General features: G+C 70.6%; 53 protein-coding genes and 3 pseudogenes (1 of these 56 running past the window's edge). 19 read left to right on the top strand and 37 right to left on the bottom strand.

The annotated features are described in order from the left end of the window. The 5 genes from AB0H57_RS20005 to AB0H57_RS19985 form a co-directional block, all read left to right on the top strand. A protein-coding gene (locus tag AB0H57_RS20005; protein ID WP_357508492.1) for a sigma factor-like helix-turn-helix DNA-binding protein crosses the window boundary here: on the top strand, nt 1-288 show its final stretch. Its footprint begins 1,938 nt before the window's first position; only the last 288 of its 2,226 coding nucleotides appear in the window; its start codon lies off the left edge, out of view; the stop codon is at nt 286-288. Nucleotides 289-362: 74 nt separating this feature from the next. Next, nucleotides 363-2,429: a DEAD/DEAH box helicase family protein gene (locus tag AB0H57_RS20000; RefSeq protein ID WP_357508490.1), complete on the top strand. Its 2,067-nt coding sequence runs from the start codon at nt 363-365 to the stop codon at nt 2,427-2,429. A 40-nt stretch (nt 2,430-2,469) separates the two neighbouring features. Then, the gene (locus AB0H57_RS19995) at nt 2,470-2,634 is read left to right on the top strand and encodes a hypothetical protein (protein WP_357508488.1); all 165 of its coding nucleotides are present in this window, start codon (nt 2,470-2,472) and stop codon (nt 2,632-2,634) included. Beyond that, on the top strand, nt 2,631-4,691 hold the full coding sequence (locus AB0H57_RS19990) for an AAA family ATPase (protein ID WP_357508486.1): 2,061 nt from the start codon (nt 2,631-2,633) through the stop codon (nt 4,689-4,691). Before AB0H57_RS19995 ends, AB0H57_RS19990 begins: the two co-directional genes overlap by 4 nt. Continuing rightward, entirely contained in the window at nt 4,688-5,158 is a 471-nt protein-coding gene (locus tag AB0H57_RS19985) for a DNA phosphorothioation-associated protein 4 (RefSeq protein ID WP_357508484.1), read from the top strand. Before AB0H57_RS19990 ends, AB0H57_RS19985 begins: the two co-directional genes overlap by 4 nt. 18 nt (nt 5,159-5,176) lie before the next feature. On the opposite strand, the gene AB0H57_RS19980 is transcribed toward AB0H57_RS19985, so the two are convergent. Genes AB0H57_RS19980 through dndB form a run of 5 tightly spaced genes read right to left on the bottom strand, consistent with a single transcriptional unit; the run spans nt 5,177 to nt 11,692 of the window. After that, complete coding sequence (locus AB0H57_RS19980) at nt 5,177-6,637, bottom strand: DNA phosphorothioation-associated putative methyltransferase (RefSeq protein ID WP_357508482.1); 1,461 nt, start codon at nt 6,635-6,637, stop codon at nt 5,177-5,179. Continuing rightward, nucleotides 6,634-7,026 carry a DNA sulfur modification protein DndE gene (dndE, locus tag AB0H57_RS19975; RefSeq protein ID WP_357508480.1) on the bottom strand — a complete coding sequence of 131 codons (393 nt, stop codon included), beginning with the start codon at nt 7,024-7,026 and terminating at the stop codon, nt 6,634-6,636. Before dndE ends, AB0H57_RS19980 begins: the two co-directional genes overlap by 4 nt. A gap of 6 nt (nt 7,027-7,032) precedes the next feature. Further along, on the bottom strand, nt 7,033-9,006 hold the full coding sequence (dndD, locus tag AB0H57_RS19970; RefSeq protein ID WP_357508478.1) for a DNA sulfur modification protein DndD: 1,974 nt from the start codon (nt 9,004-9,006) through the stop codon (nt 7,033-7,035). Then, a complete protein-coding gene (gene dndC / locus AB0H57_RS19965; protein ID WP_357508476.1) occupies nt 9,003-10,544 on the bottom strand; it encodes a DNA phosphorothioation system sulfurtransferase DndC in 1,542 nt (513 codons plus the stop codon). The genes dndD and dndC overlap by 4 nt, the downstream gene beginning before the upstream one ends. Further along, nucleotides 10,541-11,692, bottom strand: a complete 1,152-nt coding sequence (dndB, locus tag AB0H57_RS19960) for a DNA sulfur modification protein DndB (protein ID WP_357508474.1) — start codon at nt 11,690-11,692, stop codon at nt 10,541-10,543. The genes dndC and dndB overlap by 4 nt, the downstream gene beginning before the upstream one ends. Nucleotides 11,693-11,795: 103 nt before the next feature. Here dndB and dndA point away from each other — a divergent pair, with 103 nt between their 5' ends. The 3 genes and pseudogenes from dndA to AB0H57_RS19945 all read left to right on the top strand — a co-directional run bounded on the left by dndA (nt 11,796) and on the right by AB0H57_RS19945 (nt 16,418). Beyond that, on the top strand, nt 11,796-12,983 hold the full coding sequence (gene dndA / locus AB0H57_RS19955) for a cysteine desulfurase DndA (protein ID WP_357508472.1): 1,188 nt from the start codon (nt 11,796-11,798) through the stop codon (nt 12,981-12,983). Nucleotides 12,984-13,039: 56 nt separating this feature from the next. Continuing rightward, nucleotides 13,040-15,525 (top strand): annotated as a pseudogene (locus tag AB0H57_RS19950) (DUF3427 domain-containing protein); the annotation flags it as partial. After that, on the top strand, nt 15,522-16,418 hold the full coding sequence (locus AB0H57_RS19945; RefSeq protein WP_357508470.1) for a phosphorothioated DNA-binding restriction endonuclease: 897 nt from the start codon (nt 15,522-15,524) through the stop codon (nt 16,416-16,418). The pseudogene AB0H57_RS19950 and the gene AB0H57_RS19945, both read left to right, overlap by 4 nt. 772 nt (nt 16,419-17,190) lie before the next feature. On the opposite strand, the gene AB0H57_RS19940 is transcribed toward AB0H57_RS19945, so the two are convergent. Next, nucleotides 17,191-17,748: a CYTH domain-containing protein gene (locus AB0H57_RS19940; RefSeq protein WP_357508467.1), complete on the bottom strand. Its 558-nt coding sequence runs from the start codon at nt 17,746-17,748 to the stop codon at nt 17,191-17,193. A 249-nt stretch (nt 17,749-17,997) separates the two neighbouring features. Between AB0H57_RS19940 and AB0H57_RS19935 the strand changes: the two genes are divergently transcribed. Next, nucleotides 17,998-18,351: a nitroreductase/quinone reductase family protein gene (locus tag AB0H57_RS19935; protein WP_357508465.1), complete on the top strand. Its 354-nt coding sequence runs from the start codon at nt 17,998-18,000 to the stop codon at nt 18,349-18,351. Nucleotides 18,352-18,459: 108 nt separating this feature from the next. Here the strand turns inward: AB0H57_RS19935 and AB0H57_RS19930 are convergent, their stop codons facing one another. The 7 genes and pseudogenes from AB0H57_RS19930 to AB0H57_RS19900 all read right to left on the bottom strand — a co-directional run. Beyond that, complete coding sequence (locus AB0H57_RS19930) at nt 18,460-19,386, bottom strand: replication-relaxation family protein (protein ID WP_357508464.1); 927 nt, start codon at nt 19,384-19,386, stop codon at nt 18,460-18,462. A gap of 447 nt (nt 19,387-19,833) precedes the next feature. Then, nucleotides 19,834-20,655: a DUF2637 domain-containing protein gene (locus AB0H57_RS19925; protein WP_357508462.1), complete on the bottom strand. Its 822-nt coding sequence runs from the start codon at nt 20,653-20,655 to the stop codon at nt 19,834-19,836. Between the two features lie 818 nt (nt 20,656-21,473). Continuing rightward, nucleotides 21,474-22,430 (bottom strand): hypothetical protein, encoded by a 957-nt coding sequence (locus AB0H57_RS19920; RefSeq protein WP_357508460.1) that lies wholly within the window; start codon nt 22,428-22,430, stop codon nt 21,474-21,476. Nucleotides 22,431-22,657: 227 nt separating this feature from the next. Next, a complete protein-coding gene (locus tag AB0H57_RS19915) occupies nt 22,658-24,316 on the bottom strand; it encodes an ABC transporter permease (protein WP_357508458.1) in 1,659 nt (552 codons plus the stop codon). After that, nucleotides 24,316-25,230, bottom strand: coding sequence for an ABC transporter ATP-binding protein (locus tag AB0H57_RS19910; RefSeq protein ID WP_357508456.1), 915 nt, complete (start codon nt 25,228-25,230; stop codon nt 24,316-24,318). Before AB0H57_RS19910 ends, AB0H57_RS19915 begins: the two co-directional genes overlap by 1 nt. A 101-nt stretch (nt 25,231-25,331) precedes the next feature. Continuing rightward, complete coding sequence (locus AB0H57_RS19905; RefSeq protein WP_357508534.1) at nt 25,332-25,805, bottom strand: hypothetical protein; 474 nt, start codon at nt 25,803-25,805, stop codon at nt 25,332-25,334. Nucleotides 25,806-25,835: 30 nt separating this feature from the next. Beyond that, nucleotides 25,836-26,021 (bottom strand): annotated as a pseudogene (locus AB0H57_RS19900) (helix-turn-helix domain-containing protein); the annotation flags it as partial. A 288-nt stretch (nt 26,022-26,309) separates the two neighbouring features. Between AB0H57_RS19900 and AB0H57_RS19895 the strand changes: the two are divergent. From AB0H57_RS19895 to AB0H57_RS19885, 3 genes are all read left to right on the top strand, one after another. Then, nucleotides 26,310-27,677: a TrkH family potassium uptake protein gene (locus tag AB0H57_RS19895; RefSeq protein WP_357508454.1), complete on the top strand. Its 1,368-nt coding sequence runs from the start codon at nt 26,310-26,312 to the stop codon at nt 27,675-27,677. After that, nucleotides 27,670-28,350: a TrkA family potassium uptake protein gene (locus AB0H57_RS19890; RefSeq protein WP_357508452.1), complete on the top strand. Its 681-nt coding sequence runs from the start codon at nt 27,670-27,672 to the stop codon at nt 28,348-28,350. Before AB0H57_RS19895 ends, AB0H57_RS19890 begins: the two co-directional genes overlap by 8 nt. Before the next feature lie 136 nt (nt 28,351-28,486). After that, a complete protein-coding gene (locus AB0H57_RS19885) occupies nt 28,487-28,840 on the top strand; it encodes a nitroreductase/quinone reductase family protein (RefSeq protein WP_357508450.1) in 354 nt (117 codons plus the stop codon). Nucleotides 28,841-28,856: 16 nt separating this feature from the next. Here the strand turns inward: AB0H57_RS19885 and AB0H57_RS19880 are convergent, their stop codons facing one another. From AB0H57_RS19880 to AB0H57_RS19870, 3 genes are read right to left on the bottom strand one after another with little or no spacing between them, the layout of a single operon-like run. Beyond that, nucleotides 28,857-29,057 (bottom strand): hypothetical protein, encoded by a 201-nt coding sequence (locus tag AB0H57_RS19880; RefSeq protein WP_357508448.1) that lies wholly within the window; start codon nt 29,055-29,057, stop codon nt 28,857-28,859. A gap of 32 nt (nt 29,058-29,089) precedes the next feature. Continuing rightward, nucleotides 29,090-29,494, bottom strand: a complete 405-nt coding sequence (locus AB0H57_RS19875) for a hypothetical protein (RefSeq protein ID WP_357508446.1) — start codon at nt 29,492-29,494, stop codon at nt 29,090-29,092. 35 nt (nt 29,495-29,529) lie between these two features. Further along, complete coding sequence (locus AB0H57_RS19870; protein ID WP_357508444.1) at nt 29,530-30,039, bottom strand: DUF1772 domain-containing protein; 510 nt, start codon at nt 30,037-30,039, stop codon at nt 29,530-29,532. 181 nt (nt 30,040-30,220) lie between these two features. Here AB0H57_RS19870 and AB0H57_RS19865 point away from each other — a divergent pair, with 181 nt between their 5' ends. Together AB0H57_RS19865 and AB0H57_RS19860 are read left to right on the top strand one after the other, a co-directional pair. After that, the gene (locus tag AB0H57_RS19865) at nt 30,221-31,360 is read left to right on the top strand and encodes a sensor histidine kinase (RefSeq protein ID WP_357508442.1); all 1,140 of its coding nucleotides are present in this window, start codon (nt 30,221-30,223) and stop codon (nt 31,358-31,360) included. Nucleotides 31,361-31,480: 120 nt separating this feature from the next. After that, complete coding sequence (locus AB0H57_RS19860) at nt 31,481-32,143, top strand: response regulator transcription factor (RefSeq protein ID WP_357508440.1); 663 nt, start codon at nt 31,481-31,483, stop codon at nt 32,141-32,143. A 1-nt stretch (nt 32,144) separates the two neighbouring features. On the opposite strand, the gene AB0H57_RS19855 is transcribed toward AB0H57_RS19860, so the two are convergent. The 5 genes from AB0H57_RS19855 to AB0H57_RS19835 all read right to left on the bottom strand — a co-directional run bounded on the left by AB0H57_RS19855 (nt 32,145) and on the right by AB0H57_RS19835 (nt 37,923). Next, the gene (locus AB0H57_RS19855) at nt 32,145-34,298 is read right to left on the bottom strand and encodes an MMPL family transporter (RefSeq protein ID WP_357508438.1); all 2,154 of its coding nucleotides are present in this window, start codon (nt 34,296-34,298) and stop codon (nt 32,145-32,147) included. Between the two features lie 143 nt (nt 34,299-34,441). Next, nucleotides 34,442-35,356: a hypothetical protein gene (locus tag AB0H57_RS19850; protein ID WP_357508436.1), complete on the bottom strand. Its 915-nt coding sequence runs from the start codon at nt 35,354-35,356 to the stop codon at nt 34,442-34,444. Beyond that, entirely contained in the window at nt 35,292-36,152 is an 861-nt protein-coding gene (locus AB0H57_RS19845; RefSeq protein WP_357508434.1) for a PPOX class F420-dependent oxidoreductase, read from the bottom strand. The genes AB0H57_RS19850 and AB0H57_RS19845 overlap by 65 nt, the downstream gene beginning before the upstream one ends. Before the next feature lie 103 nt (nt 36,153-36,255). Beyond that, the gene (locus AB0H57_RS19840) at nt 36,256-36,627 is read right to left on the bottom strand and encodes a YciI family protein (protein ID WP_357508432.1); all 372 of its coding nucleotides are present in this window, start codon (nt 36,625-36,627) and stop codon (nt 36,256-36,258) included. A gap of 81 nt (nt 36,628-36,708) precedes the next feature. Beyond that, nucleotides 36,709-37,923, bottom strand: coding sequence for an RNA polymerase sigma factor (locus tag AB0H57_RS19835; RefSeq protein WP_357508532.1), 1,215 nt, complete (start codon nt 37,921-37,923; stop codon nt 36,709-36,711). 155 nt (nt 37,924-38,078) lie between these two features. On the opposite strand from AB0H57_RS19835, the gene AB0H57_RS19830 reads away from it, so the two are divergent. The 3 genes from AB0H57_RS19830 (at nt 38,079) to AB0H57_RS19820 (ending at nt 39,720) form a co-directional block, all read left to right on the top strand. Beyond that, the gene (locus AB0H57_RS19830; RefSeq protein ID WP_357508430.1) at nt 38,079-38,444 is read left to right on the top strand and encodes a VOC family protein; all 366 of its coding nucleotides are present in this window, start codon (nt 38,079-38,081) and stop codon (nt 38,442-38,444) included. Between the two features lie 268 nt (nt 38,445-38,712). Then, nucleotides 38,713-39,225 carry a hypothetical protein gene (locus tag AB0H57_RS19825; protein ID WP_357508428.1) on the top strand — a complete coding sequence of 171 codons (513 nt, stop codon included), beginning with the start codon at nt 38,713-38,715 and terminating at the stop codon, nt 39,223-39,225. A 60-nt stretch (nt 39,226-39,285) separates the two neighbouring features. Next, nucleotides 39,286-39,720 carry a VOC family protein gene (locus AB0H57_RS19820; protein WP_357508426.1) on the top strand — a complete coding sequence of 145 codons (435 nt, stop codon included), beginning with the start codon at nt 39,286-39,288 and terminating at the stop codon, nt 39,718-39,720. 51 nt (nt 39,721-39,771) lie between these two features. On the opposite strand, the gene yidD is transcribed toward AB0H57_RS19820, so the two are convergent. The 4 genes from yidD to AB0H57_RS19800 form a co-directional block, all read right to left on the bottom strand. Further along, complete coding sequence (gene yidD / locus AB0H57_RS19815; RefSeq protein WP_357508424.1) at nt 39,772-40,146, bottom strand: membrane protein insertion efficiency factor YidD; 375 nt, start codon at nt 40,144-40,146, stop codon at nt 39,772-39,774. Between the two features lie 82 nt (nt 40,147-40,228). After that, nucleotides 40,229-40,609 carry a GntR family transcriptional regulator gene (locus tag AB0H57_RS19810; protein WP_357508422.1) on the bottom strand — a complete coding sequence of 127 codons (381 nt, stop codon included), beginning with the start codon at nt 40,607-40,609 and terminating at the stop codon, nt 40,229-40,231. Beyond that, nucleotides 40,606-41,472 (bottom strand): hypothetical protein, encoded by an 867-nt coding sequence (locus tag AB0H57_RS19805; RefSeq protein ID WP_357508420.1) that lies wholly within the window; start codon nt 41,470-41,472, stop codon nt 40,606-40,608. The genes AB0H57_RS19810 and AB0H57_RS19805 overlap by 4 nt, the downstream gene beginning before the upstream one ends. A gap of 132 nt (nt 41,473-41,604) precedes the next feature. Then, nucleotides 41,605-42,711, bottom strand: coding sequence for a hypothetical protein (locus tag AB0H57_RS19800; RefSeq protein WP_357508418.1), 1,107 nt, complete (start codon nt 42,709-42,711; stop codon nt 41,605-41,607). A gap of 121 nt (nt 42,712-42,832) precedes the next feature. Here AB0H57_RS19800 and AB0H57_RS19795 point away from each other — a divergent pair. Beyond that, nucleotides 42,833-42,991: pseudogene (locus AB0H57_RS19795) on the top strand (gluconate transporter); the annotation flags it as partial. Nucleotides 42,992-43,076: 85 nt separating this feature from the next. Further along, nucleotides 43,077-43,760: a hypothetical protein gene (locus tag AB0H57_RS19790; protein WP_357508416.1), complete on the top strand. Its 684-nt coding sequence runs from the start codon at nt 43,077-43,079 to the stop codon at nt 43,758-43,760. A 19-nt stretch (nt 43,761-43,779) separates the two neighbouring features. Here the strand turns inward: AB0H57_RS19790 and AB0H57_RS19785 are convergent, their stop codons facing one another. From AB0H57_RS19785 to AB0H57_RS19730, 12 genes are all read right to left on the bottom strand, one after another. Next, entirely contained in the window at nt 43,780-44,103 is a 324-nt protein-coding gene (locus tag AB0H57_RS19785) for an antibiotic biosynthesis monooxygenase family protein (protein ID WP_357508414.1), read from the bottom strand. Nucleotides 44,104-44,147: 44 nt separating this feature from the next. Beyond that, nucleotides 44,148-44,906, bottom strand: coding sequence for a MerR family transcriptional regulator (locus AB0H57_RS19780; protein ID WP_357508412.1), 759 nt, complete (start codon nt 44,904-44,906; stop codon nt 44,148-44,150). Between the two features lie 130 nt (nt 44,907-45,036). Beyond that, nucleotides 45,037-46,005 carry a hypothetical protein gene (locus AB0H57_RS19775; protein ID WP_357508410.1) on the bottom strand — a complete coding sequence of 323 codons (969 nt, stop codon included), beginning with the start codon at nt 46,003-46,005 and terminating at the stop codon, nt 45,037-45,039. 25 nt (nt 46,006-46,030) lie between these two features. Further along, entirely contained in the window at nt 46,031-46,975 is a 945-nt protein-coding gene (locus AB0H57_RS19770; protein ID WP_357508408.1) for an ABC transporter ATP-binding protein, read from the bottom strand. Continuing rightward, the gene (locus AB0H57_RS19765) at nt 46,972-47,364 is read right to left on the bottom strand and encodes a GntR family transcriptional regulator (RefSeq protein WP_357508530.1); all 393 of its coding nucleotides are present in this window, start codon (nt 47,362-47,364) and stop codon (nt 46,972-46,974) included. Before AB0H57_RS19765 ends, AB0H57_RS19770 begins: the two co-directional genes overlap by 4 nt. 383 nt (nt 47,365-47,747) lie before the next feature. Then, nucleotides 47,748-48,380 carry a hypothetical protein gene (locus AB0H57_RS19760; RefSeq protein WP_357508406.1) on the bottom strand — a complete coding sequence of 211 codons (633 nt, stop codon included), beginning with the start codon at nt 48,378-48,380 and terminating at the stop codon, nt 47,748-47,750. 127 nt (nt 48,381-48,507) lie between these two features. Further along, complete coding sequence (locus AB0H57_RS19755) at nt 48,508-50,781, bottom strand: EAL domain-containing protein (RefSeq protein WP_357508404.1); 2,274 nt, start codon at nt 50,779-50,781, stop codon at nt 48,508-48,510. A 174-nt stretch (nt 50,782-50,955) separates the two neighbouring features. Beyond that, on the bottom strand, nt 50,956-52,431 hold the full coding sequence (locus AB0H57_RS19750) for a hypothetical protein (protein ID WP_357508402.1): 1,476 nt from the start codon (nt 52,429-52,431) through the stop codon (nt 50,956-50,958). Beyond that, nucleotides 52,428-53,516, bottom strand: a complete 1,089-nt coding sequence (locus AB0H57_RS19745) for a hypothetical protein (protein WP_357508401.1) — start codon at nt 53,514-53,516, stop codon at nt 52,428-52,430. The genes AB0H57_RS19750 and AB0H57_RS19745 overlap by 4 nt, the downstream gene beginning before the upstream one ends. 22 nt (nt 53,517-53,538) lie before the next feature. Further along, complete coding sequence (locus AB0H57_RS19740) at nt 53,539-54,249, bottom strand: hypothetical protein (RefSeq protein ID WP_357508399.1); 711 nt, start codon at nt 54,247-54,249, stop codon at nt 53,539-53,541. After that, a complete protein-coding gene (locus AB0H57_RS19735) occupies nt 54,242-54,724 on the bottom strand; it encodes a sigma-70 family RNA polymerase sigma factor (RefSeq protein WP_357508398.1) in 483 nt (160 codons plus the stop codon). Before AB0H57_RS19735 ends, AB0H57_RS19740 begins: the two co-directional genes overlap by 8 nt. 70 nt (nt 54,725-54,794) lie before the next feature. Then, nucleotides 54,795-56,189, bottom strand: a complete 1,395-nt coding sequence (locus tag AB0H57_RS19730) for an MFS transporter (RefSeq protein WP_357508396.1) — start codon at nt 56,187-56,189, stop codon at nt 54,795-54,797. Nucleotides 56,190-56,672: the final 483 nt, after the last annotated feature.

Genomic DNA, 56,672 nt, shown 5'->3' with positions numbered 1-56,672 from the left:
ACTTTCGGGATTGAGCCGGTGCGACCGCTCACGGGCGATTCCCTCGGAGACGCTCTTGCGCTTGTCGGCGCGAAGGAGGGCTCCGAGAGGCCCAGAGCCACGCTCGCGGTTGCGATCGGCCTGCCAGCGGAGTCGCCGGTTTCAAGCGTCATCGGCGGCTACCGCGAACGCGGCGACACCGAGGTCGCGGACTTGCTGGTGAGGGCGCGAACAGCGCTGGAGGATGGCGTAGCGCCGTCGCGGCAGGTGCGCGCTGCTGAGATAAACGACATCTTGGATCTGCTGTGAGTACGGCTGAACAACGTCGGCCCGGGCTTCGATCCCTCGACATCGCAGGTCGGTACCGAAGCGACCAGGAGGACGTGGTCAAAGGCTTCTACGTACCGGCTCTGTCCGTCGCTACCAGCTACAGCCGGGCGGTCGGTTACTTCACGTCAACCAGCATGGCGTTGTTTTCGCGCGGTATCGAGCGGTTTGCGCAAGTGGGCGGCACTATGCGCCTGATCGCGTCGCCGCACTTGGACGCCGACGACATCACTGACATTGAGCGCGGCTACGACCTCCGGGCGGTAATTGAGCGGGCGGCGCTGCGATCGCTGGAGCAGGAAGCGCCTGAAGCCGTCCTCGACGGGCTTGGCGTCGTCGGGCGGCTCATCGCGGAAGGTTGCCTCGACATCAAGCTCGCCTTCGTAGAGCATGCGGGGCGCATCGGCGTCTACCACGAGAAGATCGGCGTATTCCGGGACGCAATCGGGGATCTGATCGCCTTCACCGGAAGCGCCAACGAGACGCTCGGGGGACTGCTGGCGAACTTTGAGTCGATCGAGGTCTACTCGGGCTGGGTTCCCGGGGACGGCGCACGCGCCCTACGCATCGAGGCTGACTTCGACGATCTGTGGTCTGACCGGACCAAGAACCTGCGAGTTGAGCCCTTCCCGGATGTTGCCCAGGAGCGACTGATCGAGATTGGGCGGAGCAGGCGGGCGGGCAGGCTGCCGGCACGGGACGACGCGCTCACCCCGCCCCCGCCTGCCGAGGCCAGCCCCTCACCGCTTGCCATTCCCGCATCCTTGACCGTTCGTGACTACCAGCGAGAGGCCGTGGAGGCCTGGCTCAGGAATCAGGGCCGAGGCATTCTCAAGATGGCGACGGGCACGGGCAAGACCAAGACCGCCATGACAGCGGCCTGTCAGCTTGCCGGTGTGCTCAGGCAACGGGAAGACCCGCTAGTCGTGCTCATCTTGGCGCCGCTGCAGCACCTCGTTGACCAATGGATCACGGAGGTCGAGTTCTTCGGTGTTCGGCCGGTTGCCGTGTATGAATCCAGTCAGCGCTGGCTTCCTGTCGTAGAGGAACAGCTGGCCTCGGCACGGATGGGTCAACGGCCGGTGGTCGTCATGGTAGCCACGAACGCCTCGTTCGCCGGGGAGCGCTTTCAGTCGGTACTGTCGCGGATCAGCTCCCCGCTGCTCGTAATCGCGGACGAGGCGCACAACTTGGGTTCTTCGACCTACCGCGCATCGTTGCCCCCAAATGCCACGTATCGGCTGGCCCTGTCAGCAACGCCTGAGCGTTGGTTCGACGACGAGGGGACCGACGCCCTCATCGACTACTTCGGCGCGGTTGTATTCGAACTGGGCCTCGGCGAGGCAATCGCGATGGGTGCTCTCTGCCGGTACCGCTACGTGCCTCGCTTAGTGGAGCTGACGGAGGAGGAGACCGGGCGATACGTGGACCTGACCACGCAGATTGCCAAGAGGCTGGCAGCAGGTGACAGCTTGGAAGCCCGCGACTCCGACTCACCCATCGGGTACCTGCTGCGGCAGCGGGCCAGTGTTCTCGGCCACGCCGAAGGCAAGGTTGCTCTCCTGCGGAGCGACCTTCAGGCGCGCCGCGACCTCTGGTATCAGCTGGTCTACTGCGCCGAAGGGCGGCGTCCAGTGGAGCCCGGCGATCTTCCCGGACCGAACCAGGTAGCCGAGATCATGAACGTGGTTGGCAACGATCTTGGTCTGGCGGCGCACTCCTATGTGGCCGATACCCTACGTCCCGAGCGACGGGTCCTGCTTCGCCGCTTCGGTACCGGCACTGACCTACGTGTCCTGGTCGCCATGCGCTGCTTGGATGAAGGCGTCGACATTCCCGATGCACGCGTTGGATACCTGCTTGCGAGTAGCAGCAACCCGCGACAGTTCATTCAACGGCGGGGCCGAATCCTGCGGCGCGCACCCGGCAAGGACACGGCCGAGATCATCGACTACATAGCCATCCCGCAGGCCGGCGCGCCGATCAACTTCGACGTCGAGCGCAAGCTTCTGATTCGCGAGCTGGAGCGGGCGAATGAGTTCGGCAAGCTTGCCGAAAACTACGAAGCAACCCTCGAAGTCCTGCGCCCCTTGAAGGAGCAGTACCAGCTCATGCATTTGTGAGAAGCAACACCCCCGGAAGCGCCAAATGAAGGAGCAGTAGGTGAGCACGGCCAATAGGACCGAGCAAGACGTGCTTCAAGATTTAAGCGATGAGGAGCGCGCGCTTTTGAAGCGAGTATTGGAGATCGAGCGGGCGCGGCTGCACGTTCGGGCCGCCGATCTCACAGACGACTTGGTGGGCGCGGTCAAGGAGATCCTGCCATGAGACTCCATGCAATCAAGCTGACTAATTTCCGACAGTTCAGCGGAGAGCAGAGCTTCGAGCTGCGCTCCGACTCACTCAAACCGGTCTCCTTGCTGTTCGGGGCCAACGGTGCAGGCAAGACCACGCTCCTGAACGCGTTCACCTGGGCGCTCTATGGTCAGATGTCGGATGACGTCGAAGAGCAGGATCGCATGGTGACCGACACCGTCTGGCGATCTCTGCCTATTGGCGACACCACGCAGGTCGCAGTCGAGCTGGCCTTCGATCATGAGGGACACAACTATCGGCTCCTGCGGCGCGCGGACGTCCGGAAGCTGTCTGACGAACAGCAGCGACCGTCGCCCGGGGTGCAGCTGTGGGAGACACGGACGGACGGTTCGTCAGAGATGGTGGGCGCACCACAGGAACGGATCTACAGCATCTTGCCGCGTGGCGTAAGCCGTTTCTTCTTCTTCAACGGGGAACGTATCGAGAAGCTCGTCCAGAAGGGGGCATACAGCGAGGTTCAGCACGACATCAAGGCGCTGCTGGATCTGGAGCACGTTGAACGGGCTATCGCCCATCTGCCGAAAGTCGACCGGCGCTTGACGGCCGACCTCAAGAAGTATGGCGGGGAGAAAGCCAGTGCGATTCAGACAGCGATCGATGATCTGCGCGAGCGCGAGAGCTCTGCCCGCGATGAGCTCCGGGTACTGGAGGACGCCCTGGCGACCCTCAACGAGGAGCGGGAAAGCGTCACCGAGCTGCTTCGCCAACATGCCAGCGTGGCCCCGATCCAGAAGCAGCGCGACGCGGTCCAGACTGAGCTGGATGAGGCACGCGCCGCTCTAAAACTAGCCCAGGGCGAACGCGCATCCCTAGTCGCCTCCCGCGGGTTCCTGGCCTTCACGAACGAGCTCGCCACCGCGACCAGCGCTATGGCCGCCACCCTTTACCAGAAGGGCGCCCTGCCGGCGCCGCTGAAGCGCGAGTTTGTCGACCAACTGATCGAAGACGGGCGCTGCATCTGCGGGACACCGCTCGCAGAGCATGGCGATGCCCTTAGAAACGTTCGCGACTGGCGGCAGCGCGCCGGGCTGCAGGCTGTCGAGACGGCGTGGCAACAGCTGAGTGGCCAAATGGCTCCGCTCTCCGGTGCACGGCTGGAGCTTCAAGAGTCGTTGCAGACGATTATCAAGCGGATCTCGACCGAGCGCGATCGGGTTGCCCGCCTCGAGGAGCAGATGTCGGAGCTGGATGGTCAGCTCAAGGATAGCCGCTTGGAAGACGTGCAGCAGCTCGAGAACAAGCGGCTCGACCTCGACAGCCGTATCGGGGTGAAGCGGGAGCGGATCGGGTCGGTCAAGTCATCGCTGGAGCAGACCCAAAAAGACATCGTCCAGAAGACAACGGAGCGCAGCAAGGCTGAGGTCACTGACGAGTTGGCCGCCAAGGCCCGTGCCCGTTCGGACCTCGTCCAGTCAGTCCGCCGTGCGCTCGAAGAGATTCTGGCGATTCGCTCGGAGGACATGCGCAAACGACTTGACGCCGAGCTCAAGAGCGTCTTCGGCCAGATTACAATCAAGCGCTACATGCCGCGGCTCAGCGAGGGCTTCGAGCTCACGCTCTATCAGGATGTCGACGGTGTCGAACTGCCCGTACCGAAGTCGACCGGCGAGAACCAGATCCTCAGTCTGTCGTTCGTCGCCGCCGTGTCGAAGCTGGCTCGCCAGATCCGCAAGGAACGGCGAGCCGAAGGCCACCTCTCGGAGGATGGCGGCACCTACCCGATTGTCATGGACGCGGCATTCGGAAGCTTGGACCAGAACTACCAGCGGGAGGTATCCCGCGCCCTGGCTCAGATGGCGCCGCAGTTGGTGGTGCTTGTCAGCAAGAGCCAGGGCCTGGGCCACGTGGTCGGCGAGCTGATGCCATACGTCAACCACCTCGGCGTCATCGTCACCCACACCACCGCAAAGGGCGACCTTTCCGACGACATCGAGCTGGACGGCATCGCCTACCCGTACATCCGCTCATCGGCAGACGCCGACCGAGCCGAGCTGAAGGTGATCAAGTGACAGCTCTCATCAGCGACGTACGAGTGCGGCGCCCGCAGCAGCATGAGGCGTTGATGGCCGAACTACGGGACGAGGCATCGTTCTCCACCTTCCGTGACATTCTGCTGTACGCGGCCGCCGTCGGCGTTTACTTCCAGCGCCGCGTCTCGTTCAGTGCTGCGGCCGGTGACCCAATCCGCTACGAGACACTGACCGCGCCGACATTCTCGGAAGCACTCATCGGCATGATCGCGGCGAACGAATTAGCCGAGGACCCGGAGATCATGGACAGCTTCCGACTCGAGGAGCGCATCACCATCTTCGAGGAGTACGCCAACGGCGGACTGGAGTACATCCAGGAGCAGGTCAACGTGCGCCACCAGACCGCAAGTCTGGTCGTCATCACGCTCGTGACCGAGGCGCTGTCCGCCAGTGGGGGGGCGAAGCCGGTCTCGGTCGACGAGCTGTTAGGCGGTGTTAGCTGGTAGCAGTTGTCCTAGCCGGCGTCAGCCTTCCTCAGCTGGACGGCGCACGAGCCGGTGCCCTCGAAGCTCGACGTGCGCCCCGGCCATAGTCGCTTGCCACCCCCGGAGCGTGCCGATGCGTTCCGGGTGCTCGTACAACCCTGCGCGCTGCTCCGCGCGCGTTAGCCGTGAGTACAGCGCCCGGCGCGGGTCATCAGTTCCGATGAACTCCTCCTTGCGATGTAGCAGCGGAGGGTTATCCGAACGGGTGTAGTCGCGCCAATCGACGGTTAGCTTGCGAAGGTTCACCGTGACCGCCGCAGCTAGGGTCGGGTGAGGGTCTCGGTCGAACCGGGGGTAGGCGAGGTAGGAGACTTGAGGCTGGGTCACTGACAGCTTGATGAGGTTCGCACCGTCGACCGTTCCGGTCAGCGCGCGTGCGCATCCCTCGTATACCTGCAGCACGGGAGGTAGCTCTGCCAAGGCCGAACGGTGCACGTACAACGCGGTGGGTGTCTGCTTGCCGATCGGCGAGCTCCGGGCGGTAACGAAGATCATTGCGGGGTCCCCGCAGGCTAGGAGGAGTCGGTCCGCCTGGACACATGCCGACTGGTAAGTCCCGAATAGCGCTCGGATGTCGCCTGCGAGGGTCGTTCCGAGCTGGCTGAAGCGTGGCCGGCGACCAAAGCGCGACAGCGCGATGTAGATGAGCAACTCTGCCCGCCGCTGGTTCGTAACGCGCTGCCAGTACGCATCATCCGTAACCTGCCGGATCAGACGGATGGCGCGACCCAGGCTGCCAAGCGAGTCCTGAATGGCCAATTCCTGGTCCGTCGGCAGCTCTCCTGGACGCGGCGGACGAGCGTGGTCGCTGAGGAAGGCAAGAACTGGAGCAAGCCGCTCCCGATGCTGCTCGTAGGTGGCATGCGGATCGATGCTGACCCGCGGTCGGTAGCGGTAGACACGGTTGGCCAGGAACTGTTGAGCACGCGCAGAGTCACGGAAGACGTAGAAGACACCCGGAGCGGCCGCATGTGGCTGTACATTCAGCGTCTGCTCGATCCAGGTCGCTAGCTCCGCCTGCTCATAGAACTTCTGAAAGGTCCCGGTCTTAGTCACCAGCCCGTCTGCGAGCGGCCGGCCGACTAGATCCCGCGCATCCCAAGTCAGTCGAGAGGAGACGATCAGCACCTGGCGGGCCAAGTCCCATGCGCTACGCAGTGCCTGTGCACGTTCATCGACACGCTCAATGACGTTGATGACATAGCCGAGATTCACGACGTCAGCAGGTCTACGGTCAGCCTGCGGTCGATGGCTCGGATCCCAGCCGTCGACGTCGTAACCGAGCGACTCCAAGTTACGAACGTCGTCTCCCCGACCGCATCCATAGTCGAACACGGTCACGCCGGGGCCCAGGAGCTGGTCGCCGAGCGCCGTAACTAGCGGCCGCGACAGAGCAGAACGGCTCATCGCTGTGCGATGACGCGCCACTGCAGTGGTCATGCGGTGGCGGATTCAGCAAGGGCTAGGCGCGCGAGCCCGGCAAGATCCATCACTTGGGCATCGCCGACGAGATACCCGATGCCGCGGTGCAAATGCAGCCGAAACTGCTGCGCCAAGGTCTCCTCGTCCAAGGCCAACCCGTCCTGATGGCATCTGTAGCGCATCAGCGCCCACAGGGCATCACCAAACTCACCGGCGAAAACCCGCCATGTCATCTCGACGCTGCTATCGAGAACCAGCCTGATCGTGGGGGGCGACGCCGGCTCAGCGAGCGACCGGCACAGAGCCCACCGGCACAGGACGTTCCAATGGGTTATGCCGGTGCGACGCTTGAGAGTGATCAGCTGGTCGCGGGCCGGCTGCGACAGCCGGATGTGCTCGATGGTCATCGGTGGCTACTTCCAGAAGTATCCGGGCTCGACGGACGTTGCGTTGGTGCTGGGGTCGAACTCCAGGCGGTAGGAGCGGCCGACATGCTGGGCGATGCGACCGAATGCCGCCTCGTCGATCTCGGTATCCGTAGACAGCAGAACCACCTGGTGACTCGCTGCTGGGAAGTACCGCTCTAGCAGGTGCTCCCGGTGAAAGCCATCTAGACGGCCCAGTGGTGTGTCGATCACGACGGGCAGCGGTTGTCCTGCAGCTCGCGCCAGGCCCCAAAGCAGGGCCACTGCCAGAAGCTGGCGTTCTCCGGCGGATAGTTCCTGTGAAGACAACGGACGGCCGTCTAGTCCTGTGAGGCTGACTGTGTGTGTGTTGGAGTCGATCTGAATCTCGGTGACCAGCTTGTCCTTGCGAAGCAGGCGACCAAGCGCCTCCAAGATAAGCTGCGAGATCCGCTCTAGGTGCCGCTCCGTCGCCGCGGTTCGCAAGTGCTCCAAGGTCAGCCGGACGCGATCGATGTGCTCGACGAGCCGGCGACCATCATCTGCAGCGAGGTTGGCGTGGGCCGCCCTGTCGAGGGCGGCCTCGTACGCCGCGTCTGCACGAGCACGGTCCTGACGCAGGCTGTTGAGCCGCTCTTCCGCGTGAGTCAGCGCCGCCCTGCTATGGATCGCTTCGGCGGAAGCGTTGTCACGCTCCTCGCGCAACGGCGTCAGAAGCTCGGGGTCAGGCATGGCGACGAGGACGCGCTCTGCCTGGTCAAGCTCGGCGCGCTTCTCACTGCGCCGCTCGAGCAGCGCGCTCAAGCGGCGAGCGGCCGTGGGCAGACTGGAGTCCAGCAAGAGGTTGATCGAGCTAGCAGTCGACAGCCCCGTGACGGTGGCAACCTCCGCAGAGTCCAGCCGCTGGCCGCGGTCCGCGGCGAGGAAATCCTCGATCGTTTTGAGGGCGGGGCCGTGAACCTTGGCCTCCTTGAGCTGCTCGATGACGGCCGCATCTCGGGCTGCAATCACATCGGCAACCACCCGCTGCCGGCCCGCTTCGGCTTCGCGGCCGGCCTGCTCGCCGACCTGCTTCAAGACCTCGGCGACCTGGAGTAGGGGCGCAGCACCGGCCAGCTCCTCGCGAAGTTCCTCCTCAATCCGCGTTAGCTCCGCCCGCAACATGCTGACGGTCGTTTCGGCTGCATCGCGGCGATCCAGGAGCTCTCCGCCTGCGGAGCGGTAGCGCTCGGTCAACTCAAACAACCGCTTGTCAGCACGCTCAAGCTCGACGCGAAGGGTAGCCACGGCGCCAGCGGCAGCTTCTTCCGCCTGCCGCAGGGATGTCACGGAGCGCTGCCGCTCCTCGACCGCTTCGCGCAGCCCATCGGGCACCTGCCGACTCCGGTGCCGCCGGCGCAGCACTGACAGGTCGGTGTTCAGGCGCTCGACAAGGTCCAGACCCAGGAGCGCTGCCAGGGCCGATCCGAGGACCTCACGCGAACGTTCCATGTCGGCAAGCGCTTCGATCTGTTCGCCATCGAAGAAGAACAGTCCCGCAATGCCGCGTGGCAAGAAGGTCTCAACCTGCTCGCTCCATGTCGACGTCAACGCGGCGTCATGGCGACCATCGACGGCTACATCTAGGATCTCGCGAAGGGTTGCACCACTGCTCCGCCAGCTGCGACGGACCCGGTACTGCCGCTCAACGCCCTCCTGATGCGCGTGGAAGCTCAGCTCGATGGATGCGCCCTCGCTGTGGGGGATGCCGTGGTGGATGAGGCTGCGCAGGTAGTTGTCGTAGCTGCCTGAGCGGCGTCCCGAGATTCGGGCCAACGGGCCGTACAACGCAAGGTGAATGGCCTCCAGGATGGTCGTCTTACCCGCCCCGTTCAAGCCGCCGATAAGAACGATCGGCTCTCGGCTCGACGGCGGAGCCAAGATGATCGAGTGGCGTCCGGCGAACGTGCCGACATTCTGAAGGATCAGTTTATCGAGAATCATTGGCCGACTCCAGCGTTGGTCGGGCGGACGAATCCATCCGCAAGATCAAGCGGATCCGGCTCTTCAGGGCTTGTCGACCTCGCTGCACTACGGTCCATCGCGGACCTGCGATGATGTGCTCGAGCAGTGGCGTCCGCTTCATCATCATAGAAGCCACGCCGAAGCGCCTTCTCCAGCGACTCGAAGAGACCGGCCCTCCGGGCCTGCGCCCGCTGACGCTGCTCGATGTCGAGCAGCTCGCGTACCAGCTCGAAATGCAGCCGATCCTCCCCCGCAATCGACCGCAACACCTCCACCGTCTCGGGGCCAAGTGGCAGGTGCTCATCGAGCGGCCTGCCCGGGTACTTCTCGGCCATCGTCGCTTCGTAAATCCGGGGCATATTGTCTTCGAACTCGTGCTTGTCAACGACCCAGATCCGGCGGATCTCTTCGAGCTCGGCCAGCGTAATTAGCTCGAGTGAGCGCACGTAGTGAGGGCCATTCTCACGGATCCACGCCTGCGCCTCCAATAGACGGGTGAGCCAGCGCTCTCTGGCCTCCTGTGTGTATGGTCCCGGGATCGGTCTGTCGTGGAACAGCTGCACCGAGCCATTCATGCGTCGGAAGTCACGCAGGTGTCGATCGTCGGCCACATCAAGTTCATTGCGAAGATCCAGGAGTGGCAGCATCCACTCCTTCTCCTCGTCGTTCTGAATCATGGCAGACATCGACTTGTCCTTATCGACCAGGGTGCACGTCCAGCAGCCGAAGCGGCTGTCGCCGCAGCTCGGGGTGCTGGCATCAACCACCAGAGGGCACTCTCCGTCGGCCGACGCACCCTGGTACATCGTCAGCAGCTCTTTGTTGGAGTACCCCCACGGGTTGGGACGTTGCATGAGGAACGTCCAGACGTCGTCGTTCGACCAGCTCTCGATCGGCGAGTAAACGAGACAGTTCGGCAGAGAGTCATTGGGACTAAGGAGGTCTCGCACCCGCCGCGACTCGAGAGCGGTCATGCGGTGCGAACGACCGGCACTTTCAGCCTTACGGGTACCCAGCACCAGGATTGCTTCGCCGTGGGAGCGAACCATGTCACGAATAAAGGCGTTTGATGGTTTGATTTTTAGGCGTTCGGTGCACCAACGAAACTTCGGCCGAGGCGCCGGATAGCCACGCCCAATGAGGTTCACCCAGAAGGTGTCAGTTACCGAGGGGGTGAGCCGGTGAGGCGTGATCGGCAGATCCTGCTCTGCGGCGGACGCCGACAGGACGTCGAGTGAGTGAGTGACCCAGGCGGCAACCACCGGGTTCTCGACCAGCGTGTCAGTACTAATCACGTGGACAGGCTTGGTTCGCTGCTCGGGACTGAGACCCGCGAGCGCGGCCCAGACCAGCTGCAGGACTGCCGTCGAATCCTTGCCCCCTGAGTACCCCACAACCCAGGGCACACCGTCAGCGAGGTAGAGCTTCTGCGTCTGGGCCACGAGAGTGTCAAGGGTACCGGCGAAGCCCGCCGCGTCGAACGCTGAACGACTGCGGACGGGAAGGTTGCGAGTCACTTCTCTCCCTTGGTAAACGCTTCGTCGGTACGCTGTTCGTCGGGCGGCAGCGGCAGTCCGACAGCCCGACGGATGGTCGCGGTGGTGAGCAGTACGTTAGCTGCGCTCTTACTAACTTTGCCGCCTAGGATCGCTCGCCCTTCCCATGTGGCAGCGTTGGTCCGATGCCAGTCGAGGGTGCGCAGGTTGCGAAGCGTCGGTTCCCAGACGGCGGAGTCGTGGCTGGCCAGCACCAAGCTATTGCCGATCTTGCCAAGGGCGTGCAGCACGATGCCGTGGCTGTGAATAAAGTCGCGCCTGATCTCGCCTGCGCTCACCGAGCGGTTGCGCACCTGGTGCCATTCCGGGAACTGGCTGGCGACCAGCTGCCAGTAGGTCGACGCCAGGTCGACGCGGCGTTCCAGCGAGGTCTCCACACCGTCCAGCAGCGACTTGTTGGCGTTGTACAGCGCCGAGAGCGTGAACAGCTTCCGGGACCGGGCGGCGAGGTTGCTGGTCTCCATCTCGGTCAGATCGCTGAGGAACGTTGAACGCATGACCACCAGCTTGGTGATGGCCGACATCTCGTCACGATGGTCGTATAGCACGCCGATCGACTTGGCGGGTCGGATCGCGTAACGGTTCAGGTCAGCGAACATCTGCTGACATCGGTTTAACCCGATGTCCAGGAACATGACGATGGCGATGCTCTCGTCGCCGAGTTCCGGACTATCGATGAGCGCCTGCTGGATGGCCGCCCTCCGGTGTTGACCATCGTTGATCACAAACTTTGCCGACATAGGGATGGTCAGCGTGCCTACCCGCTCTCCCGGTCCGCCGCCGACGCCGAACGGCTCGAAGGCAACCTCGGCGTTGACCGATGCCGTGAGGGCGGAAAAGACGTAGCTTTGCGGGTTGTCGACAACGTAGCGGGCGATCTCCGGTACGCGAGACTTGTTCAAGGTGCGCTGAGCGCGCATCTCCGGAGGCAGCTCCTCTTCGTCAAACACGAAGAGCCGCGGGATAAGCCGTAGCGGGCACATAGTGACGTAGTACTCCCGCCCTGCCTGGACCCCGCGGATGGCGGGAAAGACGTACTCGAAGGCGCCAGCGCGTCCCCGCCCCGACGCTCTCACGACGCCGCTAGTTTTGATCTTGGTTTGTGCCACGTCTAAGACTTACCAGAAGAGGACCCTGTACGGAAGTCCGGGTCCGTACAGGGATGGTCGTGTCTCCAAACATGGCTCCGAACCGATGCGTAGGATGGCGCTCATGACAGTAGCGATGTCCACCGACAGCCCAGCCTCAAGCGACGCGGAGGTCGGGCGGCCGCCCGTCTACCTGGACTGCAACGCCACCGCTCCCCTGGATCCGCGCGTGCAGACCGAGGTGCTGACCTACCTCGCCGAGGAGTTTGGGAACGCTGGCAGCCGGACGCATCGTTACGGCCAGGCGGCGAAGGAGCGCATCAACCGCGCCCGGCAGGAAATCGCTGCGGTCGTCGATGCTAAGCCTGAGGAAGTCTTGTTCACCAGTGGGGCCACGGAGAGCAACAACCTCGCGATTCTGGGGCTCGCCGCTCACGGAGAGCAGTCGGGCCGGCGGCACATCATCAGCAGCCAGATCGAGCACAAGGCAGTGCTGGAGCCCCTCGAAGAGCTGGCCCGGCGGGGCTTCGAGGTGACGTTGGTGCCACCCACGATCGGAGGGTGGGTTGACCCGGAGGCCGTTCGAGGCGCGTTGCGCCCTGACACACTCCTGCTGTCCATCATGGCGGTCAATAACGAGACGGGCGTCGTGCAACCTCTGGACGAGATCTCGACCATCCTGGATGGCCACGAGGCCTTCCTGCATGTTGACGCCGCGCAGGGCTACGGGAAGCTCGTCGAGTCGCTGCGCAACCAGCGCATTGATCTCTTGAGTATTTCCGGCCACAAGACGTACGCCCCGAAGGGCGTTGGGGCACTCGTCGCGCGGCGGCGCGGGTACCGGCGCGTGCCCCTTCAGCCACTGATGCACGGCGGCGGCCAGGAGCGGGGCCTACGTCCAGGCACGCTGCCGGTGGCACTCGTCGCCGGCCTCGGCTTGGCGTCATCGCTGGCGCTCAGCGAACATGAGCAGCGGAGGAAGCGATGTGCAGCAATCAAGGCGGAAGCACTTCGGGTCCTTGAGCCACTCGGCATAGTGCTCAACGGCGATCCCGAACGAACGGCAGCGCACACCCTGAACTTCTCAATACCTGGCGTAGATTCCGAAGCGACGATCGTGGCACTTAAGGACCTGGTCGCGATCTCGAACGGGTCGGCTTGCACCTCTCAGAGCTACGAGCCAAGCCACGTCCTCCGTGCAGCAGGACTACCGGACGAGCAGATTGCCGGGGCCCTCCGCATGTCATGGAGCTACTTGACGCCGGCTATCCCTTGGGCGTCGATAGCCGAGCGGCTTAGACGGCTGAAGTAACCTGCCCGGCTGCATTGCATCTGCCGCGCCGCACCCCAATCCGCGCGGTCCGCGCCGATGACCAGGTTGCCGACGCGCATCGCCTACTGCACGCCATCGCTGCGCCGCCGGCGCCGCCCGCCGCGCTCACCTTCCCGGTAGGCCCCACCACCCCGCTTTCCACCGGCGCTGCTAGTCAACGGCCGTCACCAGCCGCGGATCGGCCACGAGGTCACACACGAGATGGCCTCGGCCGACGAGGTTGACCTGCTCTGCGCGTTCATCAAGTGGCACGGCGAGCGCATCATCGAGCCCGCGATCCGCGACCTCATCGCCCGCGGCGGCGGCTGCGGGTCATCACCACGACCTACCTGGGTGCGACCGACCAGCGCGCCCTGAACCGGCTCGCCGAGCTGGGCGCCGAGATCAAGGGTCTCGTACGAGACCAGGACCACCCGGCTGCACGCCAAGGCGCGGCTGTTCCGCCGCAACAACGGCGCCGCCACCGCGTACGTCGGCTCGTCGAACCTCTCCAAGTCCGCGCTAGTCGACGGCGTGGAGTGGAACGTACGCATCTCGAACCTGGAACAGCCGCACGTCATCGACACCTTCGAGGCGACGTTCACCGACTACTGGAACGACTCGGCCTTCGAGGCGTACGACCCGGCGAAGGACGCCGACCGGCTGCGCATCGCGCTGCGCGGCGAGCGCCTCGACGGGGCGCCGACCGAGATCGCGAACCTGGACGTCCGGCCGTTCCCGTACCAGCAGGAGATCCTCGACGACCTGGACGCCGAGCGGCTGGTGCACGGCCGCTGGCGAAACCTGGTGGTGATGGCGACCGGCACGGGCAAGACTGTGGTGGCCGCCCTGGACTACCGCCGGCTGCGCAAGGCCGGCCAGGTTGACTCGCTGCTCTTCGTCGCCCATCAGGAGCAGATCCTGCGGCAGAGCCGCTCGGTGTTCCGACAGGTGATGGGGGACGGCAGCTTCGGCGAATCTCTCGTCGGCGGCGACCGGCCCAAGGACTGGAAGTACGTATTCGCCTCGATCCAGTCACTACACCGGCAGGAGATCGACCCCGAGGCGTACGACATGGTGATCGTCGACGAGTTCCACCACGCCGAAGCGCCTACGTACGCCCGGCTGCTGGAACGGCTGCAGCCGCGCGTACTCCTGGGGCTGACCGCGACCCCCGAGCGGAGCGACGGCGGCGACGTGCGCCGGTGGTTCGACGGCCGCGCATCGGTGGAGCTGCACTGTGGGAGGCCCTCGAACGGCAGTTGCTGGCGCCGTTCCAGTACTTCGGCCTGCACGACGATGTCGACCTGTCGCAGCTGCGGTGGAAGCGTGGGCAGGGGTACGACCCGGCCGAGCTGGACGGCGTCTACACCGGCAACCACGCCCGGGCCCGGATGATCCTGCGCGCGGTACGCGACACCGCCGACGTCGGGCGGATGCGGGCGCTCGGCTTCTGCGTGAGCATCGGGCACGCCGAGTTCATGGCGGACTGGTTCACCAAGCACGGCGTGCCGTCGGCGCGGTGACCTCGCGGGTCGACGCCGCCGGGCGGCAGGCGTTGCTGACCGCCTTCCGCAACCGTGAGCTGCGGGTGCTCTTCACCGTGGACCTGTTCAACGAGGGCGTCGACCTGCCGATGGTCGACACGATCCTCATGCTGCGGCCGACCGAGAGCGCCACGATCTTCCTGCAGCAGCTCGGCCGTGGTCTGCGCCTGGACGACGACAAGCCCTGCCTGACCGTGCTCGACTTCATTGGCGGGCAGCACGCCACCTTCCGGTTCGACCTGCGCTGGCGGGCGCTGGCCGGGGTGAGCCGGCGGGCCGTCGAGGCGGCCGTGCGGGATGACTTCCCGTCGCTGCCGAGCGGCTGCCATATCGAGCTGGACCGGGTGGCAAAGGACATCGTGCTCGCCAACCTGAAGTCGGCTCTGCCGACCTCAAAGAACGGGCTGGTGGCGGAGCTGCGGCCGCGGCTCTGGGCGGAGCCGGCGCGTTGCGCCGAGCTGCGGCAGGTCGCCGAGGTGCTGCGGGATCGTATTCACCGGGCCACGGAGGAGCCAGCGTCGGATCGGGTGCCGCTACGGGTGCACGCCCGCTACAGCCGCAACGAGGCGTGCGCTGCCTTCGGCATGCCGAACCCCGGGTCGCTGCGCGAGGGCGTGAAGTGGCTGGAGAACGAAAACGCGGACCTCTTCTTCGTCACCCTGGTCAAGTCCGAGCAGCACTACTCCCCCACAACCATGTACGCCGACCGGGCCATCACCAACAGGTTGTTCCAGTGGGAGTCACAGAGCACCACCTCATCGACCTCGGCCACCGGCCAGCGGTACATACATCACGCCGAACGCGGGTCGACGGTGCACTTGTTCATCCGGGAGACCAAGGTCACCGACCACGACCTCGGTGCACCGCCCTACCTGTACGCCGGGCCGATGACGTACCAGGACCACGCCGGGGACCGGCCGATGCGGATCCTCTGGCAGCTGCAGCATTCGCTCCCCGCCGACGTGTACGCCGCCGCCCGCGCCCTCGCCGCGTGAACGCTCGCCAGGACGTCGTGGAACGCCTGACCTCCTTACGCCTGCACGAACAACACGGCCGCCGGGCACCACACAAGCCGCTGCTGGTGCTGCTGGCACTCGGGCAACTCATCCGCAAGGGGTCCAGCGAGTTGCAGTGGTCGCAAGCACAGGAGCGGCTCAGCGATCTCATCGCCGAGTTCGGACCGGCGTCGAAGACCGGGCGGGCGCAGAGTGCCGCATACCCGTTCACGCGGCTCCGGAGCGACGGCATCTGGACCCTAGACCGGAACGTACCCATGGATCTGGTCGGGCCGTTGGCGACCCACAACGTGGTGGGTCGCCAAGATACCGGCACTGAGTCCCAACTCCGCCAGAACCCCGAGCTGCTGCGACAGGTTGCCCGCGCCCTGGTGGAACAACACTTCCCGCCCACCATCGCACCCGACGTCCTGACCTCTGCGGGCTTGGACGCCGACGACATCCTCCAGGCGCCGTGCGTCGCCCCGATCCCCCGCCGACGGCGGGACCCGGCTTGGCGGGCAGCAGTTCTGCAGGCATGGGATCGGCAGTGCGCCTTCTGCGGATACGACGGTCAGCTCGGCCACGTCCCGGTCGGCGTCGACGCGGCGCACGTACGGTGGTGGGCTTTCGACGGCCCGGACAGCCTCGACAACGGCCTGGCCCTCTGCGTTCTTCACCACAAGCTCTTCGACTTCGGCGCGCTCGGTCTCGACAGCGAACTGCGCGTCCACGTGTCGGCGGCATTCACTGCGCGCACGCAGGCCGGCCGCACCACCTACCAGCTTCATGGACAGCGGCTGCGACCACGCCCCGGCACTCAAGTCCCTGCCGGCGAACACACTTCCTGGCATCGCCGAGAGGTGTTCAAGGGCGAACCACTCGCCGCGTAGCACCGGCACCACCATGTCAGTCAGGATCTCGCGTGTTCGCGGATTGCACCCTTGTCGGGGAGTTCTACGACCGCAGTGCACAACGCAGGCCAGAAGTGTGAGAAGAAATCCACGACGCCACGGTATTACGGACGCGAGCGGCGGACAAGAGAATTTGAGCTAGCCAGACCCTCGACCGCCGTCAAAGGCGATCCGTGAGGAGACCGCGACCGGATCTTGAAACGCAGCCAGGCTCCTCGGCATGCCCGGTGGCGATATCCGCCGTTCGGTGCGGCGACCACCAGGGCAGCAGCGCGGCGCTCGACCCAGATCGATGGGGCGCAGTTAGCGGAAAGATCCCCGGTGCTTCGGGAATTGCCCCGACGAGGGTCCGGCGGTGCGGGCACCGCCGCCCGGGAGGGCGCGGCGCGCAAGGACGGTTCTTTATGGTTCAAGGACGGTTTGTAGGAAGCCTGCTTCCGGCCGGTCCGGAAGCAGGCTTCCGGTCGTTTTGCAGTGTGCTTCCGCCCGGTCGGTACCGGCCGGAAGCCTGCTTCCGCCCGGTTATCCACAGGCTGTGGAAACTCTCAGCAAATCGCAGAAAGGGCTGAAGCTGTGACGCGGCACGTCGCAGCCGTGCGAATTAGCCTTTCGGCCCCGCCCTCCTTCTCCGACTTTGAGAGGGACTTGGCCGCAGCAATGGAGCCCTTGCGAATGCGAAGGGCAACGCTGCCAAGGCCGACGACGAACCGGATGATTTCTCAGTGTGCAGCGACGCCTACAGCGCTGCGGCTCAGACCCCGATGGTCGACGCCGACCTGATCAGCGAGTCGTAGCTTTCCGTGCTGCGTTCCAGTTCGACGCCGAGCGAGCGGGCGAACCGGTCCAGTTCCGCCTGCACCTGCTGCGCTGGCCTGCCCCCGCCGACCATCACCTCGATTTCGAAGAAGGCGCCGAGCCCGTCCACCTCGTCCAGGCAGAGCACCATGTCCCCGAGCCGGGCGGTGCGGCGGGTCTTCACGATCCGTACCGTGGGATAGAAGCCCATCGCCAGGATCGCCGCGTGCATCTCGCTGCGGCCGAGCACCTCGGTTTCGTGTTCCTGGCAGGCCAGCTCGTTGTCCAGTGGCGTCTTCACGCAGAACAGATGGCGGCCGTCCTGGGTACGCAGCCGGGCGAAGGTTCTGCCCTGTTTGCTCTGCCCGTAGCTCCAGCCGTTCGCCGCGTAGGCCTGGTCGTCCTGCCGCGACGCCGCCGAGAAGACGACTCCCTTGGCGGCGAGGGCCCGGATCAGGATGGCGGGCTCGGCGACCCGGTACTTGACCTCGATCTCCCGGATGCCGTCGGTCATCACGTCTCCATGGCGGTGGGGCGCCGCGTACCCGGGGTACTCAACCACAGCCGTGGTGCCGCCGGCTTGGCGACACCCCGACACCGCCACCAACCGGGCAAACCGCCAGGTCAGCCTGGTTCACCCGCCGGCACCACCCGGTTCAGCGGCGTCGGGGCCTGTCTTCTTCGCGGACCGCGCCCCGGCCGCGGGCAGACGTGCATAGCCTCGCAGGTGGGAGCATGTCGAGACGTTGCGACGGAGGTCGCCGTGACCAAGGCCGTCAGAGAAGCCCTCAACGGGGCGAGCGAGGTTGAGCTGACCGTGACCGGCCGCAGGACCGGCCGGCAGATCAGTCGCCCCGTCTGGTTCGTCCAGGAGGAGGAGAGCGCCTTCCTGGTCCCGATCACCGGCTCCGACAGCCAGTGGTACAAGAACGTACGCCAGACGCCGATGGTGCAGTTGAGCGCCAACGGGACGGCGGTGAGCAGCACCGCCACCCCGATCACCGACGCCGACCGGGTCAACCACATCGTGCGGATGTTCCGCGAGAAGTACGGCTCGGACCAGTTCGACGCGCACTACCCAAAGCACGACGTCGCGGTCCAGGTCTCCCTCACGTAACCCGGTTGCCGCTCGTTGCCGGGGCACCGGCACGTGAGGGCCACCCTGGCCTGAGGCACCCGGTCGGGCGGCATGTGACCCACGCCGCCCGACGCGCATCTGGGCTTGTCAGGCCGCCGTCCCGTCTGGGCGGGGCACTATGGGGTTGGGGAACTCGGTGTCGGTGTAGGGCAGGTCGATCAGACGGTGGCGGCCGGTGCGGCCGGCCAGTTGCCAGACCTGCTCGGCGGGGCTGGCACCGGTGCAGGCGCGCAGTTCCGCTGTGGTGGTGGCGACGATGGTCCCCACGCGGGCGGCGGCGAGGCGGTGGTGCAGGTTCGCTTCCCGGCGGGCCGATGGTAGGTGGAACAGGACCGGCCACGCCGAGACGCTCAGCGCATACAGCCGCTCATACTTGGCGATCTTGTCGGTGAGGATGTCGAGGCGTTCGCTGCCGGTGTCGTACTCAAGGAAGAACGGCACGGACCGTCCGTGCTCGGTCCAGACCCCGGCTCCGTCGGGGCGGGGTAGTCCGGCCGGTCCGCGGGCGATCATCTGAAGGTTGCCGCCTTCCCGGTAGAACGCGCCCAGGTCGTGGAAGGCGGACGCGGGCTGCCACCGGTCCAGGCTGGTGCCGGGGTGGGTGCGGGCGTGGGCGGCGAGGTCGATGCAGAGCTGGTTGCCGCCGAGGAGGTGCGGCAGGTCTGGTCGGGCGGTCAGGGCTTGTTTGCGGCGGCGGGCCTGGTCCCGGCGTGGTGGTCCGAGTCCCCGTTGGGCGTGGACGTGGTCGTAGCCGAGTTGGTCCAGGACGTAGTGGTACGGGTAGGAGCCGCCGTAGGCGCGGTTGGGGCGGAACCGGTCCACCGCCCGCAGGGCGGTGAGGCGCAGCAGTCGGCGTTGCGCGAAGTCCAGGGACGGGAACAGCGCGGCGGCGATCTGGTCGGTGGTGAGGACTCCGTGGTCGTAGAGCCAGCCGAGGAGGCGGTCGTCGCGGGCGGTGATGCTGGCCTGCAGCCGCAGCAGCGGGTCCGCAGCGGGCAGTCGTCTGTTACGCACGTCGCCCCCTGGGGGAGACACCCCACACAGGGTGTGTCGGGAGCCGGCACCCGCCAGCCACACCGGCCCTGACCTGCGCTGTCATTGACATCGGGGGGTCGGTTCGGGGGTCGGTGTCAAGGCGGACGGTGCAACGGACACCGACACCGACCCCCACACGGCCACCCACACCTACCCGGCGACGCCGGTGTGAGACGACCAGTGACGGGCGACGGTGACACCACCGACGCAACAGGTCGGGACAGCTGAGCTGGGGCGGCATGCTCGTTGCTCCTTCGAGGATCGGGACGCAGGCGCAGAGGCGACACCGGCGCCGACGGTAGCGCCGTGACGGGCCGGCCGGGGTGTTCTGCCAGGTCGGGTCAGGGTTTGTCAGACCGGAGGCCACCTGACAGGCGCGCGCCTGACAGGAACCGGTTCTGACAGGCGACGCGGGCCGTGCTGCTCTCACGCCGCCTCCTGATGGGTCAGAGCCGCCGGGGTGGCCTCGGCGCGCAGGAGACGCAGAAGCGCCGAGGCGGTGGCGTTGGACAACTGGTGCCCGTCCGCGCGTAGGTGTTGGGAGAGGGCCTTGCGGGACAGCGGCAGCCCTTGCTCGGCGAGGGTGCGGGCGGCGGCCCGGCCGGCCGGGACCAGCGCGCTGATGTCCGGGCCACGGTCCCGGACCGGGCTGCCGGTGCCGGGTCGGTCCCGGACCGTCGGGTCCTGGCCCCCGGTGTCGGGGACCGCGGTGGTCCGGTCCCGGACCGCGCCGGTGCGGGCAGGGACCGGCTTGCGGCCGTCCGGGACCGCAGGCCGCCGCGCAGGCACCCTGTGGGTGGCCGGGACCGCGGTCTTCTTCGCGGGGACCGGCTTGCGGGTGGCCGGGACCGCGGCGCCCACCATCGGGGCTGGTCCTGGCTCGGACCCCGCGGGATGGACGGTGCGCTCGGGTGGGGTGGCGTCGGCGCGGCCGAGGGCGATCTTCACCATCGTCAGGAAGCCGAGTGCCGGCAGCGCGGCGGCGATCCAGCCGATCGCCGACGCTTCGGCCTCCACGACCTGGGCGGCGAGGGACAGGAACACCGCCACGGTCAGGACGGCCGCGGGAAAGGCGACGCTCTTGCCCAGGCGCCGGTTTCGGCGCAGTTCCAGACCGGCGGCGATCGACGCCAACTCCAGCACGACCGCGTCGGCCCAGGCCGACCAGCCCGGTTGGCCGTGTGCCGCCGCGACGTCATGGACGTGACGGAACGACGCTGCGCCGGCCGCACCGCCGATCAACAGCATGATCAGCACCTGTATTCGGTTCTCCAGCCGATCCCGCCCTGACGGCACCGACGCGGGCGGGGCGGAAGGTCGCTGCTCAGGCGTGGCCAACGGCCGACCACCTGTCAACACAGCCCCCGGATGACGCCACCGGTGGGGGCATCGTCGGCAGGCGGGCCGAGAAGGCAGCCGCCGATGTCGTGCGGTTCGTATGCGCTGTGATCATGTTCGTGGTCCCGCTTCTTCGGTACGGCGAGACGAAGCCCGTCCATCCAGCGCCCGTCCCGGGACTACGTGTCGGACAGGCGCGACCCTGTCGACGCCCGGCGAGCCGGACGTCGTGTGAACAGGGCCGGTGACGGCCGAAACGTGGTCCGGCTGAACCCCGGATGCCGGGGCAGCCGGGGCACCTCAACCCGCAGAGGGTGCGGTCAAGGGACGGACACGTGGGCGGACGGACAAGCCGAGCCGCAGAAGCGGTCAACGCTCTGACCACCGGCAGCGACAGACGCCCCGGTGGAGCGGCTCAACTCGCCGACTGACGATCCTGCATGTGGGGGACCTCCCATCCGTTGACGCTCCCGGCCGCACCGGCCCGACCACGAGCAGGAAACCCCAGGAGGACCGACCGTGCTCACCTCGTGGGGGCCCACCCCGGCCAGTCCGCCGCGCGGGAACGTGTATCGAGTACGCCCGGGAACGTCAGGCGAGTCAACCGAATTCGCACGGCCCGGCTGCCGAATCAGTCCAGTGGGGGCGCTGACCGATCCGTTCCCGCTCAAGACCGACAACGGAAGGAGTTCGTGGAATCGGCAGACGGAGGTTCGCGGGCGGCCGGCTCACCGGGTGACGGTGAGGCGCACCGGCAGCCCCTGCTGGACGTCCAGCACCGCCCGCTCCCCCACCTCCCGCACCAGCTCCGCCTCCGCGCTCCGCTGCGCGCCGATCGCCAAACATCCGTGCCCCTCGGGCAGCGGCGACGGGTACGGATGCGAGTAGACGATCACCACCACCGCCGTCTCCGACTCCACCGCCTCGGCGGTGTAGTCCTTCCCGCACGGCTTGTCCCCCGTCTCCGGCGCACCGGTGAACGACACGCTCAGCCGCAGACTTCCCCGGCTGGTGACGGCCGCGTCGATCCCCAACGCGGTCGGCGCGTTCGGGTCCCACGACGGCGGTTCGACCCGCACCTGAGCCGACGCGTCCACGGCCAGCCGGACGACGCGTACCGACGTGCCGTCGAGGGTGTACTCCCAGGCGGGCGCGGTGGCCGGGCCGCGAGTGGTGTCGACCCGCAGGGTCGTCAACCGCGCCCCGGTGACCCGCAGCACCGGGCAGCCACCGCAGTCAGCGCCGTGACCGGTCCGGAAGCCGGCCAGCGTTGCCTCGGCCCCGGCCAGTGGCACCGCCAGCCGTTCCCCGTCGGCCCACCGCACCAGGCCCCTCGAACGGGGCAGCGGCGGCAGGGCGGCGGCGGGCTCGACCAGCCCGGACAGGAAGGCGGCCTTGTACTGGCCGTTGTCGGCCTCCCAGTCGCCGATCTGGTCGTACAGCGCGCCGACCGGCACGAACCGCCGGCTGTTGCCGGCCCGCCGGACGGCCTGCTCGTAGCGGTCGAGGGCTGCGCGGGCCTGCTGCCGCAGCTGCTGCGCCTCAGGGTCTCCGCCGCCGGGGTCTGCCGCGGCGGGGTCGGGGACGGCCAGGTCGACGGCCGGTGCCGGGGGCGGATCGTGACGAGCGCACCCGGCAAGCAGCGTCAGGGCGGTCATTGCGAGCAGCCACCGTCGTACCGTCATCCCGGGCACCTCCACCGACTGTGACGTGCCGCGATCCGCAATCGGTTCCCGGCAACGCGCCCGGCCTTGTGGAGGAAGCGCAGCACACCCGTGCGGAACGAGCACCTGCCGGCGCAGGCGGCCACCCGCCGGACCGGGCCCTGCGCCCACGAACCCGCCGAACTCCTGGTGCCGATGGCGGACCTGCCCGGTGCTCCGACGCGTAGCACCGGGCAGATCCCCGGCGCTCAGGCCCGACCGGTCAGGTCGCGTCGGCGGAACACGGCCACCGCCGCCTGGAACACCGCTGCCGAGAGCACCGTCAGCACGGCGACCGCGACCAGGCTGATGTCCTCCAAGGGGTACTCGCCGATGTGCGCGAACGGTGACAGCCTGAGTGCGGCGTCGGGGATGTCGAGGATCGGGGCGAAATAGCCGGCGATCAGCCCCCAGCCGAGCAGCACCCAGATCACCGGCAGTGCCCTCGGTGCCGCCGCGTAGAGCAAGGCCGCGGCGGTGAGGACGAGCCAGACCGCCGGGGCATGGGCGAGGTGGCCGAGCAGTAGTTCGCCGATGAGCCCGGCGTCGCCGGTGCTGATCGCCGCGCCTGCTCCCATGCCGAGGCCGGCGACCAGCAGCAGCCAGAGCGCGCCGACCGCCGCGACGGCGACGTGGCTGGCGAGCCAGACCGTCCGACTCACCGCGGTGGCGAGGACCGGCTCGGCCCGCCCGTCGGTCTCCTCGGCGCGCACCGACTGTACGGCGAGCACCGCGTAGACACCGACCACGAGCGCCATGGTCAGGCCCATCGTGCCGAGGTAGCCGTCCAGCAGGTTCTCCGACCCTCCCATGACGGCCACCAGATCCTCGGGCGCGTCGGCGAAACCGTCGAGCAGCGGCTGCGTGAACGAGCCGTACGCGAGCCCGGCCACGAGCAGTGCCGCACTCCAGCCGATCAGGCTGGCCCGGTGCAGCCGCAACGCGAGCGCGAGCGGGCTGGCCAGCCAGCCGGCGGCCCGGGGCGAGCCTGGGCGGGGCCGTACCAGGCCGGCACCGAAGTCCCGGCGTGTCGACAGCGCGTACCCCACTGCACCGACCGCCACGGCGAATCCCAGCGATATCGCCAGGGGCCACCAGCGGTTGTGGACGTACGGCGCGGTCTGCTGGGACCAGCCGATCGGCGACAGCCAGGACAACCAGGACGGTCCGCTGCCCTGCACCGCTGCCATGTCACCCAGCCCGCGCAGGACGAACGCGGCGCCGAGTGCGGCGCCGGCCAGGCCGGAGGCCGCCCGCGGGTACTCGGACAGTTGGACGGTGGCCGCCGCTGCGCCGGCAAAGGCCAGCCCCGTCGCGCCGATGGACGCGCCGAACAGCAGCGACCCGCCCGCATCGAATCCGCGGCTGGCCATCGTCGCGGCGACCAGCAGCCCGACCAGCACCGCCATGGCGGCGGTGAGGACCAGCGTGGCGGTGAGCTGGGCGTGTCGGCCGACCACGTTGGCCCGGATCAGCTCGGCCCGTCCGGAGCGTTCCTCGGCGCGGGTGTGCCGCACCACGGTGAGCAGGCCCATCAGGCCCGCGCCGATGGCGACGTAGAGGCCGTACTGGCCGGCGAGGAACCGTTCGATGGTCAGCTGGTCGAAGCCGAAACCGGGCCCGCCGAACAGCGCGCCGGCCGGGCTGCCGGAGAATGCGGTCAGCCCCTCCAGGTCCTCCGGGCTCTTGACGATCGTGTCCAACGCGGTGGCGAAGTACGTCATCAGCAGCGCCAGCCCGAGGGTCCAGGCGGGGAAGCGGATCCGGTCGCGGCGCAGCATGAACCGCAGGAGCGTGCCGGTCCCGGCGACGGCGCTCGCGGGGGACAGTGCTGCCGCCGCCGGGCGGCGAACCGTCGTGGTGGCCATCACGCCACCTCCGTCGCACCACTGGGGACGAACTGGTCGCCGTAGTGGCGCAGCAGCAACTGCTCCAGCGTCGGCGGCCGGACGGTCAGCCCTTGCACATCGAGTTCACCGAGTCGGCGTACCACGGTGGCGAGGTGGTCGCCGTCGACCTCGAAGCGGACGTGGCCGTCCTCGGACCGGAGGCCGTGCACCCCGGGCAGATCGGTGAGGGAATCGGCCGGCCGGTCCGTGATCGCGTCGACCGAGGTCCGGGTCAGGTGCCGCAGGTCGGTCAGCGAGCCGGTCTCGACGATCGCGCCCTGGCGGATGATCGAGATCTGGTCGGCGAGGACCTCGACCTGGGCGAGGATGTGGCTGGACAGCAGCACGGTCCGGCCGGCGTCCTTCGCCTCGCGGATGCACTCCTGGAACACCGCCTCCATCAGCGGGTCCAGCCCGGCGGTGGGCTCGTCGAGCAGGAGCAGCTCGACGTCGCTGGCCAGCGCCGCGATCAGGGCCACCTTCTGCCGGTTGCCTTTGGAGTAGGTGCGGCCCTTCTTGCTCGGGTCGAGGTCGAAGCGTTGGCACAGGTCGTCGCGGCGGACCGGGTCGGTGCCGCCGCGCAGCCGGGCGAACAGGTCGATCGCCTCGCCACCGGTGAGGTTGGGCCACAGTTCCACGTCGCCGGGCACGTAGGCGAGCCGGCGGTGCAGGGTGACCGCGTCCGCCCACGGGTCACCGCCGAGCAGCCGAACCTGGCCGGCGTCGGCGCGCAGCAACCCGAGCAGAATCCGGATGGTGGTGGACTTGCCGGCGCCGTTGGGGCCGAGGAAGCCGTGCACGGTGCCGGCGTCGACCCGCAGGTCCAGCCCGTCGAGGGCTTTCACCCGGCCGAAGGACTTGCCAAGGTGGTGGATGTCGATGGCAGGAGTCATGGTCACAGACCTCATTCGAGGAGGGCCCAGGGCAGCCTGGGCTCCAATGTCGTGGATCGCGGAACCGGAAGGAGGAGGAAGGCCACGCCGGGGCGTGGTGGCTAGCGCGCGGTGTTGTCCGCGTCGCGATCCGGCGGATCCGGGACGTACATGAGGTACTCGTCGAGCATTGACCGGTCGACGAGCAGCCCTTCGGTGAACAACTCCAGCGCCGGTAGCGCGAGATCGTCCATGTAGCGGCGGAAGAGGGCCGGGAACTCCTCCGCAGTGGCCTGGGCCCCGTGCAGGGTGAACCACAGCACCATGCTGCCCGTCGCCTGGTAGGCCAGGTACCGCGTACGAGCGGCCCGGTCCCGGCTGGGGCGGACCACCCCGGCCACCTCACCCGCGGCCAGGTACTCCTCGGCGTCAGCGATCAGGTGCTCGATCAGCGTGGTCGCCAGCGCTCCGCCGGCCTGCAGGCTGCGCAGCAGGTACTGCACCATCGGGGCGTACCGCTCGACCCCGGCCATCTGCGCCAGCAGAGTTGCGCCGCTGCCGTCGGTCAGCGCCTTCGCCTTCTCCTCCCGCAGCACCGTGAGCACCTGCTCGTCGCAGGCGCGACGCAACGCGTCCTTCGAGCCGAAGTGGTGAACGATCAGACCGGCCGTCACACCGGCATCGGCGGCGATGGCCCGCAACCCGACCCGGAAACCGTCGCGGGCGAACCGGGCGATGGCGGCATCACGGATCCGGCTCGCGGTGGCGAACTCGCCATCGCGATCCCCTGACACCACGTCTCCCGACGCCATGACACCAGATTAAACACTCGTTCAATCAGTTCGCAACACCCTTCCGGCTGGCCCTGCCCGCCCCCGCCCCGCCACCCACGGTCGCACCGCTCTGAAGGCATGTGTCGATGGCCATATCCGCCGCAGTTCTAGCGGCGTTACCGCATGCAGACGTGGCAGGATCCGCACCGTGTCAACCGCCCACCGCCGGCGCGGGCTCAGCTCCCAGACCGTCGCGCCGCCTACTCCTCTGCCTGCTGGCCCTGGCTACCGCCAGGGGCATCCCTCACCTCCGTATGGTGGCGAACCGTGTGGTTACTGACCCGCCGGCCGGCGTGGCAGCGGCGCGGCGATCGCTTCCGGCATCCGGCACAGGTCATCACCGCCGGGTTCGCCGCAGCCGTAGTGGTCGGTACCGGCCTGCTCTCCCTCCCGGCGGCGACCCGGTCCGGTGAGCGCGCGGAGCTGGTGGACGCCCTGTTCACCGCCACCTCCGCGGTCTGCGTCACCGGTTTGATCACCGTCGACACCGGCAGCTACTGGTCCGGGTTCGGGCAGGCCGCCATCCTGCTACTCATCCAGGTCGGCGGCCTGGGGATCATGACGCTGGCCACCCTGTTCACCGTTCTGTTGTCACGTCGGCTCGGGTTACGGGCCCGCTTCCTCGCCCAGGCCGAAACCAAAAGCCTGAGCCTCAGCGACGTGCGCGGCGTCGTACGCCGCATCGTGGTGTTCAGTCTGCTCAGCGAGGTCGTGGCCGCCGTACTGCTCACCATCCGGTTCGCCACCACCTACCGGCAGCCGATCGGATCCGCGCTGTACGACGGTGTTTTCCACGCGATCTCCGCGTTCAACAACGCCGGCTTCTCCACCCGGTCCGACAGCCTGACGGGATACGTGGCCGACCCGTGGATCACACTCACCGTCTCGGCTGCGGTCATCCTCGGCGGCCTGGGCTTCCCGGTCGTGTTCGAACTCACCCGCAGCTGGCGGCGGCCGGCGCTCTGGTCGGTGACGACCCGGATCACCGTCGCGCTCACCGCCGCCCTGCTGGCCGCCGGCACCGTCATGTTCACCATCGCCGAATACTCGAATCCGGCCACCTTCGGTCCACTGGACGGGCCGCAGAAGCTGCTGGCCGGATTCTTCGCCTCGGCGATGACCCGCACCGCCGGCTTCAACAGCGTCGACATCGGCGCGATGCGTCCGGAGAGCCTGCTCGCCAGCGACGTGCTCATGTTCATCGGCGGAGGCAGCGCTGGCACCGCCGGCGGTATCAAGGTCACCACCTTCGGACTACTCGCCTTCGTCCTGTGGTCGGAAATGCGCGGCGAGACCCACGCCAACGTCGGCCACCGCCGCATCCCCGCCAGCAACCAGCGTCAGGCCCTCGCCGTCGTACTGCTCAGCGCCGGCGCCGTGGTCGTCGCCACCTTCATCCTGCTGGCCACCACCCCACATCGGCTCGACGCGGTGCTGTTCGAGGTGGTGTCCGCCTTCGGCACTGTCGGCCTGTCCACCGGCATCACCGGTAACCTGCCACCGCAGGCTGACCTGCTGCTCGTGGTGTTGATGTTCGCTGGCCGGATCGGTCCCCTCACCCTGGCCTCGGCGTTGGCCCTGCGGGACCGCAATCGGCGTTTCGAGCTTCCCGAGGAGAGGACGATCGTTGGCTGACATCCGCAGCGAACCGGTGGTCGTGATCGGTCTGGGCCGCTTCGGCACCGCGCTGGCCCTGGAACTGGTCAAACGAGGCACCGAAGTCCTCGCCATCGACCACCGCCCAAAGGTCATCCAGAGCCTGGTCGGGCAGATCCCCCACGTGCTCACGGCAGACGCAACGGACATCGAGGCGCTACGCCAACTCGGCGTCCGGGACTTCAACCGGGCCGTCGTGGCCATCGGCAGTGACATCCAGGCCAGCATCCTCACCACCTCCCTGCTGTCCGAACTCGACATCCCCGACATCTGGGCCAAGGCCGTCAGCGGGCAACACCGCAACATCCTCACCCGCGTCGGCGCCCACCACGTCATCGCGCCCGAGCACGACATGGGCGAACGCACCGCACACCTGCTCACCGGCCGCATCCTCGACTACGTCGAAGTGGACGCGGACTTCGCCGTCATCAAAACCACACCCCCGCGCGACGTCGTCGGAATTCCGCTACGGGAGTCACGGCTGCGCAGCAGATGGGGGGTGACCGTGGTGGCCGTCAAGCCGCAGGCGGGCATCGGTGGACACAAGCCGGGCTTCACCCACGCCACCCCCGACACCGTCCTCAGCTACGGCGACCTCATCCTCGTCGTCGGCCCCATCGACAACGTCGAACGCTTCGCCGCCACCGAATAGCGACGACCCGACGTGCGGCGCTGCTGAGGTCTGGAGATCGGGGCCTGCGGTGTTCTGCGGAACACGCTCCGGCCGCCTGCAAACGTCCCTAGCCTGTCAGTGGAGAGCATGTCGAGACGTTGCGACGGAGGTCGCCGTGACCAAGGCCGTCAGAGAAGCCCTCAGCGACGCCAGCGAGGTCGAGCTGACCGTGACCGGCCGCAGGACCGGCCGGCAGATCAGCCGCCCCGTCTGGTTCGTCCAGGAGGAGGAGAGCGCCTTCCTGGTCCCGATCACCGGCTCGGACAGCCAGTGGTACAAGAACGTACGCCAGACGCCGATGGTGCAGTTGAGCGCCAACGGGACGGCGGTGAGCAGCACCGCCACCCCGATCACCGACGCGAAGCGGGTCAACCACATCGTGCGGATGTTCCGCGAGAAGTACGGCTCGGACCAGTTCGACGCGCACTACCCGAAGCACGACGTCGCGGTCCAGGTCTCGCTGACCTAGCCGGTCCCGGCCGGCTTCAGGCGCGGTAGCCGTCCGGGTGCCAGTGGTGCTCGTACACCTGGACGGTGTTGCCGTCCTGCTCGAAGACATGCGCCAGCTTGTAGCCGCTGGCGTACATGTCGTTGAGGTGGCGCTGCCAGGTCTGCATCCGGATGGAACCCTTGTTGACCTCGGTGTGGTAGTGCTGGCCAGGCTGGGGGCACTGCGGTGTCGTCACCCGTGTTTGATACCGCACGCCGACCCAGTTGATCAAGAGCCGGCTCTGCCGGACGGCGGCACCACCCGACACAGCAACGCCGCCACCGCCCCGGTAACGACCCCCACCACCACCCCGGTGAACAGGCTCGACACGAACGCCGCCACCCGCAGGATCGGCCCCTGCGCCCACGTATCCACCACATCCAGCGACGGAGTGGCCCCGTCGAACGCCCGATCCCACAACACCTGATGACCAACCGCGAGAAACACCCCGTAGATCGCCCCGATCACCAGCACCGTCACGAACGGGTGCGGCGGACGGCGCCACAGCACCGCCCCGATCCAGCACGCCGCCGGCACCACCACCAGCAGCCCCGCGAGCACAGGGCTCTCGACCAGGCGCAGGTCGTGCAGCACCACCCGGGGCGCGGCCAGCGCCGCGAGCCCGATCAGCACCGGCCAGGAAAACCCGAGAGAACGCCGAGCCCCGCTCATCGCGACACCTCCACCGGGTTCTGCCGGGCGAACCGCAGCAGCGCGGTGAACGCCAGCGCCGCCGTGACCGCCCCGCCGGCCAGCCGCACCCAGTGCCCGGCGACGAACTCGTCCGCCACCTGCCGCAGGTACTCCACCGAGTGCGTACCGGGCGGGTCCACGAACATGATCTCGTTGCGCGGCCAGAAGAACACCACGGAGAAGAGGAACTCGCAGGCGATGAAGACGGCTGCCCCGGCGGCGACGGTCCAGCGCAGCCGGCGGTCGCGCCAGGTGAGCAGCGTCGCGGCGACGCTGGCCAGCACCACCGTGGCGCCCAGCGGCGGGAAGTAGTCGCTGGGGCCGCTGGTGGCCAGGAACTCCCGGGCCCGGTCCAGCGAGGCGGGCGGGTCACCGAAGATGTTCGGGTAGAGCATGACGGTCTCGGCGGCGACCCCGCCGAACGACATCATCGCCGTCCAGGTCAGCACGATCAGGGCGGTCCACGTCAGCTTGGCGCGGGACATCGAGGGGTTTCTCCTTCGGAAGACGGTGCGAAGAGGACACCAACGACGCTAGGTCCGCCCCGGTCGGCCGTCTGCCGCGCAGCCGCGCGAGCGGGGGTCGCTTCTCGACGTACGCCCGGGGGTGAACCCTGACGCCCACGGACGACAGCGGCGGCGGTCCCGCCGGTTCTACGCTGGCCGGATGCAGCCCATCTCACCCACCCGGACCGACCTGCTGCTCGCGGCGGCCACCTTCTGCCTGGTCGCGGCGGCCGTGGCCACCGACGGCGCGGCGCTGCCCCGCGCGGCGCTGGCCTGCGGTTTCGGGATGGGGCTGGGCGGGCTGCTGCTGTGTGCGCGGCGGTGGCCGGTGCCGGCGCTGCTGGCGACGGCGGCGGGCATCCTCGGCTACTACGTGCTGGACCTGCCGCCGGTGGGGCTGGCCGCCCCGGCCGCCGCCGTGCTCTACCGGGTCGCGGAGCGGGGCCGGGTGGTGCCGGCCGCGGTGGTCGGCGGGAGCCTGCTCGCCGTGTCCGTGGCGGCCCGGCTGGTCGAGGGCGACGCCGTCTCCGTGGTCGTCGGGGTGGAGCTGGGGTCGGAGGCGGCGTTGATGCTCGCCGTCATCGCGCTCGGCGACGCCGTCCGCAACCGGCGCTCGCTGCGGGCGGCGCTGGTCCGCCAGGCGGTGACGGCCGCCGACGATCAGCGCCGGGAGGCGGCCCACCAGGTCGAGGCTGAGCGGCTGCGCATCGCCCGGGAGATGCACGACACGCTGGGCCACACCATGTCGGTGATCACGCTCCAGTCGGCGGTGGCGAAGGAGGCCCTCGCCGACGACGAGCCGGCGCAGGTGGAGACCGCGCTGGACGCGATCCGGTCGGTCAGCGGCACCGCCATGGCCGAGCTGCGCGCGACACTGGGCACGCTGCGCCGCGAGCCCGGCCCACGCGAGCCGACGCCCGGCCTGGCCCAGCTGGCGGCGCTGGTCGACGGCGTACGCCAGGGTGGGCTGGCGGTCGAGCTGCGGGTGGACGGCGCGGTCGACGCGCTGCCCGCGGTGGTGGGCAGCACCGTCTACCGGGTGGCGCAGGAGGCGCTTACCAACGTGCTGCGGCACGCCGACGCCACCCGCGTCGCGGTCACCGTCCGGGCGGCGCCGGACCGGCTGTCGCTGGAGGTCGTCGACGACGGTCGCGGCTCGTCGCCGGGCGGCCCCGGCCAGGGGCTGCGGGGCATGTCGGAGCGGGTCGCGCTGCTCGGCGGCACCGTCCAGGCCGGCCCGACCGGGACCGCCGGCTTCCGGGTGTACGTCCGGCTGCCGCTGATGCGGGCCGCCGCGTGAACGCGAGGAGTGAGCCGGGGTTGCGAGCCCCGCAGCCGCGAACGAAGGGAGGCACCGCGTGAACGCGAGGAGCGAGCCGGGGTTGCGAGCCCCGCAGCCGCGAACGAAGGAGGGCACCGCGTGAATGCCGTCCGGGTCGTCCTCGTCGACGACCAGCATCTGGTGCGCACCGGCCTGCGCGCGCTGCTCGACCGCGCCCCGGACCTCAGCGTGGTCGGTGAGGCCGGGGACGGCGAGAGCGCGGTACGGCTGGTCCGGGCGGAACGCCCCGACGTGGTGCTGATGGACGTGCGGATGCCCGGCGGGGACGGCATCGAGGCGACCCGCCGGATCCTCGCCGACCCGCAGCTGGCCGGCGTGCACGTGGTGATGTTGACAACGTTCGACGACGACGAGTACCTGTTCGAGGCGATCCGCGCCGGGGCGGCCGGCTTCCTGCTCAAGGACACCCCGCCCGACGCGCTGCGCGACGCCGTACGGGTGGTGGCCGCCGGGGAGGGCCTGCTGTCGCCGGCCGTCACCCGGCGGGTCCTCGCCGCGGCGGCCCGCTCACCGGCGGCGGACCCGGCCCGGCTGGCCGGGCTCACCACCCGGGAGCGGGAGGTGCTCGCCCAGGTCGGCGCCGGCCGGTCCAACGCGGAGATCGGGGCGGCGCTGTTCCTCAGCCCGGACACCGCCCGCACCTACGTGAGCCGGCTGCTGCAGAAGCTGCGAGCCCGCGACCGCGCCCAACTCGTGGTGATCGCCTACGAGAGTGGGCTGGTCCGCCCCGGCGACGGCTGACCTACGCCTGCGCCACGGCCTCCGGTTCCGGCTCGGCGTGCCGTCCGCCATTGCGCCGCCGGTCCCCGTGCCCCGGCCACCACGCCGCGTGCCCGATCAGCGCCGTCAACGCCGGCACGAAGAACATCGACATGACGAACGCCGACAGCACGATCCCGATCGCCACCGCGAACCCCATCTGCTGGAGGAACGAGATCGGCGCGAGCATCAGCACCGCGAACGTCCCGGCCAGGATCAGCCCCGCCGCGGCGACGGTCGGCCCGGCGTGCTCCACCCCGATCGCGGCGGCCTCGTGCGGTTCGTTGCCCTCCCGGGCCTCCTCCCGCAGCCGGGCGATCATCAGGATGTTGTAGTCGGTGCCGATCGCCACCACGAACAGGTAGAGGATGATCGGCAGCTGGAAGGTCACCCCCGGCTTGTCCTGCAACCCCTGGAAGAGGTAGACGGTCGCGCCCAGCGTCGCGGCGAAGTTGAGCAGCACCGCGACGACGAGGTAGATCGGGGCGACCAGGCTGCGCAGCAGCAGGGCCAGGATGAGCGCGATCAGGCCGGCCGCGACGGGCAGGATGACCGACAGGTCCCGGTTGTTGGCCGAGTTGATGTCGGCGAAGATCGCGGTGGTGCCGCCGACCAGCGCCCGGGTGCCGTCCGGTGCGGCGGCGTGCAGGGCGTCGCGCAGGTCGCCGCGGACCAGGGTGATCGCCTCGTTGGAGACCGGGTTCTCGTTGAGCAGCAGGTTGATCCGGGCGACGCTGGGGTCGCTGCCCCGCTCGGCCGGTTGCACCCGGCCCACGCCGGGGGCGCCGGCGGCGGCCGCCGCGAAGTCGTTGACCTGCTGATCGGTCAGCGGGCTGCCGTTGCCGGTGGTCAGGTAGACCTCGGTGGGGGCGAGCGCACCGGCGGCGAAGCCGCGTTGCAGGTCGGCGGCGGCCTTCGCCGACTCGGTGTCCTGCGGGAAGCCGGAGCTGAAGTCGTAGTCGGCCTTGTACCCGAGCACGCCGGCGGCGAGCGCGACCAGCAGGGCACCGGAGCCCAACGCGACGAGCGCGGGCCGCCGGCCGATGACGGTGCCGAGTCGCCGGGACATGGTGCCCTTCGGCGTACGCTGCCACGCCTTCGACGGCCAGAAGACGTACCGGCCGAGCAGGGAGACCACCGCCGGGATGAGGGTGAGCGAGGTGATCAGCATGACGGCGACGGCGATGGCCAGCGCCGGGCCGAGGGAGCCGAAGAAGCCCAGCGAGGCGAGCAGCAGCACCAGGAAGGCGACGATGACCGCGGCGGCGGCGGAGGTGATGACCTCGCCGACCCGCTGCACGGAGACGATCATCGCGGTGCGCTTGTCGTCGCCGGCCCGCAGCCGCTCCCGGTAGCGGAACAGCAGGAACAGGATGTAGTCGGTACCGATGCCGAAGAGCACGATCAGCAGGATCGTCTGCAGGTCCTGACTGACGTTGAGGTCGAACGCCTTGCCGGCGGCGGCGACCAGCCCGGTGGTGACGGACAGCACAACGCTGATCACCGCGATGGGCAGCAACGCGGCGATCGGGCTGCGGAAGATGATCAGAATCAGTCCGATGATGAGGACGAACGTGGCGACGCCGACGATGGCGAAGGCGTCGGTGAAGGTGTCCTCGTTGTCGACGAAGCTGGCCACGTCGCCACCCACGCCGGCGGCCAGCCCACTGCCGGCCAGCGCCGGGCCGATCGCCGCCCGCAGCTCGCGTACGGCGTCGAGCAGCGCCGGGTCGTCCGGGGCGGTCGCGACCAGCCCGACATTCACCAGCTGCACCGACTTGTCCGGCGCGACGGCCTGCGGGCCGGTCAGGTAGCCGGAGGTGTGCGCGATGTTCTTGCCCTGCAACGTCTGCGCGAGCTGGCCCACCTTCGCCTCGTCGGCCGGGGTGAGCGGCTGCCCGTCGGCGCGTTTGACCACGATGGCCGCGGTGGCGGCGACCTGCTGCGGGAACGCCTTCTTGCCCAGCTCGGTGGCCTGCACCGACTCATAGCTGTGCGGCAGGAAGCTCTCCTGGTCGGCGGAGGTGATGTCGCTCAGCGACGGGGTGGCGACGATGATCGCGACGGCGGCGAGCAGCCAACCGCCGATCACCCACCACGCCCTGCGCACGACGAACCTGCCCAGCCGCTCGAACATCGTTTCCCCCGTGTGGTCCGCACGATGGACGGTCCGGCCCGAAGCAGTTCCGGCGCACCCCGGCCGTCACTCTGAGGGCAGCTTCCGCTACCCGCGGTGAATCGTACCGTCGGGGGCAAATCCTTTTCGGACGGCTCGCCGGCTCAGTTGACCAGGAGTCGCACCGGCAGCCCCTGCTGGGCGTCCAGCACCGCCCGCTCCCCCAGCTCCCGCCCCAACTCCACCGCAGCCGATCGTTCCGCCCCGATCGCCAGGCATCCCTGCCCCTCGGGCAGCGGCGACGGGTACGGATGCGAGTATACGATCACCACCACGGCGGAGTCGGACTCCACCGCCTCGGCCGTGTAGTCCATCCCGCACGGCTCGTCCCCGGTCGCCCGGGAACCGGTGAAGGAGACGGTCAGCGACCGGCTCCCCCGCCTGGTGACGGCCGCCTCGACGCGCAGCGACCCGGCTGACCGGGCATCCCACACCGGCGGCGAGACCTGGACCAGGACCGACGGGTCCACCGCCACCCGGGCCAGCCGCACGGACGTGCCGGCAAGGGTGAATTCCCAGGCGGGGACCGTGGCCGGCCCGCGGGTGGTGTCGACCGCGAGGGTGCCCAGCTTCGCCCCGGTCACCCGCAGCGGCGTGCAGCCGTCGCAGTCGGGGCTGCCGTCGACCCGGTAGCCGGACAGGCTCGCGCCGGCCGCGGCCAGCGGCACCGTCAACCGGGTCCCGTCCGCCCAGACGACGACGCCGGCGGGCCGGGGCAGCGCGGGCAGTTCGGCTGCCAGTGAGACGAGCCCGGCGAGCAGGGCGCTCTTGTTCTGCTCGTTGCCCGCTTCCCAGTCGCCGAACTGCTTGTCCAGCCGGCCGACCGGCACGAACCGGGGCCCGTCACCAGCCCGCCGGACCGCCTGGTCGTACCGGTCGAGGGCCGCGCGGGCCTGCTGCCGCAGCTCCTCCGGGCCAGGATCACCCACCTCCAGGGGGCCCGGATTCACGACCTCAGGGCCGCACCCGGCCAGCAGTGTGAGAGCGGCCATCGCGAGCAGCCACCGCCGTACGATCATCCCCGGGCACCTCCACCGACTCTGACGTGCCGGGAGCCGGGGCTGGTTCCACGGTGAGCGCGAAGTGCACGGTCCGTCCGGTCCGCCGCCGCCCGACCCGGTGGAAGAACGGCACCAGCACCCCTTGCAGGAACGGGTACTTGGCGACCAGCGCGCGGCGCGCGGCCGCGTACTCCGCTCCGCTGAGCCGGCGCGCGACGGCCCGGACGGCCGGCCCGACCGGCTTGCCGCGGGCGCTGGCGGGCGCCACCGTGACCTGCGGGTTGTTGCGGATCCGCACGGTCTTCCAGGCCCGTTCGAAGCTGCGCACGTACGCCCGGTCCCCGCACACCGCGATGCTGACCGCGGCGGCGACGGGCGTGCCGTCGCGGCGGTAGCTGGTCAGCGCGACGGTCTTCTGCCCGTTGAACGCCGCCCAGGCCGGGGCCGGCGCGGGATCGAGCCGGCCGACCACGAAGCCCCGCTCCCGCCAGCGCGCGACCAGGGCGGCGGTGGCGAGCACGGCGAACAGGGCGACCTGGGCGGTCTGCCCGAGGCTGTCGTCCATCAGGTGGCTGATCGTGTGGGCGGCCGCGCCGACCAGGAAGCCGGCGAGCGCCACCATCAGCGGGTCCGCCCAGATCAGGGCCAGCAGCAGGGTGGCCCCGATACCGAGCTGGAACGCGCCGATGTCGTGCACGAAGTGCTCGTGCGGCGGAAACCCGACGAACTCGCTGAACGACCGGGGCGCGACGAGCGCCCACACGCCGACCACCCCCGTCAGCAGGCTGAGCAGGGCGGTGAGGGTACGCACCATCGTTCTCATACCCAGTTGACGGCCGACCGCCCGGGCATGTGACCGACCGGCCACCGGGGTGCCGCGACCGCGGACACCCCCGTGACCCCCCGTCGGCGCTGGGTCAGCTCTCCATCGGGCCTTCGCTGACCCGGCGCACGTCCACCTCCACGTCGATGCCGTGCCGGCCGAAGAGGTCGGCGTACCGCCTGGCCCACTCGACCGCCTCCTCCTTCGACCGCACCTCCAGCAGGCCGAAGCCGGCGATGAGCTCCTTGGTCTCGGTGAACGGCCCGTCGATGACGGTGGTCCTGCCCTTGGTCACGGTGATCCGCGCCGACTCGTTGCTGCTCTTCTCCAGCCCTTCGGCGGCGAGCAGCACACCGGCCTTGGCAACCTCCTCGATGTAGCCGCCCAGGTCCTGGATGAACTCGGGGCTCGGGTCGAAGGCGCCGGGGGTGTTCTCGTCCAGCTTGTGCATGAGCATGTAACGCATCTCAGTGCTTCCTCTCGATCATTTCGTATCTGCGCTCTCACTGACCCGTCGATCGGCACGACCCGGATCCGACATCGAGTTTCAAGATTTTTTCGACCGGCACCCGGCGGCCCGCTCCAGCAGCAGCGACCGCTCCCGGGCGTTGCCGGTGAGCCGGGCCGCCCGCTCGAACTCGGCCCGGGCCTCCTCGTGCCGGCCAAGCCGGGCGAGCAGGTCACCGAGCACGCTGGGCAGCAGGTGGTAGTGCGCCAGCGCCGGCTCGTCGGCCAGTTTCCGGGCCAGTTCCAGGCCAGCGGCGGGGCCGTCGGCCTGGGCGACGGCCACGGCCCGGTTCAGCTCCACCACAGGCGAGGGCACGATCCTCGCAAGGTCCGCGTACAGGGCGGCGATCCGCGCCCAGTCGGTCTCCCCGGGGGTACGCGCCCGCGCGTGGCACGCCGCGATCTCCGCCTGGATCGTGTACGGGCCGGAGTCGCCGAGCGCTCGGGCGCGGTCCAGGGCGGCCAGCCCGCGACGGATCAGCAACCGGTCCCAGCGGCTGCGGTCCTGGTCGTTGAGGAGGATCGGCGCGCCGTCGGGGCCGGCGCGGGCAGCCGTGCGCGACGCCTGGATCTCCAGCAGCGCGGCCAGCCCGTGCACCTCAGGCTCACCGGGCATCAGTCCCTGCAGCAGCCGGGCCAGCCGCAGCGCCTCCTGGCACAACGCGGGGCGCACCCAATCGTCGCCGGCGGTCGCCGCATACCCCTCGTTGAAGATCAGGTAGACGACCTCGAGGACCGAGTCGAGGCGCTCGGCCCGCTCGGCCGGGCCGGGCACCTCGAACGGCACGTGCGCGGTGGCGAGGGTCTGCTTGGCGCGGGTGATCCGCTGCCCGACGGTCGACTCGGTGGTGAGGAAGGCGCGGGCGATCTCGCCGGTGGTCAACCCGCCGAGCAGGCGCAGGGTGAGCGCGGCGCGGGCGATCGGCGACAGCACCGGATGGCAGGCCACGAAGATCAACCGCAGCAGGTCGTCGTCAATCGTCTCCTCGACCACGGCGTCGAGATCTGGGCTGACCCGCTCGTCAAGGTCGCGGCCCAGCTCGGCGAGGGTGCGCTGCTGCGCCTGCCGGCGGCGGATCGCGTCGACGGCCCGGCGCCTGCCCACGGTCGTCAGCCACGCCCCCGGATTGGCCGGCACCCCGTCCCGCGGCCACTGCTCCAGGGCCGCGACCAGCGCGTCCTGGGCCAACTCCTCGGCCAGGCCGACGTCCCGCACCACCCCGGCGATGCCGGCGACCACCCGCCCGGCCTCCATCCGCCAGACCGTCTCCACCGTGCGCCGCGCTGCCTCGGGCTCCGTCACAGGACTCATGAGAGCAGCCCGATCCGACGATTTCCAGGACGACGCCGGGAAGTGTCACAGACCGCTCCTAGGCTGGCCGCGCCGACTCGACGAAAAAGGGGACTGACATGCTCGATCACTTCTCCGTCCAGGTGCGCGACCTGCCCGCCAGCGCCGCCTTCTACGACGCCGTGCTGGCCCCACTGGGCGGGCGGCGAATGCTGGAGCCCGGCCCGATCGGCTACGGCGTGGACAGCCCCGACTTCTGGCTGGTGCCCGCGGGCGCGGGCAACGCGCCGCTGGAGGCGCACATCGCCTTCACCGCCCCGGACCGGGCCGCCGTACACGCGTTCCGCGACGCCGCGGTCGCCGCCGGGGCGGAGGTGCTGCACGAGCCGAAGCTGTGGCCGGAATACCACCCGACCTACTACGGGGCGTTCGTCCGCGACCCGGACGGCAACAACGTCGAGGCGGTCTGCCACCGTCCCGAATAGCCCCGGCCAGGCGGGTTCGTCATGCGGCTGGTCGCCGCGAGCCACAGCCCCGTCACCGCCGCGCCTTCGTCGAGGTGTCCGAGCCGGCCCTTCGTCGAGGTGTCCGACGGACCGACCCTGAGCCGTGCCAGGGTCCATCGCTCCGGGCCGGGTACGGGTCGTACCCGGATGTTCCCGGCCCGGGCCGCTGCCAGGCTGAGCCAATGATGATCAGCAATGCCCGTAAGGCTGGGCGTGACAACTCGTTCCCTGGTTACGGCCGGCGGCCGTGACGGCACCGCTGCTGCTGCTCGGCTACGGCCTGCTGCGCCTGCTCGACGGCGTGGACGGACACCGCGACAAGGGCGGCTGGGCGTGGAACGTCGGGCACGTGCTGTTCCTGCTCGGCATCCTGGTGTTCGCGGTGCTGCTGGTGGAGTTGCGCAGCGTGCTGCGTGGGCGCGCACCCCGGCGGCGTCGGCTCGCCGACGTGGCGACCGTGGCCGGGCTGGTGGGCGCGGTCGCGTTCGTCTGGGTGATCGTCGGTGACCTCTTCCCCCGCTTCGCCGACGCGGTCGAGACGCCCGACGTGGTCCTCCTCGGTGGACCGTTGCTGTTCGAACTCGGGTTGCTGGTCCTGCTGGGGCTGGCCGTGCCGGTGCGGCTGGCTCCGGTGTGGGCGCCGCTGCTGGTGCTGGCCGGGTTCACGGCGATCGGAATCGAACTGGACCTGCTACCGGTCGGCGCGGCGCTCGTCCTCGCCGGCCTGCTGCCCCTGGCCCGCGAACGCCGCGGCCGCTGAGCGCGCCGGCACCCCGTGCGCGACCGCGAGGGATGGCCCGGGGGCAGTTAGGGTGCGGGAATGGAGCAGCGGATCAGCCTGATCACCCTCGGGGTCGCCGACGTCGGCCGGGCCCGCGCCTTCTACGAGCGGCTCGGCTGGCGCGGCCAGGAGGTCGAGGAGACCGTCTTCTTCCAGGCCGGCGGGCTGGCGCTGGTGCTGTGGGGGCGCGGCAAGCTCGCCGAGGACGCGGGCGTGACCGACCGGGCCGACGACGGGTTCGGCGGGCTGAGCCTGGCGCAGAACGTCCGGTCCCGGGCCGAGGTCGACGCGATCCTCGCCGACGCGGTGGCCGCCGGGGCGGCGCTCACCCGGCCGGCCCGGGAGACCTTCTACGGCGGGTACGCGGGCTGCTTCACCGACCCGGACGGGCACGTGTGGGAGATCGCGTACAACCCGGGGTTCCCGCTGGCCGACGACGGAACGCTGACGGTGCCGGACTTCACGGCGTCCTGATCAGGCCGCACGTCGTCACCCCGAGTGAAGTCGGCCGGCCTTGCGGCCGGGTCAGCGCAGCGGATCGTGGGTGCCGCGCGGCACGCCGGGCCGGCAGCGGCGGACCCGGTCGGCGGCCAGCCGCCCGCCCACCGCCAGGCCGTACCGCTCCACCGCGGCCAGGCCGTAGCTGCTGCAACTGGGGGTGAACCGGCACCGGCCGGGCCAGCGGTGCGACAGCCACCGCCGGTAGCCGAGGATGGCGGCCCGCCCCGCCCGGTCGGCAACCGGCGCCCGGGTCAGCCCGGCGGCCACCGACCCGAGAGTCAGCAGCATCGAGAAAAGTCCCAGGTCGCAGCAGGGTACGTCGCAGCTTGGCACGTCGCAGCCGGAGCAGGAGTCCCCCCGCTTCTTCTTCCGGCGCCGGTCACGCGTCAACTTGATCACGCAACCATGATGCGATCCCCGCGCCACCCCAGGGCAGCGAGGCCGGCCGGAGTTCGGTGCGGATTGTGCGACCGGCCCGGGATCAGCCCTCCGCCGGCCAGGCCCTGCGCAGGGCGTCGAGCGCCGCGTCGCGGTCCGCGCCGAGCAGCCGCGCCTGCCGCGCGTACCCGACAGCCAGATCGTGCAGGGCGCGGGCCCGCTCCCCGGCGGGCCGCGCGGGGCTCGCGGTCACCCGGGTGCCGCCGCCGCGCCGGGACCGGACCAGTCCGGCCGCTTCCAGCTCCCGGTACGTGCGGGCGACCGTGCCGACCGCCAGCCCGAGGTCGGCGGCGAGCTGCCGCAGCGGCGGCAGCCGCTCCCCGGCGGGCAGCGCCCCCGAGCCGATCAGGTCGACGAACTGCCGGCGCAGTTGCTCGTACGGGGGCGTCGGGTCGGCCACGTCGACCTGGAGGATCGGCGTCATCGCGCGGAGGTCACCGTGGCTCGGGACGGGCGGACGTCGGTGGTGACGACGGCGACGGCGCTCCAGGCGAGCAGCGCCAGCCAGCCGGGAACGAGCAGGAGCAGCAGCGACGCGGCCACGGTCCACCACAGTGGACGGCATGGGTTGGCCAGCAGCGCGCTGGCGGTGGTCAGCGAGACGCCGATCAGGGGCAGCGTGACCAGCAGGCCGCCCGCGCCGGTGACGGCGCGCGCGGAGCGGCGCCGCTCGGCGTCGTCGCGCACCAGGTCTCCGGCGTCGTCGACCGGGCGGGGCCGGCCGACGACCCGGCGCAGCGCCAGCGCGGCCAGCACCGCCCCGGCCCCGACGACCAGCGACAGCGGCAGGCTGTAGAACGAGCCGGGCCACGGGCCGTTTCTGCCGGCGAAGTCGGCGCAGGCGTAGCTGAGCGCGCGGCCGGCCCGCCCGAGGTCGTCGGCGGAGCCGGCCACGGTGGTCAGGGCCAGCAGGGCGGCCAGGGCGAAGCCGGCGGCGGCCACCGCGGCGGCGGCTCGGCCCGGCAGGAAGTGCCGCAGGTGCCGGGTCTCCACCGCGGCCGTACGGACCGGGTCGGGAAGCCGCACGGCCCGGGCCTCCCCGGTGACGACCCCGGCGAGTACGCAGAGCCCGAACAGCGGTGCGGCGACCAGCACGCCACGGCCCAGGTCGTCGGCCTCGACGGCGATCCCGGCCGCGGCCACGCCGAGGACCAGGCCGGCCGAGCGCCACCGGCGCAGCGTACGGCGGACCGCCTCCGGCGCGGCGTCCCCGGCCGGCGGCCGGCCGACCACCGCCGCGCCACCCAACGCCAGCACCAGCACACCCAGGAGCAGCCCCGCTGCCATGATCACGCCCCCCGCTCGCCGGCCGGCTGTTAACCGGGGCCCCCGCCTATGCAGAAAGCGTTAAGCGGGGGCCCCTCCTTGCAGCGCAGCATGGCGGAGGCGCGGAGCTTGTGTCAAGTTGGTGGTACAAGTTCAGGCGTAGACGTTGCGGCGGACGCCCTGGTGTCGCAGGCACACGCCGGGCCGGCCGCCGTTGAGGCTGTACTGGCCGTCGCGGCACTGCACCAGCCAGCCCTTGCCCCGCCAGAAGCCGGGGGCGCAGTCGAAGTGGTCGCACACCTTGCGGGGCGGCTTGCGGATCTTTTCGCCGCCGCAGAAGTCGTACCCGAAGGGGTTGCCCGGCGCTCCGCAGCGCGGCTCACCGGTCGGCGACGGCCTCGGCGTGGACTTGGACTTGGGCGCGGCCGGGCCCGCCGGGCCGAGCGCGGTCGCGGTGCGCGTCGGCGCGGGGGTGGCGGCGACCGCGATGTCGGTGCGCGCCGGCGGGTCGGACTCCAGCAGCACCGCCGGGATGATCAGCGCCGCGGCGGCGGCCACCGCGACCGTACGCCGGCCGCCCGGCACCCGGGCCGACAGCCGCGCCTGCGCCGGGGTGATGATCGCCGGCCGGAACGGCTGCCGCTGCCCGTGCTCGGCGATCAGCTCGTCCAGTTGCGCGATCACCGCGTCGCGCTGCTCGATCGCCTCGGCGAAGGCCAGCGTCAGGGTGAACCGGAACTCGGCCGCCGCGGCCGGCGGCAGCAGCAGGCCGGAGGTGCCGCGCCGGTCGAGGACCTGGAGCAGGGTGACCGGCGCCGCCGGGTCGTGGGCCAGCCCGGTCAGCTTCGCGTACGACCAGTCGCGCCGGCCGCGACCGCCGAGCAGCACCAGCCGGCGATTGGTGATCACGGCGAGCCCGGCGTCGAGGACCTTCACCCCGTCCGGGCGGCGCGGGCGCAGCGGGGCCGGTGCCGGGTCGACGGCGAGGTCGGGCGCGGGCAACACGGCGGTGTGCCGCACCCCCACCAACTGGGCGGCGGGCTGGGTCCAGAAGACCACCTCGCCGGGGGCCAGCTCGACCGGCAGGCCGCCGCCGGCCGTACCCCGCAGGTCGGCCGCGGCGGCATGCAGCCGGCGCAGCTCCTCGTCCCGGTGCCGCCACGCCGCCTCCACGTCGCGGTACGCGGCCTGCCGCCGCTCGTTCTGCCGGTGGGCCCACCGGTACCGCCAGGTCGAGCCCGTCGAATCCGTTTCCGCCACGCCGACTCCTTCGCCGCGCGAGCCAACCGGGGTGTCCGTGCGGTTCAACTGCCGCCACTACCTGGACGGACACGTCAAAGTCCACCTTTGTTCTCGAACCGTGACCTAACCGGAACGATGGGGCGTCATCCTCGCCGTGTTCACCCTTGGCTTCGCGGCGAACTTCAACCGCGGCCAGGTCTCCTCCGTGCTCGGCGGCTCGCTGCCGGCGATCGCCGGCATCCTGCTGATCGTGGCCGCCGGCGGTGGCTTCAAGCAGGTCCTGGTGGACGCCGGGGTGTCCTCGGCGTGCTGGCCCTCGACCTGCTGCTGTAGCGGCCGGTCACGGGCACCCGCGCAGCCGTCGCCGTCGATAGGCTGCGCCGATGCCCGAAGAGCGCTCGACGCAACCGGCCTCCACCCGGCGCCGGCCAGGACCGCTGTCGATGGCCCTGGTCGGCGCCGTCGTGGTCGGCACGCTCGTCGGCGTCGCGCTGCTCGCCCGCACGCAGACGCCCTCCACTCCCGCCTCGTGGTCGGACGCCTCCGCCACACCGGCCGTCGGGGACAAGTGGGCGGACGTCGCCGCGACGCCCTCGACCACCACCATCCGCTGCACCTGGTTCGGCCCGGCCAACCAGTACGACGACGGGTACTGCGACCGCATGGCGGCCGACGCCGCCCGCCGACGCCCACTGGCGGAGCCCGACCGCGCCGCCGCGCAGGCGAAGGCGAAGCAGATCACCGCCGCGCTGCGCCGGCCCACCGTGGACTGCGCTCAGCTGAGCGAGGAGGACTGCCTGGCCAGGCAGGCCCGGCAACGGATGTTCGCCCTGGCCGAGAGCCCGGAACAGCTCGCCGACCGGATCCGCGGGTCGCTGCGCAACGCGGGCCTCCCCGAGGTGACTGTCCGGCCGGCCGGACCGGAGGACCCGGCTCCGCGCGATGCCGTCATCTTCGCCGTACCGGTCGGCGTGGCGTGCCTGCTCGGCTACGTTCACCCACGGCGCAAGGGCGACGAAACCCGCGTGGTGGGCGAGCTACCCGAGGGCGGCTGCCTCCCCGGCTGAGCCGGGCCGCGACTGGACGTCAGGGGGCCTCGACGCCGGAGATCAGGAAGCGGTGCACCTCGGCGCCGCGGATCGCCACCGACTGCTCCTCGCTCGGCCCGGCGCCGCGGAACGCCAGCAACTGCTCCTCGGACTCCCACCGCTCGTACACGTTGATCCGGCCCGGCTCGACCAGGTCCGGGCTGACCGCGAAGTCGACGCAGCCCGGCGCGGCCCGCGCGGCCCGCACCGCCTCGACGCAGGACGCCAGGTAGGCGTCCCGCTGCGCCGGGTCGACGTAGAGGGTGCCGGCGACGATGAACAAGACGACCTCCGATCGCGCGGCGGGCTGCCGCTCCGGCATGAAATATGCCGGACCGGCAGCCCGTTCCGCGCGCCCCGACACGGTTACGCGCGGCTGATCGCGTTGGCGTGGATCGCCTCGGCCAGGTACGCCGTCATCCCCGGGTGGATCGCCTCGTAGTGCGCGGTGAACCGCTCGTCGGCCAGGTACATGTCGGCCAGCCCAGTGTGGATCTCGTACGAGCAGTCGTAGAACCAGCGGCTGATCAACTGCCGGTGCTCCTCGGCCAGCGCCAGCGCCTCCGCCGAGTCCGCCGGCACGCCCGAGTCCAGCACCCCGGCGAAACGCCGCCCCCAGTCCTCGGTCTCCGCCTTGTGCCGCAGCCAGTCGTCCTTGGTGTAGCGGGCGACCCGCCGATTCGACTCCCGGTACGCCTCGCTGCCACCCCACCGCTGCTCCGCCTCGTCGGCGTACACCTCGGGGTCGACGTCACCGAAGACCTCGAAACGCTCCTCCGGGGTCAGTTTGATGTCCATCCGCCTCGCCTCCATCGCGTGCTCGATCGCCGCGACCATCTCCTGGAGCTTCCCGATCCGCCCGCTGAGCAGCTCGTGCTGCCGGCGCAGGTGCGCCGCCGGGTCGGCGGCCGGGTCGTCCAGGATCGCCGCGATCTCGTCCAGCGGGAACCCCAGCTCCCGGTAGTAGCGGATCAGCTGCAACCGCTCCAGGTCCGCGTCGTCGTAGCGGCGGTAGCCCGCCGGGGTGCGCCCGCTCGGCGACAGCAGGCCGATCTCGTCGTAATGGTGCAGCGTGCGCACCGTCACGCCGGCCACCTTCGCCACCTGTCCCACCGTGTAAACCATGGTTCCCTCCCTTCTGCGATCCAGCCTGCGGCCTCCCGCCGCGTGAGGGTCAAGCGGTTCGGCAACGCCGTTGGCGTGCGGCTCCGGCCGGGCCGGTCAGCGCCGGGCCGCCGCTGGTGAGGGCGCGCGATCAGGTTCGCCGCCGCCAAGCGAAGGCCATCGTCGCGAACGCGAACGCGGCGCCGCCGCCGAGCAGGATCGCCGTCTGGAACAGCTGGAAGCGCCAGAAGCGGTCGGCGGGGTGGTAGAAGACGACATACTGGTAGCCGCGCTGCGTCATGCATGCGGCCGTCGCCCGCTGGGCACGCTCGGGGGTGGACACGTCGACGCCCGGTGCCGGTGGGCACGTCTCCTCCGGCCGCCCGCCGATCTCGCGGCCAGTGCCGTCGACCCAGGCCTCCCCCGTCAGCAAGGCGTTCTGCCGGACCAGCTCATCGGTGCCGCTGACCACCGCCCGCATCGGCTCGGCGTACCACCCCTGGGTCAGGACCAGCACGGGGACGGTCAGCGCGACGACCGCGACGGTGGCGGCCATCGCCGGCAGCGTCCGCCGCAGGACCGCGCTGGCCGCAGCACCGAGCAGGAACGCGAAGACCCACCAGGCGGCGGGCGCCACCCCGGTCGCGTTGAAGGTGTCCGGGCTGGCGAACGAGCCCGGCTGCACCGCCGCGAAGATCGGCAGCCACAGGCTGGTCATCGCCGAGAACATCAGCCCACCGAGGGCCACCGCGGCGACCAGCACCGCCAGCTTCACCAGCAGCCACCGCCGGAGCGGCACCGACTGGGTCCAGGCGAGCCGCTGGGTGCCCCGCTCGTATTCGCGGGCGATCAGTGGGGCTCCCCAGAAGGCCCCGACCAGCGCGGGACCGACCAGCGGGAGCAAGCCGAAGCCCTGGTAGACCAGCTGGTAGCGCTCGGACAGCGCGAGGTTCACGTCCCGGCAGCCGGCACCGGGGCCGGGGCAACCCGGCGGCGCGTCCCGCAGGACATTCACGGTCGCCTCGACCCCGGAGATCAGGAACACCGCACCCAACAGGAGCAGCAGTGCGGCGGTCGCCAGGAACTGGCCGCGGTACTGCCGCCAGGTCAACCAGAGCACGAAATCTTTCCCTTCGGCGGTGGAATCAGAGGACGGCGAGCGTGGGACGGGGCAGCGCCGCCAGATCCGGATCGCGCAGGTAGGCCAGCACGATCTCCTCCATGCCGGCTGCCCGGCCCGTCCAGCGGGGGTCAGCGACGGCGGCCGTGCCGCGCAGCAGGAGATTGACCTGGCGCCCCGCGCCACTGCGTGCGATCACCTGATGCCCATCGGCGACCGTGTCGGCGCTGTCGTCCGGCCCGGTGAACAGACGGTGGGCCGACACGAATTCGTCCAGGTCCGCGCTGACCTGGATTCGGCCCCGGTTGAGCACCACCAGCCAGTCGCAGGTGCCCTCCAGATCGGACACCACGTGCGAGGAGAAGAGCACGGTCATGTTCGTCTCCGCCACCGCCGCCATCAAGGCCCGGGTGACGTCATGCCGGGCCAGCGGGTCGAGATCGGCCAGCGGTTCGTCGAGGACGAGCAGGTCGGGCCGTTTGGCGACGGCAAGCGTCAGCGCGACCTGGGTGCGCTGACCGCCGGAGAGCCGACCCACCCTGCGGTCCAACGGGATGTCCAGCTCGTCGAGCCGGCGGCGGGCCAGGTCGTCGTCCCATCGGGGGTTCATCAGCCGCCCGAAGCGCAGCATCTCGGCGACTGTGAAGTCCGCGTACAACGGTTTGTCCTGGGCCAGGAATGCCACCCGAGGCAGCGCGCTGGCGCCGGACACCGGCTCACCGAAGACCCACGCCTGTCCCGTGCTGGGTGCCAGCAGCCCGACCGCGAGATGCAACAGGGTCGTCTTGCCGGCGCCGTTCGGGCCAACCAGGGCGATCACCTGACCGGCCGGCAGCGCAAGCGAGCAGTCCCGCAGCGCCCAACTGCCCCGGTAGCGCCTGCCCAGGCCGGTGGCGCGGAAGGCGGGCACCGTCGTGGCCGGCCCGTCGTGGCCGGCCCGGATCGGCCGGGGCTTCGCAGCGCCACTCATGCGACGTCCTCCCGAGTGACGTCGTGCACCACCGAGGCGAAGATCGCTTCGAGGTCCTCCGGATCCAGGCCGCTGCGCAGGCCGGCCCGGACCCATTGGCTCAGCTGGCTGCGCAGCTGCGCCTGTTCCGCCGGGCGGACCTCGCCGAGTGACCGCCGGACGAAGGTGCCGAGGCCGGGCCTGGCCTCCACGAGCCCTTCGCGCTCCAGCTCTCGGTAGCCCTTCAGCACAGTGTTGGGGTTGATGCCCAAGCTCATCACGACCTCCCGGGCGGTGGGCAGTTGGTCCCCGGGCCGCAACAGGCCGAGCCGCAGCGCGTGCTTGACCTGCTGCACGAGCTGCAGATAGCTCGCGACGCCGGAGCGGCGGTCCAGATGGAACTCGATCACCACCCACACCCTTTCATTAGTCAACTAGTGAATTAGACCAAGGCGACGCGCGGGACGTCAAACCCGATGCGCGCTCAGGAACGCGGTCGCGCCGGCCCGGCCTTACCCCCATCCGCCGAGGCGCGGGGCCTCCGTTCGCCGAGGCGCCCGAGACCGCGTTCGGCGCCTACCAGCTTGATGCCTCAAACGAATCAGCCGGGCCGCCGTGGGCACCCCGAAACGGGCGATTTCCCCCGGGACAGGTCCGGGGTGATTCGGTTACGACATCAAGTTCGTAGGGTGCCGAATAGGCGCCCGGACCTGCCCGGAGACGGGCGTCGCCCCCGGGGCCTGCGGAGGGAGCGCAGGCAGCCCGGGGGCGACGGCCGGATCGGCGGGCCGGGTCAGGTGGTGATCCGCTCGCGGTCCGGCGCGGCGAACGTCTCGCTGGCCGGGGTGCGGAAGGCGTGCCACAGGCCGGCCGCCGACAGCAGCAGGAGCAGCGCCGCGCCGAGGTACATGGCCAGCGCACCCTGCTCGGCCTTGCGGCCGAACTCGCTGAAGCCGTACGAGGTGAGCAGCATGCCGCGCAGCGTCTCGCCCTTGAACACGGTCTCCCGCTGCGCGGTGACGTCGGCCAGCTGCTTCTGCAGGTCGGCCAGGTTGGCGGCCTTGGCCTGCTGGGCCTGGGCCACCTGCTCCTTCAGCGCCGTCTGCGGCTCACCCAGGTCGGCGTACGTCTTGCCGCCGCCGATCGACTTCAGGTGCAGGCCGATGAACTCGTTGGCGTAGCACTCGGCCTGCTTGCCGGTGGTCAGCTTCTGCCCGGCGTACTCGCGCAGGCAGTCCACCTTCTTCTCCTCGTCGGTCAGCTGGTCCGCCGGCTTGAAGCCGATGTGCTGCGCGGCGAGCTGGTCGTGCACGTAGTTGTTGGCGAAGTTGGCGTTGGTCGTGAGCACGATGCCCACGGCGAGCAGCAGGACCGCGAGGCCCAACCCGCCGATGCTGAACAGCAGGTCCAGAGTGCGTCGCTTCATGTCCGGCTCCCGAGTGGATGGTCGGCTTGGTCGATGTCCGTACCATCGTCGCGGTGCGACACCGGTGCGGGACAGGGCCGAACCCCCCGTACCAGTCGGGACCTTCGGCCCGCCCCCGCCGGGCCGGTCAGCGGGCCGCGTCGATCGGGGCGAGCGTGGTGAGCAGCTCGGCCGGGCCCACCGGGCGGCCGTACCGCCAGCCCTGGCCGTGCAGGCAGCCGATCGCGGCGACCGCCTCGTGCTGCGCCTGCGTCTCGACCCCCTCGGCCACCACCGCCAGGTCGAACGCCCCGGCCAGCCGGGTCACCATCTCCACCGTGGCGTACGCGCGGGCGTCGTCGTCGAGCCGGGCCACGAACGACCGGTCGATCTTCAACTCGGTGGCCGGAATCCGGTGCAGGTAGCTCAGCGACGAGTAGCCGGTGCCGAAGTCGTCGATCGCGATCCGGATGCCCAACTCGCGCAGCTGGTGCAGCCGTTCCAGCACCACCTCGCTGCCCTCGATCAGCGCCGACTCGGTCAGCTCCAGGGTCAGCGCGCGGGGCGCCAGCCCCGCCCCGGCCGTCGCCCCGGTGACCGTGGCGATCAGGTCGGGGCGGCGCAGGTGCGCGGCCGAGATGTTCACCGCCACCGTCGCCTCCGGGGCGTGCTGCCGCCAGGCGCCCGCCGCCCGGCACGCCTCATGGATCACCCACCGGTCGATCGGCAGGATCAGCCCGGTCTCCTCGGCCAGCGGCAGGAACTGGGCCGGGGTGAGCGGGCCCAGCCGCGGATGCCGCCACCGGACCAGCGCCTCCGCGCTGCACACCGCCCCGGTGGCCAGGTCAACGATCGGCTGGTACTCCAGGTGCAGCTGCCCCTCGTCCACCGCCCGCCGCAGGTCGGCGATCAGCTCCGCCCGGGTCACCGCCGACTCGCGCAACAGCGGCGTGCACGTGCGGTACGCCGACTTCCCGGCCGCCTTCGCCGCGTACATCGCGATGTCGGCGTCACGCAGCAGATCACTGTGCGAGGTGTGCTGCGGCCCGTACTCGGCGATGCCGATGCTGGCCGACGGGTGCACGCCCAGGTCCTCCTCGCCGGGCAGCGGTTGCAGGGCGGCCAGCAGCCGGTCCGCGAGCCGCTCCGGCGCCACGCCCCGGGTGCCGTCGACCAGCACCGCGAACTCGTCCCCGCCGAGCCGGGCGATGGTCCCCGCGTCGTCGACCACTTCCCGCATCCGCTCCGCGATGCCGGTCAGCAGCCGGTCCCCGGCGGCGTGCCCGAACCGGTCGTTGACCTGCTTGAACCCGTCCAGGTCCAGCAGCAGCACGGCGACCGGGGCCCGATCGCGCAGAGCGCGGCGCAGCCGCCGGTTGAACATCAGCCGGTTCGGCAGGCCGGTGAGCTGGTCGGAGTAGGCCAGCCGGCGCAGCCGGCCCACCAGCCGCAGGTTCTCGTTCGCGGCCAACCCCTGGCGCACGGCCAGCACGCCGAGCAGCGCCATCATCCCGTAGAACACCAGGTGCGGGGTCTGCCCGGTGGGACGGCGGGAGAGCACCACCGCCACGATCGCCCCGCCCACCGGCAGGTACGGCAGGGCCACCCGCCACCACGGCGGCAGCGGCGACTCGGCGGTGTCGTCGACGCCGTCACCGGCCGGTGGCGGCGGGTACCCGGTGGCGAGGCCCACCAGCAGGTAGCTCAACGTCCAGCACAGGTCGATCGGATGCCCCGGCGCGTACGTGCCGTGGGCGACCAGCGACACGTACCCGGTGTCGGCGGCGGCGCGGATCGCCAGCCCGACCCCGATCATGGTCAGCGCCGGCCACATCCGCCGCGACGGCCCGGCGACCGCGACCAGGATGGTCAGCTGCATCAGGTCGAGCATCGGATAGAGCAGGCCGATCGTCCGCAGTGGATCGATGAGGTCGGCGGCGGCGATGTCCCGGAAGACCACCACCCAGCCGATCGGGATCAGGGCCAGGCCGACGATCACACCGTCCAACACCGCCCGCGCCCGGCCCACCGCGTTGCGTGGCGCCGCGTTCGCGCAGAGCAGCGCGGCCGTGCCGGTGACCAGACCGAGGACGAACAGCGCGCCGATCAGCGGGGTGTGCGGCAGGTCGTCGGTGCCGAGCCGCTGCACCGTCCACACCGTCCGGCCGGCCGCCGCGAGCCCCATGGTGACCGCCAGCAGCGTCCAGAAGCGACGCCGCACCGGCTGCCGGCGGGCCGCGCCGACGCAGGCCACCGCGGCCCAACCGGCCACCACCAACCCAGCCAGGTCACCGACCAGCGCCGCGTCCGGCAGGGCCCCGAACAGCCAGATCGCCTCGACGAGTACGGCGGCGCCGGCGGCCACCAGACCCACGCGGCCCGCGAGGCCGGAGTGGACCGGGGCGGCACGTGCCTCGGTCACATCATGGGACAGCACAGCGGTCGCTCCGGCTCTCTCTCCGGTGGGTACCGGCACGGCGAGGACCGGTCACGGACGGCGAACCCGGCAAGCCTAGCCACCGCTCCCCCCCGGCCGCCAGGGTTCCCCGACCCTGGCCCGAAGTGTTAAGCGGGGCCCCCGCTACAACACAATGCGTTAAGCGGGGCCCCCTCCTTGCACCTCAGGCCCGCCGTGCGTCCACGGTGTCTGGTCGGGGTCCGGGAAGGTGGCGGCCGGGAGGTACGCGTCGGACAACGTCGTCCAGCACAGCCGCTCCCCCACCTCGGGCACGCTGCCCGGCGGGGCGGTCAGCCCCCGGCCCATCCCGCCGGAGAGCTCCAGCACCACCTCGGTCTTGCCGTCGCCCGGGGTCACGAAGACCACCTTCGCCTTCTGGCTCGGCCGCGCCGGCGACCACAGCGCCGCCCCGACCGGCACCGCCACCGGCTCGGTGGTCACCACCTGGATCCGGGGCCGCAGCACCGGCCGCTTCCCGGTGTCGTCCACCCGCTTCGGGTCCGCCAGGGTCACCTCACCGACGAACGCCTCCCCGGCCAGCCGGTGCTCCGCCATCACCAACGGATCGTCGTAGGCGCGCTGCACGGCGTACGAGGTCAGCGCGCGTTCCAGCCGGTGCAGCCGCCGGGCCGCCGCCACCGCCCCGTCCCGGCGCGGCTGCGGACCGCCGCCGGAGTCGACGTGCTCGGCGTACCCGGTGAACGCGTCCCGGTCGCCGTCCCACCGGCCGGCCACCCGCGCCCCGGCGGGCAGGCCGGCCAGCAGCCCCACGCCGCGCCACATCAGCTCCCAGGTGGGCGCCAACTGGTCGCGCAACACCCGCTGAAGCTCCGCGTACGCCGCCGCGCGCGCCCCGGCGTCGTCGCCCGCGTCGGCGTACCGGGCCATCGCCGGCGCCAGCACCCGGTTGTCGAAGTCCGGGTCGGTGGCCGGGCCGGCCGGCGGGCACACCGACGGGTCCTCGGCCCGGGCGGCGGCCTGCGCCCCGGTCAGCCCGGGCGGCGGGTCGAGCCAGCCGAGCAGCGCCGGCAGGTGCAGATCCTCCACCGCGCTCTGCCCGGTCGCCCAGTGCAGCGTCAACGCCTCGGTCATCGCCAGCAGCGCCGACGACCCGGGCTGCTCGGCCCGCTCGGCGAAGAAGGTCAGCCACTGGCCGAGCAGCGGCACCGACGGGTGCACCGGATAGTCGCCGTCCGGCCGGCGGAACCGCGTCGAGCGGCCCAGCAGCCGCAGGAAGGTCACCCCGGCCGGGTTCGGCACCAGCAGCTGCGGCGCGTCCACGTACCGGTACCGGACGTCGCGGCCCCGGTCCACCGGCACCGCCTCGGACACCCCCCGGAACGAGTCCAGGTACGGCAGCACCACCCCGGCCAGCTCGGCGACGAACCGGAACCGCTGGTCCCGGTTGCGGGGCTGCGGCACCACCAGCAGTTTCGCCTCCCCGGGCGCCGACCCGACCAGGGCCGCCAGCGGGGCGTGCGCCTCCCCCGCCATGGCCAGCGGCACCAGCACCAGCGGCCGCGCCGACAGGTGCACGTGCCGGACCGAGGCCACCGGCTGGGCCACCCCGGCGGCGAGGGCCTGCGCCTTCGCCAGCGCGCGCAGCGTACTCATGCCGGGTTGCCGGCCAGGGCCTCGGCGCGCAGCCGGGCCGCGGCCCGCAGCAGCGCGGCCGCCTCCGCCTGCCCCGGTTCCGGGGCGCGTTCCCCGGCGGCCAGGGCCAGCACCTCCGCCACGTCGGCCACCCCGCCGAGCGCCTCCCGCACCGGCCGGCCCATCGCCCCGGTCTGCGCCCGGGCCTCGCGCCGGCAGAAGTACGCCAGCTCGCACGCGGCCAGACACTCCGGCGCGTAGCGGGCCGCCACCTGCGACAGCGCGGCGACCAGGGTCGCCGGGTCGGCGGACGGATCGGCGGTGAAACCCGCCGGCACCGCGACCAGCAGGTCGTCGACCCGGGCCATCCGGTCCAGCTGCCGGCGCAGCACCAGCAACTGCTTGCGGACGTCGACCAGGCTGGCCACCGGCTGGTTGGTGAAGTCGCGCGGGCAGACCAGCACCACCTCGTGCGACACCGACTCCGGGTCGTGCCCCTCGGCGGCGAGCAGCTCCCGCAGCGCCAGCACGTACACGGCGGCCTGGACGGCGGCGGCGGAAACCTTCGCCGCGTCGGCCTGCCCGTCCACCACCGGGAACGACTTGATCTCCACGACGTGGTACCGGCCGGCCAGCCGGGCGGCCACCAGATCCGGCTCCAGGTGCACCCGCTGCCCGGCCACCTCAAGCCCGAGCAGCGGATGGTCGAACAACGCCGCCCCGTCATCCGCCGCGGTGAGCGCCGCCCGCGATCGTTCCTGCCGGTCCGGCAGGTCGTCGGCGCCACCCAGATCCGTCCAGCTCGCCCCCGCCGGCACCGGTACGCCCAGCCGCTCGGCGACCAGCCGCAGCAGCTCCGCGCCGCCGTCGGCCTTCACCTGCGCCTCGAAAGCGTTGCCCCGGCCGATGGCGAACCGGGACTGGCCGAACCGGGCCGGGAAGCCGATCCGCTCGGCCAGCTTCGGCTTGTCCACCCCGGCGCTGTCCAGCACCGCCCGCCGGGCGCACCCCGGGTTGCCGGTGAGGGCGGCGATGGTCCGGGCGTTGTGCCGCTTCGGCGGCACGTCCCCGCGGATCTCGGCCAGGCGCCGGGCAGTGTCGGTCATGACAGGCCACGATAGCGGGCCGTCAGTCCCAGTCCCAGGTGAACAGCTTCTCGCCGGTGGCGCCGAACATCTCCACCCGCCGCACCCCGACGTCGCGGGTGCCCGTCGTCTCCAGCCGCAGCAGGAAGGTGCCGTTCTGCGCGGGCACCTCGACCTGCGCGCCGCTGTCGCTGACCGCGCGCACCCGGGTCGTACCGGGCCACGTCGCCCCGTACACCAGCACTGTCGAGGTGAGCGCGAACCGGCTGGTCAGCGGCTGCGCGCCCCCCTCACAACCCCAGGGCCGGCAGACCAACGACGTGGTCCCTGGGGAGAACCCTCCCCAGCTCTCGGACACCATCGGGCCGGACTCCCCACCGAAGCAGAGCGCGAAGGTGGTGGAGCTGGCGGCGAGCACCGCGAGACCGCCCGGCCAACGCACCGCGTTGATCGTCCGGCCCCCGCCGCTGGGTACCGGACAGCGGGCGGCGAGATCCGCCCCACTCCCGGCCACCGTGGCGGGCACGATCCGCTGCTCCGCGTTCCGGTCGGCCACCCCGTTCACCTGCCAGCCCGCCGCCCCGGCGAGCAGTACGGCGGCGGTGGCGACGCCGGCCAGCGCCAGCCTCGGCCAGCTCCGGCGGGGCCGCCGCGTCGCGGCCCGGGCCAGGTCGCTCATCGGCGGAACGGTCACCGATTCCTCGGGGACCAACCGGTCGACGATGCGGTGGATCTGATTCCTCGGATCAGTCATCGAGCTGCTCCCTCAACGCGGCGAGTCCACGGTGGATCAGGGTCTTGACGGTGCCGGGTCGGCAGCCGAGCGCCTCGGCGATCTCCCGTTCCGGCAGATCGAGATAGAAGCGGAGGAACAGGGCCGCCCGCTGCCGCGGCCGCACCCGGCGCAGCGCCGCCCGCACCGCCGCGTCCTCGCCGGGTGGCGCCGCGTGCGGCGGCGGCTCGGCGAAGGCGTGCCGGCGTTCCAGCACCCGCCGGCGTACCCAGGAGGTGCAGCGGTTCGCCACCGCCCGGCGCAGCCACCGCTGCGGCTGCGTCACCGCGTCCCGCCGGCGGTACAGGTCGACAAACGCCTCCTGCACGATGTCCTCCGCCGCGGCGGCGCTGCCCGTGGTCAGGTACGCGAACCGCACCATCGCCCGGAACTGCCGCTCGTACGCCGCCCCGAAGACGTCCTCGCCGACGTCCGCCAACCCGCTACGGACCGTCATGCCCACTCCGCTTCCCGCCCGCCGCTTTGACGGACGTCACCGACAGGGCGCACGAGACGGCGTCGGGGTTTCAGCCGACCGGCAGGTCCTCCCGCGCCCCGGTCCGGGCCCGGCGCACCAGCACGGCGGTGGCCACCGCGGCAGCCAGCGCCGCCGCCGCCATCGTCCACAGCACGGTACGCAGCCCGCCGGTGAACCCCGGATCGGCCAGCCGCCCGGCGGTGGTGCTGGCCAGCACCGCCCCCACCACCGCGATGGCGACCGTCTCGCTGGCCAACCGCGCCGTGTTGATCATCCCGGCGCCGGTGGCCGCCCGGGCCGGCGGGACGCTGCCGATGGCGATCGCGTCGAGCAGCCCGATGGACAGCCCCACCCCCACCCCGATGGTCAGCAGCGGACCGGCCAGCCGGACGGTGTCCGCGTCCGGGCCGAGCACCGTCGCCCACGCCGCCCCGGCGGCGACCACCAGCACCGAGACGACGGTGACCGAGGTGGCCGGCACCAGCCGGGTCAACGCCCCGCCCAGCAGCGGCAGCACCAGCGTCGGCGCGGTGAGCAGGATCAGCGTGGCCCCCGCCGCACCGGGGCTGAGCCCGACCACCGTGGTCAGGTACGACGGCAGGTAGACCAGCAGCGGCACCAGCACCGCCACGATGGTGGCCGCCGCCAGGCAGATGCCGACGAACCGGCGGCTGGCCAGCAGGGACAGGTCGAACATCGGCTCGGCGCGGCGGCGCTCCACCCGGACGAAGGCCACCAGCAGCGCCGCCGCGGCGGCGAACGCGGCCACGATCACCGGGGCGGCCCAGCCGTACTCGGGACCCTGCACGAACCCGAAGATGAGCAGCAGCAGCGCGGCGGTGAAGGTGACCGTGCCCGGCCAGTCCACCCGGCCCGGGTGCGGCTGGCGGGACTCCGGCAGCAGCGGCACCAGGATCACCAGCACCGCCCCGGCCACCAACGCCGGTACGGCGAACACCGCCCGCCAGCCGAACACCTCGATCAGCAGCCCGGCGATCGACGGGCCGAAGGCCAGGCCCGCCCCGATCGTCGTACCGAAGGCGCCGAAGGCGCGGGCCCGGGCGCGGCCGTGGAACGTCCCGGCGAGCAGGGCGGAGGCGCTGGTCGCGGCGGCGGCCGCCCCGACACCGGCGAGGGCCCGGGCCAGGTCGAGCAGCAGGATGTCCCCGGCGACCGAGGCGAGCAGCCCGCCGGCGGTGAAGACGACCAGGCCGATCGCGAAGACCCGGCGGCGGCCGAACAGGTCGGCCAGCGCCCCGGAGGCCAGCATGAAGCTGGCGAAGGTGGCGTTGTAGCCGTTCACCACCCACTGCACTGCCGCGAGGCCGGCGTCGAGGTCCCGGCCGATGTCCGGTAGCGCGACCGACGCGCCGGTCAGCGAGATCGGCAGCACGAGCGTGGACAGCAGGACGGCGACCAGCACGACGGCCGGGTGATTGCGCACGATTCTCCCCGTTCTTCGCGGCCGCCTCAGCCTAGTTCGGGCAGGTGGGGGCGGGCCGGAAGCGGGTCGAAGATCACAGCCCGGGGCTGCCGGGCGGCGCGGGCGGTCAGCGGCCGGCGGACCGGTTCCACGGGGAGCGGGGCGAACCGGCGCCGGCCGTGGGCCGGGCGTGCAGGGCGGGCGGGAGACGCTGTGCACCGGCGCGGCGGGCGGCAGGACCGGCTGCCGGCCGATCAGCCAGCAGAAGAAGCGGGCCATGCTCAGCCGACCGGGAGGCGGTGCGCCTCGGCCCGGGAGATGTCGTGCTCGGCGCCGCAGAAGCTGCACTACTGGGTGCGGCGGGTCCGCACCGGGATCAGCGGGACGAAGAAGAGGCTCAGTGATTTGGTTAGTAATCCCTAGTGGACATACGCTGGTTGGGTGGAACTTCTTCGGCTGGCCAGGGCGGCGAAGCGTTTGGGTGTTCATCCGGTGACGCTTCGT

Origin of the sequence: Micromonospora sp. NPDC050686, assembly GCF_040654475.1 — a bacterium.
GTDB lineage: Bacteria > Actinomycetota > Actinomycetes > Mycobacteriales > Micromonosporaceae > Micromonospora.
Note: the sequence above shows the minus strand (reverse complement) of the source record. Positions and strands in the feature narration are given on the sequence as shown.

Excerpts from the sequence above, each read along its gene's own strand:
- AB0H57_RS19990 (WP_357508486.1), top strand. The coding sequence starts at position 2,631 with ATGAGACTCCATGCAATCAAGCTGACTAATTTCCGACAGTTCAGCGGA.
- AB0H57_RS19980 (WP_357508482.1), bottom strand. The coding sequence starts at position 6,637 with ATGACCACTGCAGTGGCGCGTCATCGCACAGCGATGAGCCGTTCTGCT.
- dndE (WP_357508480.1), bottom strand. The coding sequence starts at position 7,026 with ATGACCATCGAGCACATCCGGCTGTCGCAGCCGGCCCGCGACCAGCTG.
- dndD (WP_357508478.1), bottom strand. The coding sequence starts at position 9,006 with ATGATTCTCGATAAACTGATCCTTCAGAATGTCGGCACGTTCGCCGGA.
- dndA (WP_357508472.1), top strand. The coding sequence starts at position 11,796 with ATGACAGTAGCGATGTCCACCGACAGCCCAGCCTCAAGCGACGCGGAG.
- AB0H57_RS19940 (WP_357508467.1), bottom strand. The coding sequence starts at position 17,748 with ATGACCGACGGCATCCGGGAGATCGAGGTCAAGTACCGGGTCGCCGAG.
- AB0H57_RS19925 (WP_357508462.1), bottom strand. The coding sequence starts at position 20,655 with ATGCTGTTGATCGGCGGTGCGGCCGGCGCAGCGTCGTTCCGTCACGTC.
- AB0H57_RS19920 (WP_357508460.1), bottom strand. The coding sequence starts at position 22,430 with ATGACGGTACGACGGTGGCTGCTCGCAATGACCGCCCTGACGCTGCTT.
- AB0H57_RS19915 (WP_357508458.1), bottom strand. The coding sequence starts at position 24,316 with ATGGCCACCACGACGGTTCGCCGCCCGGCGGCGGCAGCACTGTCCCCC.
- AB0H57_RS19910 (WP_357508456.1), bottom strand. The coding sequence starts at position 25,230 with ATGACTCCTGCCATCGACATCCACCACCTTGGCAAGTCCTTCGGCCGG.
- AB0H57_RS19870 (WP_357508444.1), bottom strand. The coding sequence starts at position 30,039 with ATGTCCCGCGCCAAGCTGACGTGGACCGCCCTGATCGTGCTGACCTGG.
- AB0H57_RS19865 (WP_357508442.1), top strand. The coding sequence starts at position 30,221 with ATGCAGCCCATCTCACCCACCCGGACCGACCTGCTGCTCGCGGCGGCC.
- AB0H57_RS19855 (WP_357508438.1), bottom strand. The coding sequence starts at position 34,298 with ATGTTCGAGCGGCTGGGCAGGTTCGTCGTGCGCAGGGCGTGGTGGGTG.
- AB0H57_RS19850 (WP_357508436.1), bottom strand. The coding sequence starts at position 35,356 with ATGATCGTACGGCGGTGGCTGCTCGCGATGGCCGCTCTCACACTGCTG.
- AB0H57_RS19845 (WP_357508434.1), bottom strand. The coding sequence starts at position 36,152 with ATGGTGCGTACCCTCACCGCCCTGCTCAGCCTGCTGACGGGGGTGGTC.
- AB0H57_RS19840 (WP_357508432.1), bottom strand. The coding sequence starts at position 36,627 with ATGCGTTACATGCTCATGCACAAGCTGGACGAGAACACCCCCGGCGCC.
- AB0H57_RS19835 (WP_357508532.1), bottom strand. The coding sequence starts at position 37,923 with ATGGAGGCCGGGCGGGTGGTCGCCGGCATCGCCGGGGTGGTGCGGGAC.
- AB0H57_RS19830 (WP_357508430.1), top strand. The coding sequence starts at position 38,079 with ATGCTCGATCACTTCTCCGTCCAGGTGCGCGACCTGCCCGCCAGCGCC.
- AB0H57_RS19820 (WP_357508426.1), top strand. The coding sequence starts at position 39,286 with ATGGAGCAGCGGATCAGCCTGATCACCCTCGGGGTCGCCGACGTCGGC.
- AB0H57_RS19810 (WP_357508422.1), bottom strand. The coding sequence starts at position 40,609 with ATGACGCCGATCCTCCAGGTCGACGTGGCCGACCCGACGCCCCCGTAC.
- AB0H57_RS19805 (WP_357508420.1), bottom strand. The coding sequence starts at position 41,472 with ATGGCAGCGGGGCTGCTCCTGGGTGTGCTGGTGCTGGCGTTGGGTGGC.
- AB0H57_RS19790 (WP_357508416.1), top strand. The coding sequence starts at position 43,077 with ATGCCCGAAGAGCGCTCGACGCAACCGGCCTCCACCCGGCGCCGGCCA.
- AB0H57_RS19785 (WP_357508414.1), bottom strand. The coding sequence starts at position 44,103 with ATGCCGGAGCGGCAGCCCGCCGCGCGATCGGAGGTCGTCTTGTTCATC.
- AB0H57_RS19780 (WP_357508412.1), bottom strand. The coding sequence starts at position 44,906 with ATGGTTTACACGGTGGGACAGGTGGCGAAGGTGGCCGGCGTGACGGTG.
- AB0H57_RS19770 (WP_357508408.1), bottom strand. The coding sequence starts at position 46,975 with ATGAGTGGCGCTGCGAAGCCCCGGCCGATCCGGGCCGGCCACGACGGG.
- AB0H57_RS19760 (WP_357508406.1), bottom strand. The coding sequence starts at position 48,380 with ATGAAGCGACGCACTCTGGACCTGCTGTTCAGCATCGGCGGGTTGGGC.
- AB0H57_RS19750 (WP_357508402.1), bottom strand. The coding sequence starts at position 52,431 with ATGAGTACGCTGCGCGCGCTGGCGAAGGCGCAGGCCCTCGCCGCCGGG.
- AB0H57_RS19745 (WP_357508401.1), bottom strand. The coding sequence starts at position 53,516 with ATGACCGACACTGCCCGGCGCCTGGCCGAGATCCGCGGGGACGTGCCG.
- AB0H57_RS19740 (WP_357508399.1), bottom strand. The coding sequence starts at position 54,249 with ATGACTGATCCGAGGAATCAGATCCACCGCATCGTCGACCGGTTGGTC.
- AB0H57_RS19735 (WP_357508398.1), bottom strand. The coding sequence starts at position 54,724 with ATGACGGTCCGTAGCGGGTTGGCGGACGTCGGCGAGGACGTCTTCGGG.